The 57671-nt window shown below is 36.7% G+C and carries 52 protein-coding genes and 1 riboswitch (1 of these 53 running past the window's edge); of the genes, 18 read left to right on the top strand and 34 right to left on the bottom strand.

What is annotated here, in order from left to right; genetic code table 11:
• Positions 1-767: the 5' portion of an acyl-CoA synthetase FdrA gene (gene fdrA / locus M5A78_RS10415; RefSeq protein WP_248735209.1), read on the bottom strand. Its footprint begins 982 nt before the window's first position; 767 of the gene's 1749 nt are visible here — the first part of the coding sequence; it begins with the start codon at positions 765-767; the stop codon falls past the left edge of the window.
• 341 nt (positions 768-1108) lie between these two features.
• On the opposite strand from fdrA, the gene M5A78_RS10410 reads away from it, so the two are divergent.
• Positions 1109-1978 (top strand): alpha/beta hydrolase, encoded by an 870-nt coding sequence (locus tag M5A78_RS10410; protein WP_248735208.1) that lies wholly within the window; start codon positions 1109-1111, stop codon positions 1976-1978.
• Between the two features lie 164 nt (positions 1979-2142).
• Here the strand turns inward: M5A78_RS10410 and M5A78_RS10405 are convergent, their stop codons facing one another.
• Positions 2143-2745: a cell wall hydrolase gene (locus M5A78_RS10405; RefSeq protein ID WP_248735207.1), complete on the bottom strand. Its 603-nt coding sequence runs from the start codon at positions 2743-2745 to the stop codon at positions 2143-2145.
• 367 nt (positions 2746-3112) lie between these two features.
• On the opposite strand from M5A78_RS10405, the gene M5A78_RS10400 reads away from it, so the two are divergent.
• From M5A78_RS10400 to M5A78_RS10385, 4 genes are all read left to right on the top strand, one after another.
• Positions 3113-3559, top strand: coding sequence for a Dps family protein (locus tag M5A78_RS10400; protein WP_248735206.1), 447 nt, complete (start codon positions 3113-3115; stop codon positions 3557-3559).
• Between the two features lie 144 nt (positions 3560-3703).
• Positions 3704-4969 carry an FAD-dependent oxidoreductase gene (locus tag M5A78_RS10395; protein WP_248735205.1) on the top strand — a complete coding sequence of 422 codons (1266 nt, stop codon included), beginning with the start codon at positions 3704-3706 and terminating at the stop codon, positions 4967-4969.
• Positions 4970-5457: 488 nt separating this feature from the next.
• Positions 5458-6297, top strand: coding sequence for a hypothetical protein (locus tag M5A78_RS10390; protein ID WP_248735204.1), 840 nt, complete (start codon positions 5458-5460; stop codon positions 6295-6297).
• A gap of 377 nt (positions 6298-6674) precedes the next feature.
• Positions 6675-6767, top strand: a complete 93-nt coding sequence (locus M5A78_RS10385) for a YjcZ family sporulation protein (protein WP_248735203.1) — start codon at positions 6675-6677, stop codon at positions 6765-6767.
• 331 nt (positions 6768-7098) lie between these two features.
• Here M5A78_RS10385 and M5A78_RS10380 read toward each other — a convergent pair whose 3' ends face one another.
• Positions 7099-8685 (bottom strand): acetolactate synthase large subunit, encoded by a 1587-nt coding sequence (locus M5A78_RS10380; RefSeq protein WP_248735202.1) that lies wholly within the window; start codon positions 8683-8685, stop codon positions 7099-7101.
• Between the two features lie 131 nt (positions 8686-8816).
• Here M5A78_RS10380 and M5A78_RS10375 point away from each other — a divergent pair, with 131 nt between their 5' ends.
• The gene (locus tag M5A78_RS10375; protein ID WP_248735201.1) at positions 8817-9716 is read left to right on the top strand and encodes a DUF2935 domain-containing protein; all 900 of its coding nucleotides are present in this window, start codon (positions 8817-8819) and stop codon (positions 9714-9716) included.
• A 9-nt stretch (positions 9717-9725) separates the two neighbouring features.
• Here M5A78_RS10375 and M5A78_RS10370 read toward each other — a convergent pair whose 3' ends face one another.
• Together M5A78_RS10370 and M5A78_RS10365 are read right to left on the bottom strand one after the other, a co-directional pair.
• Entirely contained in the window at positions 9726-10148 is a 423-nt protein-coding gene (locus M5A78_RS10370; RefSeq protein ID WP_248735200.1) for a disulfide oxidoreductase, read from the bottom strand.
• Positions 10141-10854 carry a DsbA family protein gene (locus M5A78_RS10365; protein WP_248735199.1) on the bottom strand — a complete coding sequence of 238 codons (714 nt, stop codon included), beginning with the start codon at positions 10852-10854 and terminating at the stop codon, positions 10141-10143. Before M5A78_RS10365 ends, M5A78_RS10370 begins: the two co-directional genes overlap by 8 nt.
• Before the next feature lie 183 nt (positions 10855-11037).
• Here M5A78_RS10365 and M5A78_RS10360 point away from each other — a divergent pair, with 183 nt between their 5' ends.
• Complete coding sequence (locus M5A78_RS10360) at positions 11038-12087, top strand: lactonase family protein (RefSeq protein WP_248735258.1); 1050 nt, start codon at positions 11038-11040, stop codon at positions 12085-12087.
• A gap of 123 nt (positions 12088-12210) precedes the next feature.
• Complete coding sequence (locus M5A78_RS10355; protein ID WP_248735198.1) at positions 12211-12915, top strand: DUF421 domain-containing protein; 705 nt, start codon at positions 12211-12213, stop codon at positions 12913-12915.
• A gap of 112 nt (positions 12916-13027) precedes the next feature.
• Here M5A78_RS10355 and M5A78_RS10350 read toward each other — a convergent pair whose 3' ends face one another.
• The 20 genes from M5A78_RS10350 to M5A78_RS10255 all read right to left on the bottom strand — a co-directional run bounded on the left by M5A78_RS10350 (position 13028) and on the right by M5A78_RS10255 (position 35305).
• Positions 13028-14119 carry an ATP-grasp domain-containing protein gene (locus M5A78_RS10350; protein WP_248735197.1) on the bottom strand — a complete coding sequence of 364 codons (1092 nt, stop codon included), beginning with the start codon at positions 14117-14119 and terminating at the stop codon, positions 13028-13030.
• 34 nt (positions 14120-14153) lie between these two features.
• On the bottom strand, positions 14154-14765 hold the full coding sequence (locus M5A78_RS10345) for a sugar transferase (protein WP_319942277.1): 612 nt from the start codon (positions 14763-14765) through the stop codon (positions 14154-14156).
• Positions 14766-14828: 63 nt separating this feature from the next.
• Entirely contained in the window at positions 14829-15653 is an 825-nt protein-coding gene (locus tag M5A78_RS10340) for a tyrosine-protein phosphatase (protein ID WP_248735196.1), read from the bottom strand.
• Positions 15654-15733: 80 nt separating this feature from the next.
• Positions 15734-16930, bottom strand: coding sequence for an ATP-grasp domain-containing protein (locus tag M5A78_RS10335; RefSeq protein ID WP_248735195.1), 1197 nt, complete (start codon positions 16928-16930; stop codon positions 15734-15736).
• Positions 16931-17086: 156 nt separating this feature from the next.
• Positions 17087-18139, bottom strand: coding sequence for a GNAT family N-acetyltransferase (locus M5A78_RS10330; protein ID WP_248735194.1), 1053 nt, complete (start codon positions 18137-18139; stop codon positions 17087-17089).
• A gap of 38 nt (positions 18140-18177) precedes the next feature.
• Positions 18178-19140: an ATP-grasp domain-containing protein gene (locus M5A78_RS10325; RefSeq protein WP_248735193.1), complete on the bottom strand. Its 963-nt coding sequence runs from the start codon at positions 19138-19140 to the stop codon at positions 18178-18180.
• A 20-nt stretch (positions 19141-19160) separates the two neighbouring features.
• The gene (locus M5A78_RS10320; protein WP_319942276.1) at positions 19161-20414 is read right to left on the bottom strand and encodes a type III PLP-dependent enzyme domain-containing protein; all 1254 of its coding nucleotides are present in this window, start codon (positions 20412-20414) and stop codon (positions 19161-19163) included.
• 78 nt (positions 20415-20492) lie between these two features.
• Complete coding sequence (locus tag M5A78_RS10315) at positions 20493-21398, bottom strand: beta-1,6-N-acetylglucosaminyltransferase (protein ID WP_248735192.1); 906 nt, start codon at positions 21396-21398, stop codon at positions 20493-20495.
• A 74-nt stretch (positions 21399-21472) separates the two neighbouring features.
• Positions 21473-22828, bottom strand: a complete 1356-nt coding sequence (locus M5A78_RS10310) for an O-antigen polymerase (protein ID WP_248735191.1) — start codon at positions 22826-22828, stop codon at positions 21473-21475.
• Positions 22829-22864: 36 nt separating this feature from the next.
• On the bottom strand, positions 22865-24169 hold the full coding sequence (locus M5A78_RS10305) for a lipopolysaccharide biosynthesis protein (RefSeq protein WP_248735190.1): 1305 nt from the start codon (positions 24167-24169) through the stop codon (positions 22865-22867).
• A 46-nt stretch (positions 24170-24215) separates the two neighbouring features.
• Entirely contained in the window at positions 24216-25301 is a 1086-nt protein-coding gene (locus M5A78_RS10300) for a glycosyltransferase (protein ID WP_248735189.1), read from the bottom strand.
• A gap of 4 nt (positions 25302-25305) precedes the next feature.
• Positions 25306-26433 (bottom strand): non-hydrolyzing UDP-N-acetylglucosamine 2-epimerase, encoded by a 1128-nt coding sequence (gene wecB, locus M5A78_RS10295; RefSeq protein ID WP_248735188.1) that lies wholly within the window; start codon positions 26431-26433, stop codon positions 25306-25308.
• A 5-nt stretch (positions 26434-26438) separates the two neighbouring features.
• Positions 26439-27548: a capsular polysaccharide biosynthesis protein CapF gene (locus M5A78_RS10290; protein ID WP_248735187.1), complete on the bottom strand. Its 1110-nt coding sequence runs from the start codon at positions 27546-27548 to the stop codon at positions 26439-26441.
• Positions 27549-27592: 44 nt separating this feature from the next.
• Positions 27593-28627, bottom strand: coding sequence for a polysaccharide biosynthesis protein (locus M5A78_RS10285; protein ID WP_248735186.1), 1035 nt, complete (start codon positions 28625-28627; stop codon positions 27593-27595).
• Positions 28628-28657: 30 nt separating this feature from the next.
• Positions 28658-29761 carry a glycosyltransferase family 4 protein gene (locus M5A78_RS10280; RefSeq protein ID WP_248735185.1) on the bottom strand — a complete coding sequence of 368 codons (1104 nt, stop codon included), beginning with the start codon at positions 29759-29761 and terminating at the stop codon, positions 28658-28660.
• Positions 29762-29923: 162 nt separating this feature from the next.
• Positions 29924-30688 carry a tyrosine-protein phosphatase gene (locus M5A78_RS10275; protein WP_248735184.1) on the bottom strand — a complete coding sequence of 255 codons (765 nt, stop codon included), beginning with the start codon at positions 30686-30688 and terminating at the stop codon, positions 29924-29926.
• A gap of 14 nt (positions 30689-30702) precedes the next feature.
• Positions 30703-31401: a CpsD/CapB family tyrosine-protein kinase gene (locus M5A78_RS10270; protein WP_319942281.1), complete on the bottom strand. Its 699-nt coding sequence runs from the start codon at positions 31399-31401 to the stop codon at positions 30703-30705.
• Complete coding sequence (locus M5A78_RS10265) at positions 31370-32119, bottom strand: YveK family protein (RefSeq protein ID WP_248735182.1); 750 nt, start codon at positions 32117-32119, stop codon at positions 31370-31372. The genes M5A78_RS10270 and M5A78_RS10265 overlap by 32 nt, the downstream gene beginning before the upstream one ends.
• 115 nt (positions 32120-32234) lie before the next feature.
• Entirely contained in the window at positions 32235-33392 is a 1158-nt protein-coding gene (locus M5A78_RS10260) for a DegT/DnrJ/EryC1/StrS family aminotransferase (protein WP_319942275.1), read from the bottom strand.
• A gap of 86 nt (positions 33393-33478) precedes the next feature.
• Entirely contained in the window at positions 33479-35305 is a 1827-nt protein-coding gene (locus M5A78_RS10255) for a polysaccharide biosynthesis protein (protein WP_248735180.1), read from the bottom strand.
• A 1015-nt stretch (positions 35306-36320) separates the two neighbouring features.
• On the opposite strand from M5A78_RS10255, the gene M5A78_RS10250 reads away from it, so the two are divergent.
• The 8 genes from M5A78_RS10250 (at position 36321) to M5A78_RS10215 (ending at position 46811) form a co-directional block, all read left to right on the top strand.
• Positions 36321-36686, top strand: coding sequence for a helix-turn-helix domain-containing protein (locus M5A78_RS10250; protein WP_248735179.1), 366 nt, complete (start codon positions 36321-36323; stop codon positions 36684-36686).
• Positions 36687-36738: 52 nt separating this feature from the next.
• A riboswitch (SAM riboswitch) is annotated at positions 36739-36855 on the top strand.
• 129 nt (positions 36856-36984) lie between these two features.
• Positions 36985-38097, top strand: a complete 1113-nt coding sequence (locus tag M5A78_RS10245) for a methionine biosynthesis PLP-dependent protein (protein WP_248735178.1) — start codon at positions 36985-36987, stop codon at positions 38095-38097.
• Positions 38097-39284 carry a cystathionine beta-lyase gene (metC, locus tag M5A78_RS10240; RefSeq protein WP_248735177.1) on the top strand — a complete coding sequence of 396 codons (1188 nt, stop codon included), beginning with the start codon at positions 38097-38099 and terminating at the stop codon, positions 39282-39284. Before M5A78_RS10245 ends, metC begins: the two co-directional genes overlap by 1 nt.
• A 2-nt stretch (positions 39285-39286) precedes the next feature.
• Positions 39287-41146, top strand: coding sequence for a bifunctional homocysteine S-methyltransferase/methylenetetrahydrofolate reductase (locus M5A78_RS10235; protein WP_248735176.1), 1860 nt, complete (start codon positions 39287-39289; stop codon positions 41144-41146).
• A complete protein-coding gene (gene metH / locus M5A78_RS10230) occupies positions 41124-44573 on the top strand; it encodes a methionine synthase (RefSeq protein ID WP_248735175.1) in 3450 nt (1149 codons plus the stop codon). Before M5A78_RS10235 ends, metH begins: the two co-directional genes overlap by 23 nt.
• 264 nt (positions 44574-44837) lie before the next feature.
• Positions 44838-45251 carry a MarR family winged helix-turn-helix transcriptional regulator gene (locus M5A78_RS10225; protein WP_248735174.1) on the top strand — a complete coding sequence of 138 codons (414 nt, stop codon included), beginning with the start codon at positions 44838-44840 and terminating at the stop codon, positions 45249-45251.
• A 15-nt stretch (positions 45252-45266) separates the two neighbouring features.
• Positions 45267-46478 carry an MFS transporter gene (locus M5A78_RS10220; protein ID WP_248735173.1) on the top strand — a complete coding sequence of 404 codons (1212 nt, stop codon included), beginning with the start codon at positions 45267-45269 and terminating at the stop codon, positions 46476-46478.
• 129 nt (positions 46479-46607) lie between these two features.
• On the top strand, positions 46608-46811 hold the full coding sequence (locus tag M5A78_RS10215) for a hypothetical protein (protein WP_248735172.1): 204 nt from the start codon (positions 46608-46610) through the stop codon (positions 46809-46811).
• Here M5A78_RS10215 and M5A78_RS10210 read toward each other — a convergent pair.
• From M5A78_RS10210 to M5A78_RS10185, 6 genes are all read right to left on the bottom strand, one after another.
• A complete protein-coding gene (locus M5A78_RS10210) occupies positions 46801-47262 on the bottom strand; it encodes a hypothetical protein (RefSeq protein WP_248735171.1) in 462 nt (153 codons plus the stop codon). The genes M5A78_RS10215 and M5A78_RS10210 overlap by 11 nt on opposite strands.
• A 20-nt stretch (positions 47263-47282) precedes the next feature.
• Positions 47283-48263 carry an ABC transporter ATP-binding protein gene (locus M5A78_RS10205; RefSeq protein WP_248735170.1) on the bottom strand — a complete coding sequence of 327 codons (981 nt, stop codon included), beginning with the start codon at positions 48261-48263 and terminating at the stop codon, positions 47283-47285.
• On the bottom strand, positions 48256-49260 hold the full coding sequence (locus tag M5A78_RS10200) for an ABC transporter ATP-binding protein (RefSeq protein ID WP_248735169.1): 1005 nt from the start codon (positions 49258-49260) through the stop codon (positions 48256-48258). Before M5A78_RS10200 ends, M5A78_RS10205 begins: the two co-directional genes overlap by 8 nt.
• An 18-nt stretch (positions 49261-49278) precedes the next feature.
• Positions 49279-50133 (bottom strand): ABC transporter permease, encoded by an 855-nt coding sequence (locus M5A78_RS10195; RefSeq protein ID WP_248735168.1) that lies wholly within the window; start codon positions 50131-50133, stop codon positions 49279-49281.
• Between the two features lie 2 nt (positions 50134-50135).
• Positions 50136-51092 carry an ABC transporter permease gene (locus M5A78_RS10190; RefSeq protein ID WP_248735167.1) on the bottom strand — a complete coding sequence of 319 codons (957 nt, stop codon included), beginning with the start codon at positions 51090-51092 and terminating at the stop codon, positions 50136-50138.
• 160 nt (positions 51093-51252) lie between these two features.
• Entirely contained in the window at positions 51253-52839 is a 1587-nt protein-coding gene (locus M5A78_RS10185) for an ABC transporter substrate-binding protein (protein WP_248735166.1), read from the bottom strand.
• 286 nt (positions 52840-53125) lie between these two features.
• Here M5A78_RS10185 and M5A78_RS10180 point away from each other — a divergent pair, with 286 nt between their 5' ends.
• Positions 53126-53689 (top strand): FAD-dependent oxidoreductase, encoded by a 564-nt coding sequence (locus M5A78_RS10180; protein ID WP_248735165.1) that lies wholly within the window; start codon positions 53126-53128, stop codon positions 53687-53689.
• Positions 53690-53892: 203 nt separating this feature from the next.
• Positions 53893-55398, top strand: a complete 1506-nt coding sequence (locus M5A78_RS10175; RefSeq protein ID WP_248735164.1) for an MDR family MFS transporter — start codon at positions 53893-53895, stop codon at positions 55396-55398.
• 103 nt (positions 55399-55501) lie between these two features.
• Here the strand turns inward: M5A78_RS10175 and M5A78_RS10170 are convergent, their stop codons facing one another.
• The 3 genes from M5A78_RS10170 to M5A78_RS10160 all read right to left on the bottom strand — a co-directional run bounded on the left by M5A78_RS10170 (position 55502) and on the right by M5A78_RS10160 (position 57456).
• Positions 55502-55897 carry a cytosolic protein gene (locus M5A78_RS10170; protein WP_248735163.1) on the bottom strand — a complete coding sequence of 132 codons (396 nt, stop codon included), beginning with the start codon at positions 55895-55897 and terminating at the stop codon, positions 55502-55504.
• 185 nt (positions 55898-56082) lie between these two features.
• Positions 56083-56223, bottom strand: coding sequence for a hypothetical protein (locus M5A78_RS10165; RefSeq protein WP_248735162.1), 141 nt, complete (start codon positions 56221-56223; stop codon positions 56083-56085).
• A gap of 12 nt (positions 56224-56235) precedes the next feature.
• Positions 56236-57456, bottom strand: coding sequence for a helix-turn-helix domain-containing protein (locus M5A78_RS10160; protein ID WP_248735161.1), 1221 nt, complete (start codon positions 57454-57456; stop codon positions 56236-56238).
• Positions 57457-57671 lie beyond the last annotated feature (215 nt).

Genomic DNA, 57671 nt, shown 5'->3' with positions numbered 1-57671 from the left:
ATAATAGCAATAACTTCTGACTGTTTGTGTACTTCCAATCCTTTAATTGCGTCCATCATGGTAATTGCACCAATCGTTTCAGACAGATCACGACCACCAGTTCCGATAGCATGGCTTACGCCTCCACCGATGCGATCGATAATTGTAGACACTTCTTGAATACCTGTACCAGAAGCTCCAACAATACCAATATTTCCTTGCTTCACAATATTTGCAAAAGCCATTGGCACCCCAGTTTGGATCCCTGTACCACAGTCAGGACCCATGACAAGCAGACCTTTTTCGTGAGCTTTCTGTTTAATACGAAGTTCATCTTCAATTTTTACGTTATCACTGAAAATAAAGGCGTGTAATCCGTTATCAATCGCTTTTTCAGCCTCTTCTGCAGCATATTGACCTGGAACTGAAATAATCGCCATATTTGCATTAGGTAGTGCTTTAAGCGCTTTATCCCAAGTACGTACTGATTCAAATTCCTGCTTTGTGTTGCTGATTGCTTGATTTTTTAAATAATTATCAACTTCATCAAGTACTTCTTGAATTTTGTCTTCCGAGTCAGTATCAACAACAATACACATATCGTTTGCTGCAGCTTTTTCTAATTCCTCTGTATGAAGACCTGCGGTTTTAAAAATATCCTTATTGGCCGGGGTTCCCATCATAATTTGAACTTTATTTACACCGTCCATTGTTGATATCTTATTTGTGAGAAGCATTAGGTTAACGGAATCCTGGTAGGAGTTTTCTTTAATAATGGTATAAAGCATTATTTTATGCACCTCTTTTATTAGTAATTGTTTTTCCGTTTTTCAGGAAACGGATGAGTTCAGTTCTTTTCAATCCAATGGTAAAGGTTTTCCCCTTGCAATGTAATAAAAAATCCGGTTGAGTCATTAAAAATTCGTTAAACTTTTCAAATCTAGTTTTTTCATTTTAATTCAGTATGATACATTAGATAATACTGACTATTTCTAATTATTAAGACTGTAAATTAATACCATTATGATAAGGTAACAAATAGAATAATCCCATCATTATCGTTCAAAATTTGTATAAGAAATATATTTATGTGCCTATCATTTTTAGAAAGAGTGTGTGAATCACAAAGATGAAAACAACGATTGTCTACAAAAGAGAAGAAAGTTTTGAGATTAATGCAGATTTTTATTCTGTTTCCCCAAAAAATAACCCGGTTGTTGTCTACATTCACGGTGGCGGCCTGTTCTGGGGTTCAAGAGAGGATATGAAGAAAGAGCAGATTGAGCTTTATCTTTCCGCTGGTTTTAATGTTTTCTCTATTGATTACCGATTAGCACCAGAATCAAAACTACCTGATATTAAATCCGATATCGCTGACGCCCTTTACTGGCTCGAGAACGAAGGCCCTAAGGAATTTGACTATGATCCAAGAAGAATTGCGGTGATTGGAAGTTCAGCTGGTGCTTACCTTGCCCTTTTATCTGGGACGTTGATGAACAAACCAAAGGCAATTGTTTCGTTCTACGGTTATGGGGATATTACTGGGGACTGGGCAACTAAGCCTAGCTCCCACTATCAAAGTCTAACAGCCGTCCCTAAAGAGCTGGCAAAAATGCTCGTCTCGAACAAGGTTATTACTGTGGGTCCGATTGAGAAACGATATGCTATTTACATGTATGCTAGACAGCAAGGAGTTTGGATTGAGGAAATAAGCGGTTTAAACCCGAGGATGAAGAAGCAAGAGCTTTCCCAGTATTGTCCACTTCATTCTGTAAGTTCTCATTTTCCTCCAACTATACTCTTGCATGGGACCATGGATGAGGATGTCCCATATGAGCAATCTGTTCTGATGTCCGAGGCATTACATAAGGCTGGAGTAGAGAATCAATTCATTACAATTCCCAATGGCAAGCATGTGTTTGACGAGGATTGGCAAAACCCAGTTGTCAAATATGCCTTTGAGGAAGTCATTAAATTTTTGCATAAACATCTTGGTTAAACAATGTCTTGAACTAACTTCACCCCCTGTTTTGCTAATTGACAATTATCAGTTCTTGTAAAAAGAAGCAAAAGATATGAAAGCCAAAAAAAACAGTGAACTCCATTTTTTGGGAATTCACTGCTTTTTGTATAAAAATCTATTTTCTTGGCATGCTATTATTATTATTTCGCGAAACGGTGGTTACCGATTGTTACCGTTACTTCACGAGAAAAAATCCATTTACTTACTGCTGTGTTTGGATTATAGAAGAACAACGAGCCATTACCTTGACCCTTAAATGCCAATGCTTCATTTACCGCTTGTCTTGATGCCGCATCTGATGGTTGATTAATGGCACCGTTTTGGACTGGGGTGAAAGCGTAATGACCATTAGACTTTTCATAAACAACACTATTGATAGTATTTGGGAAATCAGGGCTCGCAACACGGTTTAAAATAACAGTGGCAACTGCGACCTTACCTGCGTATGGCTCACCTTTAGCCTCTGCATGAACAAGACGGGCCATCAAGTCTTTTTCTGCAGCAGTAACAGTAGTATTTGGGATTACTAGATTTGTTCCTGCATAAAGTAGACTGCCTGTTGCATTGTTTGCGTTTAATAGACTATTAACAGGGACTCCGTATTTCGTTGCAATTTTCCAATAAGTTTCCCCAGATTGAACCTTATGAGTTGTCGTTGCCGCTTCTGACTTTCCATTTAAAGTGAAGGCAGACATTGATAATATTAATCCAGTTGCAATCACTAGTTTTTTTAATTTATCCATTTTATTACCTCCAAGTTGTGTGTCCGTTTCTCTATTAATAAGGCTATCAGTTGTAACACTCTTATTCATTCCCCAATAAATGGTAAGTCACAAATAACTGAAGTCCTGCCCAATATGAAAGGCTTCCTCTACTAAAAGGGAATAATATCCATTTCTATTTTTATACCAATAAATCACTCCAATGGATGGTTCAGGACCCTTTATTACAAATTGTTTCACTCGAGTAACACCGGAAAAGCGAAATACCCCGTTAAATCATGATAAAAAAATGACTTTCACCAAATTGACAACAAATTCCTTCATTTCATACAGGATTTCACTTAAAACTTGGGTAATATATAAATGATACTATTTAGGAGGTTATCTCATGGAAAATCAATTAGTCAGCGTACTTAACAAACAAATTGCGAATTGGTCTGTCTTGTATATGAAGTTACATAACTATCATTGGTATGTGAAAGGCGGGCAATTTTTTACATTACACGCCAAATTTGAAGAATTTTATAATGAGGCAGGACTTCATGTTGATGAATTGGCTGAACGCTTACTAGCTATCGGTGGCGAACCTGTCGCTACCATGAAAGAATGCCTTGAAATTTCATCGATTAAAGAAGCTTCTGGAAACGAATCTGCTGAGCAAATGGTTCAGTCCGTCATTGATGATTTCTCCATTATCATTGGTGAATTAAAAGAAGGCATGAGCTTTGCAGGGGAAATGAATGATGAAACAACCGGAGATATGCTGCTTGCGATTCATTCTGGCTTAGAGAAGCATGTTTGGATGCTTACTGCATTCCTTGGAAAAACAATTTAATTTTCTATTTGCTAAAGTCCAACTATTTGTTGGACTTTTTAGCAGCATTTAAATTATAATAATTATTAAAAAGTATTAACTTTTATTTAGTCATCAAATTATTTATAATACTAAATAAATTTACTAAACTGGAGGTTTGCTAACATGTCCAAGCATGAAGTTATTGTTTATAGCAGCACAGGCTGCCCCTATTGCGAAAAAGTAAAATCATTTTTAAAGGATCATGGAATTGAATTTGAAGAACGTAACGCTTCCATACATAAGGAATATTTTGATCAATTAAAAGAACGGAAAATTTATGGAACGCCAGCAACACTTATTAATGGAAAGCTAGTATTAGGTTTTCAGGAGAAAAAATTTAATAACCTGCTTGGGCTTTCGGAAAATGAACCAATCATTGCAAATCCTCCACAAGCTGAAATTACTGAGGAAAATCCAGATGGTATTTTTCAACCAGTTAATCAAAAGGTATTGGAAGACGTTTATGATTTCGTCACTATTGGCGGCGGTCCTGCTGGTGCTTCCGCTGCTGTTTACGCTGCACGCGGAAAATTAAAAACACTCGTCATTGATAAAGCACCTAAAGCTGGAACGCTAGCGATTACCCATAAGATAGCAAACTATCCAGGTGTGCGCGAAGAATTAACTGGCCTTGAGCTGTTAACAAGAATGCAGGCCCAGGCAAAAGACTTTGGGGCCGAATTCGTACGTTCAACCGTCCTTTCCGTTGATTTTGCAGATGAAATCAAAAAGATTGAACTGGCCGAGGGTACTATTAAAGCAAAAAGTGTCTTTATTGGGGTTGGAGCTAAAGCACCATCGAGCAAGATTAATGGGGAAGAAGAATTTACCGGTCGTGGTGTAAGCTATTGTTCAACCTGCGATGCTGCCTTCTATCAAGACCAGGTTGTCGCCGTTGTTGGTGATAATGATGAGGCTATCCATGAGGCTGAAACACTGACAAAGTATTGTAAAACAGTAAAACTGTTAATCCCAACTGAATTAAAAGGCGACGTCGACCTTTCGGCGTTACAAAATAATCCAAAGGTTGAAATCTATAAACGTCACCGTGTTAGAGAAATCATTGGGACTGACAGTGTTGAGAAAATTGTCATTCTAAATGATAAACGAGAAGAAGAAATTTGGACCATCGATGGTATTTTCTTATATCTTGGCGGGATGAAGCCTGGCACAGATTTCTTAAAAGGGGCAGTTATGCGAGATGAAGAGGGATATGTCATGGTCGATGAACTCCTGCGTACAAATATAGATGGTGTTTTTGCCGGTGGTGATGCCAGAAGAACGCCGATTAAGCAAGCCGTTATATCTGCTGCAGATGGGGCTATTGCCGCTTTAAGTGCCGAGCAACACGTTAATAAACGCTCAAAACTACGCCCGCAATATAGTTAAACTGGAGAATTCACAATAAAAAATATAAACTGGGTATCTCATATTTTGAGATACCCTCAGGCTGTCGAAAAACCTTCGACAGCCTTTATTTTTAAGCTGCTTTAACATTTCACCGACGTTAATTTGTTAAAATATTATTAATGCAACATGTCTGTTGATTTGCGCTCCAGGCGCTTCGCTTTCCGCGGGCGTGCCGGGGAGCCTCCTCGGCGCTAATGCGCGCCTGTGGGGTCTCCCCTGCCCCGTACTCCCGCAGGAGTCTTCGCGCCTTCCGCTCCAATCAACAGGTGCTAATTCAATAGATTAAAGAATTAAGCGGGCTTAACAAGGAAAACTTTCCCCAAATTGCTTTTACATGGGACACTGCACAAAGGTAACTACCTATTAACTTATACTTTGCCATTGTCAAAGTCTGTCGTAAATTGTACAATTTTACTAAAATAGAGGTTCTAAAGCGAAAATCGAAAGGACCATCAGGAGGAATTGCTGTGAATAGATTCATTCTTCTTATACTGACCGTTTTAATTCTTTCTGCCTGTACGCCAAAAGCATATACAGAGAGTATGGATGCAGGAAAAGCTGCACTACAAAAAGGAAACTATTCAGAGGCTGCAGCTAAATTTGAAAATGCTATGAAAGAAAAAGATACTGTTGAGGTGAAGGATTATCTTCTAGCTGCTTTAAGGATGCAGGAAAGTCTTAAACTCTATCACAAGGGTGATTTTGATGCCGCGATTAATTCATTAAACGCTTTGCTACATAACAAAGTGGCAAAAGAAAAAATCAACCAACAGGCTACTGCTCTACTAAAGGAAATCCAAGAAGCGAAATCACTTGAGAATTCGTTAAATGAAAGAATGATAAAGGGGAAAACACTTTTAGAGCAAAATCAGTTTGACCAAGCAATCGAAGTGTTTAAAGAAGTCTCCCAAACAATCGGCAATCCAGAGAATGCCTCGATTGAAAAATTGACGAATGAGGCTTCCCAGCTTGTTATCGAAACATCAAACAAGAAAAAAGTGGCAGACCAAGAAAAAAAGAAACAAGACGAAGCAAAAAAGCAAGAGAATGCTAAGGAAAAAAAGAAGGATGCAAACGAAACTCTCTCCCATTCACAAGCGGAAGATCTGGTAAGAAAGCATCTTGGACTTCAAGCTGACCAAAATGTAAAAGTTGTGTATGACCATGATGCTGACAATGGCGACTACATAATACACGTCTATGAATTTGTTGTCGATAATTCAAGTACCGGCGAAGGACATACTACAACATTGGACTGGTATGGTGTGAACAAAAATACGAAAGCAATTTATGATGCAATGGAATAATCAGAAAAGCGGAAGCGCCCCCGTTTAGCGGCGAATCAATTAATATTAAAGGGCTTCCTCATTTATGGAAGCCCTTTATGGTATCAAAAATTGAGGAGGAACTCTTTTACAAATAAACAAAATACTCTAACAAAAGAATTAACAGCTCCGTAGCATAAAGCCAAGCCCAGGATAGGTTACGATGTATTCCTCTTTTTCTTGAAGTAGTTCCTTCATTTTTCTGCGGTTCCTAGCAATACCAACCCGTAAATATATGATTTATGAAATTGATAGTAGTCACTACTATTTGCTATTTTTTCAGTTTCTAAACTCTTGTCCATTTCATTTGCAAGGCTTCCTGCATAAATTGTAATTATTTAGTGGAGGAGGTGTTAACTATGTCTGAGCATCACAGAGAACACAACAACTTCGCTTTAATTGTTGTGCTGTTTATTTTATTAATCATTGTTGGTACAGCATTTATGTACTAATAAATGAACCCCCACTAACATCATCATTCTCAAGTGGAAAAGAGCGACAACCATTTGGTTTCACCGCTCTTTTTCATGTTTATTCGTTATTATAAATGATTGGATCGTTAAGCTTTTTATTTTTCTGTTTCCCACTAAAGGAACCTCTAGATAGAAGTAGTTATCGAAACTGATTCTAATGCTTTGTTACCTTCCATACCACCCCGGTCTTTGGAATATAACCTTCGCCACTACCCGGAGGTTTTCGATAGCCAAAATCAACGATATACATCTCATTCTGTTTCCCAAAAACAATATCAATTTAGAGGGGGGGTCTTCATTCCATAACTTTTTAAATTAGGAGGGTATCGAGTAAAATAATCTCATTTTTTAATTTGATAGCTTCTGTCAACATGGCTTCAAACTCTATTGTGTTCGTTGGTTTCATCGCTTTTACTCCATAACTAGCGGCCAATTGGATGAAATCAGGATTAGTAAAAGTAACGCCAAAACTATTGGCGAACTTCCGCTTCATCATATCCACTTCAAGCTTTAACATCGAATTATCCAATAAGATAATGATAAAGGACAATCCTAACCGTTTCGCCGTCTCTAGTTCAGAAAAGTTCATCAATGCACCTCCATCCCCAGTAATACAAATAACTGTTTTTTCAGGCGCTGCTACTTTTGCCCCGATTGCACCAGGAATGGAGATACCCATTGATGCGAATCCATTGGAAATGATTAGCTGGTTGGCATGCTTCGGTTGATAGGTCCTTGCTACCGAGATTTTATGTGAGCCTACATCTGAAATAACAATTGTATCTTCCGTCTGGGCCCTTTCAATAGCATGCAGGATATGTTCAATTGTTAGTGAGGAATCGTCGCCTACTTTTTCAACTATCGAATAAGATTCTACTATCCGATTTTTCAAGTCTCCTGCTGGCAGCCAATGCTTTGGCTTAATTTCATTTTTTAGAAATAGTGGCAGTGATTCTTTCAAATTCCCAACTAATTCTACCTTTACTGGATAGCATTCATCTACATCAGCTGCTGAAGCAGATATATGGATGACTGGGACCTTTTTCATGTTCCATTCGGAAGGAAGCTTTTCACGGATATCAAAGCCAATTACGATTAGTAAATCAGCTTCCTCAAACCCTTTTAGTACATAATCTTTTTGATTAAAACCAAAAGTATAAAAATTTTGAGGGTGAGCTTTTGGTAAAATTCCTTTGGCCATAAAGCTTTGTGCCACTGGCGAGCCTAATTTTTCTATAAATGTTTGAACTTCTTTAACAGCTTCTTGGCGGATAACCTCATTTCCGACAAGAATAAAGGGACGCAGACTTTGGTTAAGCAACTGAGTGGCTAGCTTGAGTGCTTCAGCTACAGGTACGCTTTTGGGCAAGCTTGAAACGGCTATTGGTTTCGTGGTCACATTCTCCATGGCGATGTTTTCGGGTATTTGTATTACGACTGCCCCAGGCTTTTCTTCGCTTGCAATTCGAAAGGATTTTCTGATGATTTCTGGAATTATGTTTGCCGCTTTTATTTGCACAGACCATTTTGTTACTGGTTCATAAACCTTCTCGATATCGATATACTGATGGACATGTTTGTGTTGCTTATCCAAACCTGTTTGTCCGATTAAAGCGATAACCGGGGAATGATCCATATTCGCACTTGTTATTCCTGTTAAAAGATTTGTTGCCCCAGGGCCGAGCGTAGCCATACATACACCCGGCTTTCCAGAGATTCTGCCGTAAACATCAGCCATGAATGCGGCACCTTGCTCATGGCGAACGGGTATGTATTTAATTTTTTCCGAAGCCGACAAAGAATGGGCTAAATCAAGGACCTCTTTGCCGATAATCCCAAAAATATATTCCACACCTTCGTTTTCTAAACAGCTGACAATTACATCTGATGCTTTCATATTTACCTCCAATAGATTATTTGCTTCTCTTATTGTTTTCTAAATTTTTATAATCATGAACAGCAGCTTGGAACATAAAAAAAAAATCAGCAAATATAATGGAATATGCGTGCTTTTAAGGAGGGCGAATTATGGTTCAGCAAGGATTTAACGGAATGGATACCAATAATCAAATGTTAATTGCCCCAGAAACGTTTGCCGCACCACCCGAATCATTAACGGAACAACTGTTTATAGAACGTTCTTTAACCGAAAATAAATTTTGGTTGCGAATTATGAAGGAGCATTCCTATTTTTTAGGCGAAGGATTTAATCGAAAAGACAAGCAACTCATTCAACAAACCGATCGGTTTTATCATTATTTTGAGGAGCAGGAAAAAAGAGCCTACCAAACCCCCAATAATGTAACTGCCGTTCGGAAGTTAAATGAGGATTCGATTCAGCTTGTGTTAGGATTACGGAATTTCAAACGTAATTTGCTTATTCTAATTGTCAATTGCAAAGTAATGGGCTTTAACTTCCCACTTCTTGTCGATCATATTGCCCGAGAGGCTGAATACTTTATGAGAACGTTGAAAAAATTTAATGAAGGGATTTTGGATCCTATACAAGATGCAATAATTAAGGAAAATGTTTTTTGGTTAAAGATTATGATGGAGCATTCCCGCTTTATCGCCTCTCTGCTTGATCAATCGGAACGAAATCTAGTTAAAACTGCACTGAAATTTGGGGACGATTTCGAAGTTCTTCTTAACCAAGCCCGAGACGTTGAATCAATGTTATATAAGAAAAGTCCGACCTATCCAATAATCGGAAAGCTAAATAAAGATAGTGAAAATGCCACACATGAGCTTCGTAATTTTAAACAAGCAGGTCTTGATTTAATAAAAAGCTGTCAAATTAAAAATGTCATCGACCCATTACTTGCAGACCACGTAGTCAGGGAAGCGGATCATTTCCTACAAATGGTCCATGTTTTAGAGGAAAGGTTAAAGGTGAAACAGCAGGAACAGCAAATGGGATTAGGTTAAATAAAGAGACTATCCGCGGATAGTCTCTCTTTTATGGCTACGAGCTAAAATAACTAGACACACTGTAATAATCGTAAAAGCAATAAACGCTAACAATGGAATTGTAATAAAACCCATCCAGTTTATGTAATCCTTCGAGCAAGGCACGCCGCTTGTACACATTTCAAACTGCTGTAAATATGGTATTTTTTGTAATAATGTATGGTATCCCGATAAAAGCATTCCAACAATTGAAAGTGGCAACACATATTTATAGATTCCGTTATCGTTCCTGTAGACTGCAATTCCTAAGATAATGGCTAGCGGATACATGAAAATCCGCTGATACCAGCAGAGCGTGCATGGAATGAAATGCATGACTTCACTAAAATATAGGCTGCCAAGTGTGGCAATGATCGCAGAAATCCAAGCGAGAAGTAAGGATTTATTCATTCTTCTTCCCCTTTGCTGCTTTCTCTACCATTTTGGTTAAGTCATCGATTGATTTACCTGTGAACAGCTTACCATTAACAAAAATGGTCGGGGTACCAGTAACCCCTAGTTTTTCCGCGTAATCCATATCCTTTTGCCAGGCATCATCGGACTTTTCAGCTTGGAAGTTTTTAACGGCCTTTTCAACCTCAGTATCACTCGCCACTTCCTTTAACGTATCAATCAAAAAGTTTTCAGTAAATACATCCTTTTTTTCTGCAGCTGGATCCTCTGGCTGCTTTGCGAAAAGGCGATCATGGAATTTCCAAAAGCTTTCATTTCCTAGTTCTTGAAAGACAGATTCCGCAAATTTAGCAGAACGAATGGAATCAACATTGATAAAGGAATCATTCATAAAATATAATTTTGCTTTCCCAGTATCAACAAGCGCATCTTTGATAATAGGTACAACTTGTTCGGAAAAGTTTTTACAATTAGGGCATTTATAATCGCCGAACTCAATAATGGATACAGGTGCAGACTCTTTGCCCAAGAAAGGCTGATTTGAATAATCAATTTCATTTGTTTTTACTTTTCCTTGTTGTTTTGATTGATTATTTAAGAAAATAAAAGCTAAAATACAGACAGCTACCAAACCTATAACCCAAAAGGTGAACTTGGATGACGATTTCGATTCCTTTATCTTGTTTTCTTTGTTATTTGCCATAATAAAACTCCTTTAATTCAGTTTATTCAAAAAGAATATATGTACATGGTAGACCTAGATAAGATTAATATTACCTATCCTACTTAATAATGCAAACAAAAGGTTCTTCTCGCTTAGTTTATTTACCATTTTAGGATATGATAAACATGTATTCTAATATTGTTACATAGAGGAGATTGAATGATGACAAAATATAGTGGGTTTGTTGGAACCTATACAAAAGGAGAAAGTAAAGGGATTTATTCCTTTACTCTAAATATAGACAGCAAAAAAATAGAGAATGTTCAGGTTGCTGGAGAGTTAGAAAACCCTACCTACTTAACGATTAGCAAGGACAATCAATACCTTTATTCCGTGGTAAAAGAAGGAGAAACTGGTGGTATTACTGCTTTTTCCATAAAGGAAGACGGTCGATTAACAACTGTTAATAGCCAATTACTTGCTGGTGCTTCTCCATGTCATGTTAGTGTTGACAGCAAAAATCGGTATGTTTTCAGTGCAAATTATCATAAAGGCGAAGTCGTCTCCCATCTGATTAACCAGGAGAATGGCGCCTTACAATCTGTTGCCTCCGTGATAAACCATGAAGGCCGGGGTCCGGATCCACGGCAGGATAAACCTCATACTCATTATGTGGGGCTTACACCGGATGAAAAGTATCTGGCAGTAGTTGATTTAGGCATCGATGCCCTTATTACCTATGCAATCAATGAAAATGGGACACTGTCAAAGGTAAAACTGCTGCCGTTAAAAGCAGGTAGTGGACCTCGCCATCTGGCCTTCCATCCTAATGGTAAATTTGCTTATGTCATGACAGAATTTAGCTCAGAGGTGATTGTTCTATCTTATCATCAGGAAAATGGGCATTTTAGCGAACAGCAATATATCTCTACGCTTCCTGCTGATTTTTCCGAAAATAATCAAGGTAGTGCGATTCATATTTCATCTGATGGACGATTTATCTATGCTGGGAATCGCGGCCATAACAGTATAGCTGTTTTTACTGTAAACCAAGAAACGGGTGAGCTACGCTTTATTGAGCATACTTCCACTGAAGGGGATTGGCCAAGGGATTTTGCATTCGATCCATCCGAAAAATTCGTCATTGCTTCAAATCAAGAATCTGGGAATCTTGTGTTGTTTTCTCGAGACGAAAATTCTGGCTGTCTGTCTTTGATACAGTCTGATATTGCTGTACCACATCCGGTCTGTGTAAAATTTTTAAATATTTAGGTGCCAAACAGGATAAGCGATAGGCTTATTCTGTTTTTTTTCAAACCTTTCTGGAATAAGGTGTAAAAAGAAAGCATCCGTGACAATCTAAGGAAGACGTTTTTCGTAAAGGATGTGTCTTTATTGGATTTTTTCCATGGCCAGGATTCTTTATCGATATTAGAGTGGACTTTAAGGGCTGCAGTCACTTTCATCTTTGTAATCTTTACCGTTAAAATAATGGGACAGAGAGCCATTTCACAATTAAGATTACTTGATTTTGTTATCGCCTTAATGCTGGGAAACATTATTGCTCATCCCTTATCAGACCAAAGAATCGGATTAAAGGGCTCAGTAGTCGCAACAATTGTAATCATTGTTCTATATTTGATTGGTGTTTTTTTGAGTTTAAAATGGCCACGGCTACGAAAAGCCATTAATTCTACCCCTTTCCCACTTATTAAGGAAGGAGAAATCCTATATAAAGGGTTAAAGCGGGCCAGACTATCAATCGATGATTTATTGGCAGAATTGAGGAAAGAAAAAATTGAGGACGTTAAAAAAGTCGCGTTAGCCTTATGGGAATCTGATGGAGAGATCTCCTTTTTCTTGGACCCGCAATTTGAAGCTATTACACCGTCATTCTATCAGCTTCAAACAGAACCATTTGATCTCCCACAGACGATAATAAGAGAAGGAAGGATTGACTTATCCGTTTTGCGGAAAATAGGTAAGGAGGAAGAGTGGCTAACTCACACTCTCAGGTCTTTACATCATACAGAAGTAAATAACATCTTACTTGCCACCATTGATAGCCAAAATAATATGAAAGTTTTTTTATACGTGTAATTTTTAGTATGCGAAGGACCCACGCAATAACTTATTTAGCGTGGGTCAATTAATGCTCTAATCTTAATTAACTAGTTTATTACAAATACTTTTTTTGCAATATTGCATCCCTCTATCTTTGAGTTAACATATTCTTTTGTTCTTCCATTATTGTGTTGATTTCTTCCTTATCTGCTATTATTGGTTCTCTATCCATATCCCTGATCCAGAGTAGTCCATCAGGAAGTGGATTGATTTTCTTCTCTAGAGTTGGAAAATTATTATATAAAATAATATCCTTGTATATCTTAGGCATATTGAGTCCTGCCTTAGTAAAAAAGTAACATGTGGTAAAGAAACGCATATTGATTTCTGTAGGATTTGGGAAATCCTTTTGGTCATAGGTCATGTCAACCCCATAAACACCATGTGGCTTAGGATCTACGGCCAATATCGAATCCATTGCCACTTGATTTACTGTATCATTAGAGTATGTTTCTCCCACACCAGTAATACCCGTTACACCAGACAGGGTGCGATTTGCAAATCCCCATGTCCTCCTTCTTCGCGTCTGAGCAATAACGAGCTCTCCTTCAAACCAAATCGATAACCAAGTAACTGTTTTATCAGCCTGTAGCAATTCTGAAGCAGTAAAATTCCCCCATCCTTTATGAAGATTGATCCAGTTTTTTGCAAACTCAAAATTATTGGTCGGTAATGCTCCTCTTCCGCCTGCTCCAACCGTAGACCGGAGCCAAACCTTTCCTTCTTGATCCCCAAACTGGTTAAAAGTCCTTTTTAAGTCCATTTCATCACAAATAATCATGGTGTCAGGCACCTTAATTCCTTGTTCTTTCCAAATTTTATAAGTTTGATATTTATCAGTACAATTTTCAATTACGTCATGGCTTGGCAAATATAATTTAGTCCCATAAGTCAATATTTCATCTCTGAATTTTGAGGCCTCTAAGATTTCTCTATCATTCATAAAAACAGCCAAGCTCGGTTTATCCTTTTCCAATATGCTTAAGAATGAAATTTTATATTCCTTACTAAATGCATAGTCATAAGGGATATATCTTTTCAAATTAGCTTTTGATGAGTAAAGACTATACACATTTCTTGATACGCCAATAATGCTCTCCACGCCCAAAGAATCATTCCATGAGTTAATTACATTTTCCGCAGGAGCTACACCAACATCGGTAATTAAGATTTTCTCCATGTTTAACACCCCATTATTTAGGCACATTTCTTTCTTAATGCTGATTACCTGATCCTCTGTTAACTCCCTTGAAATCTTCCATACTATAGTGTCCTTTTGCACTAACTCCCTCTTTCTTAAAAACCTTTTTAATTGTTAATAGTATTATTTTTAGATCGAGGAATAGAGAGTGATTATTAACATACCAAACATCTAGATTAAATTTTTCCTCCCAGCTAATTGAATTTCGCCCGTTTACCTGTGCCCATCCGGTAATTCCTGGTTTGACTTCATGCCTTCTGGCTTGTTCTTTCGAATATATCGGCAGGTATTCCATTAATAATGGACGTGGTCCTACTAAACTTATATCCCCTTTTATAACATTAAAAAGCTGCGGTATTTCATCAAGACTATATTTTCTTAAGAAGATTCCTAGTTTTGTTAATCTCAACTTCCCTGGTAACATATTTCCGTTTTTATCCTTTTTGTCAATCATTGTCCGAAACTTATAAATACAAAATGGTTTTCCGTATAGACCCGGTCGAATTTGTTTAAACAAAATAGGTGACCCCATACCTATTCGAATCATCAATACAATTAACAACATTATCGGAGAAAAAATAATGATCAATGCGAATGAACCAAACAGGTCTATCATTCTTTTCAAAATGATTCCCCCCTAAAGAACAGTAGTTGTCCTTGTTTTATATATATTCCTTACTTCTTTGGATTATTTCCGGATAGGCCTTGCTTTATTGAATGATGATAAGAGAAAGAAATACTGCAATTTTTTATCGATACATTTTGGTTCCATAATTTTGAATTCTGTCCCATGTAATACATGGATAGCGTTCTCTTCAAAATATTTACGATAATTTGATGAAAAAGTATTTTCAATCCAATTATATGCAGATATTAGTTCGAATTTACGGCAGGAATGATGATGGGCATCAGAAGCAATAAAATGAGCAAGATTATGTTCCAGTAAATGGATTGAGAAATTTTTTAATCGTCTTCCATGTAAGCCTGTTACACTGCTCGCGGTAATCTGAACGAGTATTCCCCGCTGAACCATATCGAAAATTTTTGACGGGTTTCTTCTTAGGACTTTATTTCTCTCTGGGTGTGCAAGGATAGGAGTATACCCTTTCGTTTGTAATTCATATAAAACTTCTTCTGTATGAGCTGGATAATGGCTGCATGGAAGTTCCATTAATAAATATTTTCCAGTATTATTTAAGGTTAGAAAAGAATCTAAGTTATTGTGAATATCGTTTTCTATATGTTCATGGAGATGAAACTCGATCCCGGGATAAACAGTTAAAGGCACCTGATGATTATTTAATAAATCGTTTACTTGTGCAACCGACATTAAAATTTGCCTATAATCATTTTCATAAAAATGCTCTTTATGCCGATGTTTATGATGTGGAGTAGCGATAACATGATCTACCCCGGATTCTACCGCCTGCCTAGCTAATAAAATAGTTTCTTCCGGGTTTTTGGGACCATCATCAAGTCCAAACAATATATGGTTATGAATATCAACAATCATTACCTTTCCCTCCTTCCATCAACGATTTAATCAGTGAATCATTCTTAATAAAGAATGTTTTGACCGCAGTATTGTATTGTTCAGTTTACCTGAACCTCAATATACTGACTTATATGATTCATTTTATATTTTAGTTCTTTTAAACTGGAAAATTTTAGGAAGACAAATCCAATTGCCTTGGTACCGTCATTAAAAACTCCTATTTCTTCTCCCTTTTCTTTGAAAATAAATTTATTAATAATATTTTTTTCAATTTCATTATTAAAAATAATATCTGTGAGTTTTCCTTGTTCTGCAGAATGAAGTGTATATGTGGAATAATATCCTTCATTTGGTTCATATTTAAGATGCAGATCTTCATTACCTAATGCAGCTTCTACAGTAGCCATTACACAATCAATCCCTGTAATGATTTTCAAAAAATCAGGTATCAAATTCCCTCCATTTCTGGGTCCAACATCAATAAAATAAACTTTCCCATTTTGACCAATTATTGCTTCAATATTTAAGGCACCTATTTTAATTTTTAAAAGATCTATTAGCCTTTGCAGGTCATTGCGAACCATTTCGGTTCTTTTTTCATCCAAAAATAACGGGTAACTTTTGCCTACTGGAACATTTGGATTAACCTGATTATTTCTATGGCAATTTAAAAATCCGCAAAACTCCAATTTCCCATTCATAATAAAAACGTCCCCGCCTATTTGATGATCATGAGTCATTTCAATAAACTCTTCAACGATGACAGTCTTTTCTCTTGATTTTGAAATCGCAGATTCAAAGGCAATTTCAATTTCCTCTATAGAATCAATTCGAGAAATCCCCCTGCTTCCAGAAGAATCTATAGGCTTTACCATTAAAGGAAGTTGGAATTTAGTTAGGTCTTTCTTGGCTTCGGTTATCGTTTTATAGCTTTTTGCTTTTGGACTATTAAATCCATTTTCCCTTAAAAATTTCCTAAATAGGTCTTTCTTAGTTAAGATGGCCACTGCTTCACATGGATAAGAAGGCAAATTTAATTTGTTCGCTACATACGCAGCTGTTGGAGCAGCTGTATCAGAAATATAGGCTACAATTCCATCAATATTCTTTTTCCTTGCGATTTCTAATATACTTACTTTATCTGTTGTACTAATACAATAATACTCATCTGAGTAATTTTGACCTGGAGTATTGGATTGATAATCACAAAGTATTGTATAGTAACCCCTATCTTTGGCATATATAATTGCAGGAATTTGCTGAACAGTACCACCAAGAAACAAAATTTTTTTCATATGAAAATACCTCTTTCCCATTGACGCTGAAGGGCAATTAATAATACTTGTATAATTATTTTCACTCAAACATCCACATTGAGTTTGTAATTTTAAAAAAATTCTTAATAACGAACAATTAAAGCGAAAAAATTAAAATCCTTTAGTCATACGCCATTATAGGTTATTTAGAATATCTTTCTTTCCTCTGTATATTGGAAAATATTCTTCATTAACTCTAAATCGTCTTTTTACTTCCTCAGTTATTTTATTATATTTTTTTTCGTCATATACCCTCTTACCAATAAAATAATCATAATGATTATTATTAGTGAAGGATGCTTTAAACTGAAATAATCCATCATTTTCCTGGCAGCCTCCACCCAAATGAAGCAGCTCCGAACCCTTTGATTTACAAAATTCAATCATAAAATCAAATAATAGGTTATTGGGTTTTAGGTGTAAATAGGGCGTCTTTGAAGAACCTAGGTGGTAATGAGAATATTTAGGTCCTTTCAATACCATTACTCCTGCAATAACCTCGTCGCAATATTCTGTAAATAGTATATAAGTTTTACTTATTTTTGTATTTTTTATTTGTTCAAAAAAATAATGGTCATTAAAATAATAATAGTTTTCTGCATGGTTTCGATCCATCGTCTCCTTATATAGCTCTATAAATGTATGAATATTATGAAGTGTATTCTCTGCTACATAACAATAAAGACCACCTTTCTTGGCCTTTTTTATATTCTTCTTATTCATGGGGGAGTAATGCTCTCTAATTTCATCCAGTGGCAATGTCAAATCGACTGCTGTTGTTTTTCTAATATAAGCAATATCCATGATTTCTTTGCAGTGTAAATGGTTTTTATTAATCGGGTGGTATCTTGTTGTTTCTGTTATAATATTATTCTCTTTACAGAAGTTCCTAAAATACCGATAAAAAGGTTCTATCGAGTAATTATTGCCTTCAATTAAAGGGCCACCATATCCATAGGGAGTAACAATATCAAAAATTTTTTCTTCATACCACTCAACATTTCTTTTAATAAATGGATAGAATACCTTTGAAAATTTATCTTCATAATAAGCGGCTAACAGCCTTCCTTTTTCTTCTTTGGCAAATAGGTTCCCATAATCATAAGAGTAGTAGACATCTACCTCTTTAAAATTGTTTAGTAAATCTTCCCATTGGATTTTGCTGTCGATAATTTGAAATACGCCCATTCTTTTCACCTCACCTTAGCGAGCAATAATATCCAAAACTACTTTAAAACCATCACATCATCAAACTTTATCATGACTGACCCTTCCGAATAATTACCAATATCAGTCATATTAGAAATTCCATCTAAATTATTTATTATATTTCTAATGAAATTTTGTCCCGCTTCATGTGCATGAAGATACCCTCCGCCAAATCGCGGATTTATTTCCGAAATAAGATACCCCATATCCGTTTGGAAACAATCAATATCTATTGGTCCAATTAGTCCCATTGAATCAACTAACTTTGTAATTAATTGAAAAAGATTCTGATCGTTTACAGCAAGAGATTTGTCTGTTTCTCCAGCCCTCATCCTTATTTTTCTCTTACAAAAAATATGAGTAGCTTGATAGTTTAATAGATCAACATAGCAATCAACACCGTATTCATGACCAACAATAAATGGCTGTATTATAAATTCGCCAGTATGTTCCCAAAAAGCAAGTAGTTCCTCAATCGAATGGATCTTGGAAACCCCTTTACTGGCACTTCCTTTTCTAGGTTTCATAATTAATGGGAAACAAAGTTTATTATTTTTGATTTCATTCAAGATATCATCAAGATGTAGGTAGGTCGGAATGGCGGAAAAACCATGTTTTTTTAAGAAATGATAAGTAAAGTATTTATCATAGCAAATATTAACGACGTCTTTGTTTGAAATAATTAATTTTATATTATCTTTTTCAAACTCTTCTTTATGTTCCGCTAATAAACTTAATTCCGGGTCAATAAGACTCAATAAGGCACTGATTTTGTATTTTATACAAAGTTGTTTAATATGTTGTATATACTCAGGGTGGGTAATACGTGGAACGGTTTCAGCGATATCTGCCAAATGTAAGGCTGGTGCTGACGAATCACAATCAATTGCTACAAGTTTGCCTCCTATTTTACCTAGCTCTTCTTTAAAGTAGCTGACTAATTTTGCCCGCCTGCCGACACTACATAATAAAATATTCATGTCAACCCCCTCAATTTGCATTATTTAAATATATAAAGGTCTTCATTGAAAAATTCCCTCAGACTTTCCTTTTTCCTTACAACAAAAAATTCATTATTGCAGGCTGCCACAATACTAGGCCTCTCCTTTATAAAAGGCGGATTAAAAACGATTGTATATGCACCGACATTTTCAAAAATGACATAATCGTCTTTTTTTGGTAATTCTCCATTTATTTCATAAGCTAAGTAGTCTTTTTCCATGCATGTATATCCAACAATGTTATATGAAACATATTTTTCTCCTGTGACTTTTTGTTTCACTATTTGCATCGGAAGATTGCGCTTATGCATGGTTGGCTTAATATTGTGCACACTGCCGTCTATCAAGACAAAATATTTATCCTTAATTCTCTTCGTTCCAATAACCTTTGCAATAAATTGGAAGGTATTAGCCACCATCGAAATTCCAGGTTCTAATATTAAATAAGGTTTTCTTTCATTATTTTGAAATTCATTGTTCATAATCCTGCAGACTGCTTCAGCATAATCATCGAAACTTGGAGCATTTAGTTTAAAGGAAGCTGGTAATTCACCATAAATCCCTCCCCCTATATCGATGAATTCCAGCGAATCACCAATATATTCTTTTGCTAATTGGCATAGACCTTTTGTGATATTTTCATAAGTTTCTAGCTTCCTTTCTCTTGTTGAAAAATGGCCATGTAAGCCAACGATTCTAATATTCTCTAATTCCCTGAGTTCCTTTACCGCATCTTGAAAATTTCCGTTTGTTGTACAAATTCCAAAGCGGCTTCGATCAAATCCTTCTTGAAGAACGTTTTCACCGTTATTGGTAATATCAAAGTTTACCCTTAGTCCAACTTTTACCTGCTTGGATGTATATTTTTCACTATAGTTTTTTACATCCTCCATTTCGTAAAGTGAATCAACATTTAGAATACTCCCATAATTCAAAGCGATTTCAATATCCTCGAATGTTTTTAATGGTCCGTTAAAGATAATTTTACGTGGATCAACACCTATTTTTATCGCTAAATCGTACTCTAATCTAGAAACAACTTCAGCATATGCTCCTAATTGTGACATCACTGAACACAGATAAGGCAAATAGTTAGTTTTATAGGAATAACCGATAATAAAGTTTTGATACCTTCTTTTAAATGCACTATCTATTTTTTGGTAGTTATTTCTTAATTTATTTATATCTAACAAATAAAAGGAAGAACCAAACTCCTGGTCCAGTTCTTTGATTTGATGGTAACTTAACATCATACCTACCAACCTCACTTCACTGCCTTAATACAAACCTATAAATAGCCGCCTATATATTTTCATCATTTAGTGCACTAATTACTTTTTACTACCAAACCAAACCTGATTGGTAAAATATTCAATGACTGATTTATCAACATTTTCGTCAAATTTTCTTGCAAAAAATTGATTAGCTCCCTCAATGAGTGGAATATCTTCTGTCGTTAAGTTCTGAGGGGAATTTCGCTCACTAAGTGTTTTTCCCCATTTAAAAAACATGAGGTTGTTATTGACAACTTCATGTTTAAAGTGTGAATTTAATAGTAAAGTGTGAAAAAAACATTCATCGGGGACCAATGAATTTTCAAAATACTTATAATACCATTCATTTTCATCTAAAAACTTAATGATATACTTTGCCGTTTCAACCGGAATGGTAAACCACTGTGAGCCAGTATAAAATGTGTAATCCAAAGGAAATTGGTGTGAATTTGGAGAAATATTTATCCCCTTATTATAAAGGCTAAGAACCAATCTCCGATAAACCCTGATAGGATGGGTTGAGGTATACCGTCTACGAGTCACTCTTGGCCAGTTAATTTTCATAAAACCTAATTTTTTCCTATCCGTATTTCTTATCTTCATAAAAATTTTACCTTGGTTTTTTATTAAGAATTCTTTAAAACCTTCTTTTACCAGCAAGTCCTGCCCGCTTCTTAAACAGACATAATCATACTCATTTTTAGATGCAAGTGCTTCTCTTATTAGTAGAATAGTAGCATCGATTTGACTAATATCACCCCATTCACAGACGATATTTTGCTGTAGAACCTTTACATTAGGACTTTTTATTATTTTTTCATTTAATTTTTCGTAATTCCTTTTGTCAATATGAACAAATACATCTGCTTGACCTTCTGAAATAAGCTGTTTAATAAACTGATTCACTTGATCTGGATTTTTATGAATCTGCAATAAAAAAGCCGTTCGAAGATCAGAATTCATTCGTTTTCCCCCTTCCTGAATTTCCCTCCGGAAAACTGGTATTTCATGTTTGTCAATTCAACATAATTGAGAAATTATTCCTTAAATTTATATATTGGATCAAACCTTATTCTATAAAACAGTATAAAAAATAAAAAAATCAATATGATGCTCGATAAAGTTTGGACAATTCTCAAATTACTCAGGTGAAAACTAAATAATATGTTTGAATAGATTAATATGGAAAAGATATTATATTTTGAATTAACCATGTAATTATAAAAAGTCTTGTATATTACACCTAACAAATATGCCCCAATAATTACACCAGGTATCCAAAAATTCATATACATGATCCCCAAAGTTTCTGGAGGCCATGAAGATTTATACAAATCCTTATATGGCAAAGAAGGTCGGACATCCATTCCCTCTGCTATTGTTCTTAAATAAACACCATCATCAACCGGTGGTTTGTTGGAAATAAGGGAGCTTGGTATCGGTGCTTTCAACAAATCAACATAACTTGCACCTAACCATAACTTATCGATATCAAAATAATTTAATATTAATAAATAATGATCTACATAACTTGTTTGAGTAAATATTATTTCATAATTTTCCCGTATATCCTTCTCTAATTGATTAATATTCTTACTATAATATTCGAAAGCGCCAGGTGTTCTTATTATAGGTATTGCAATAAAGTAAATTATCATTAGGAAAGCAATAAATATTGCTTTCCTTGGAATTTTTCTAATCCTTTTTACACCATAATGAACTACCAACAGAATTAGAAACATGAGATAGATGGTTGAACTTCTCCCCCCCATGGAAGAAAATATTAATATTGATGCAACACATAGAATTATTATAAATAAAAGTTTAGTATAGGTTTTCTTTTCTTTTAAGGAATAAATCAATATTGCTAAGGCAATATTTAGACAAGAAAAAAGACTTGTTAGATAATTATTTCCTGCTATGATAAAAGTTCGATATTCCAAATTGTTTAACAAATAATTGAGTCCTCCAATTTTCGACAAAAACAAAAAAAATGCTCCTCCCCCTATTAATCCTGCCATAATGAAACTTAGTCGAAGCTGTCTTCTTGTATATTTAACACCTATATAAGGAAAAAACTTCGGTATTTTTTTTGCTGCATTCGAATTAAGACCTAAAAGGATCGAAATAAAACATAAAGCTTGTATTAACCCATAATAAGCAATAGTTATGTCTAAATTCCCCATACTTTTGTGGTTTCTTACTAAAGGAGAACCTAATTCATTATTAAATGAAAAAAGAAATAAATATGGCACTATACTAACTAAGTGCAAAGCAGCAACTATTCTTGATGGCTTTAGGAGGTCTCCTTTTTTTAAATCATATTTAAGCGAAAATATGATTGGAGTCAAAAAAATTATCATTAAAATCAGCGCAACCATAAAAATTACCATAGGAAACACTCCATATCCTGTTTAAATCTAGTTTATTTAATTTAAAGAAGGAGCTAAATTTCTAAAATCTTTAGCTTTCATTATTTTTCTTAAAACAATCACACTTGTCGTAAAGCGCACTGCCATTCCAATACATACCACGATGGCTCCCCCTACTAATTGATGTGCGGGAATAAAGTAAAACGATGTACCTATTGAAGTTAATATAGTTGCAGCATATATCGGGATTTGCATTTTAAAGTTTTGAGTTGCATTTATTCCTACATCTAAGAAGGAAGAGATATACCAAAACGCTGTAGAAATCATAATTAAAATAAAAACGATTTTATATTGAGCATATTCTTGATTATACAGGAGGGTTAGGACCGTTCCCCCAGCCAATGCTGCAATGATAATTCCTAATAAACCAAGAATGAAAGCAATTAATAAAAGTTTTAACAATAGTGTCTTAAACAAGTTATATTTTTCTTCTTTATAATATTGAGATAATCTAGGAAGAGATGATTGGCATAAGGCGCCAATCACAGTACCTCCAGCTACCATCAGATAAACTATTGCTGCAAAATATCCAAGTGATTCTTCACCTAGCATTCCTTGAATAAAATACCTTGGAATATTTAGATTTAATGAATCTAATGATGCTACAACTCCCAACGGAAACGATATGACAGCAATGCATTTTAAGCTATTTAAGGATGATGGCCTTGATATTACTTTATTATTATTTTTATTGTTATCATTTAATAATAGCGATTCCATCCCTTTTCTATAATCAAAAAATAATAGTACAACTGACCAACTTACTATGATGCTAAGATTTGTAATTATGATATTCTTTGTGAAATATAAAACAATGATTACACCTACAAGGGAGATAACTCCCTTTAAAATTTTTGAAATAGCTATAACTTGCATCCGTTCAACCTTCTGGCTTATACCATTAAAAATATCACTAATCGACTCAATGACTTTTGAGCACCCAACTAGAATGATTACAAGTAAAGTAATAAAACTATAATCGAAAAAAATAATAAGAAAAAAAATAATCAACATGGATAAAAATAATGTGATCAACCTTAAGATAAAGTAATCTTTATAATAGAATTGATCCCTTTTGTCGGTAACCATGACCACACTAAGATTCATATTTAAAAATAAAAAAACAGGAGCTGTTATTGCTAGTCCTAATGCATATTGCCCCACCATTTCCGCTGTTCCTAATTTGGTAATTGCAATAAATATACCCCATTGACATATTGCATATATAACATTCCCGGTAAATGTCCAAACGAAATTCCCCTTTAAGGATCTAACTGGATTATTTGACAATAAATTACTCACTAATCTCACCGTTTCCATGGTATGGTAATGGATGAAAATCCACTGATTAATTTTCAATAATCTTATCGATTATTTTCATTTTTCGATTATATGAATTAAGGAAATGTGTTTCTTCAACGTTTTTATATTCCACTTTTTGCTGAATTATTTTTTTCATTAACATAAATAGGTCTTCTGAATGAAAAGGATTAAAAAAATATGCATTTTCATATTTATTAAGTATTTCATTAGAGAAAGGAGAATCGGACGCTAGTATTACACCTCCATGTAATCTTGTCTCAAGCAAGGGCAATCCATAAGTTTCAATATAGGAGGGAAATATCAATATTGACTTGGTATATAGTTCAAAAACATTTTCTCTAGTTAAACTTCCAACAAAATCTATTGGTAAATGATGATCTTTAACTTCTTTAAATAACTTTTTAATATAATCATTTTCATCACCATTTAACGTGAAAATGACTTTAAAATCCTTTAAGTTTTCATTTTTTAAATTCTTGCAGGCATCAATGATTATCTTATGGTTTTTATAAATACTTGCTCCTGCTGGGTAAAAAAAAGTAGATAAGGAGTCTAAATTGGGTTTAAAATATTCCTTAATATCAATATTAATGTTTGGAAATATAACATCTATTTTTTCATTTTTAACCCCGGATTTTTCCCTACATGCTTGTTTCATCCATTCAGATTGGACAATTACCTTACTTGCATTCTTGATTGAATGTATTATTTTATTCCCTATGATATTTTGATAAATCCAGAAAATTGTATTTTCCATCAGACTAAATTTGTAAGAAACAAATGGTAGTGGTTGATGAACATATAGAATTTGAGGAATATTGGTTTTTGGAATAATTACATTTTGAAATGATAATACTTTTTCAATTTTATATTTTTTTATTAATTTTGCTGCTACAAAGCTATCAAATAAAACCCTATGTGCCCAACTTTTCTTTATCCAAGGAAACCTTAATATTTTTATATTCTCAGTTTCTTGTAATTCAGGTTTACTAAGGACAAATATCCAATTTATATTTTTATCATGATGTGATTTTACCTCATCATAAAAATCATTTAGGATTGATAATGCTCCTCTATTTTCTGCAGGGACATCAAAAACCATAATATTCATTTTTTTACACCTTCCTCCAGACCACCATATTAACTATTTCCGTATAACTTTGAATAATCTTTACTACTTTCACCGAGACATTTTCATCCTTATAATCATTAGGAAGGTACATCTTCTCTTCCTTCGTACTCATTGTTCTGCTCAATTCTACAGCCTGCAAAATTTCTTTTTCTGTAATTCCACCGATTACGACTGTTCCTTTATCAAGTACTTCTGGTCGTTCAGTTGATGTTCTGATTAAGACTCCTGAAAAACCAAGAATGGCAGATTCTTCTGAAAGCGTTCCACTGTCAGAAAGCACATTAAACGCATTCATCTGCAGGTGGTTATATTCAAAAAAGCCAAACGGTTTCAGTTGACGGACAAGGGGGTGAAATTTAAAACCTCTTTCTTCAATTTTCTTCCAGCTGCGCGGGTGAGTTGAATATATAACGGGAAATTGATACTTTTCTGCTATTTTGTTTATTGCGTTCATTAATAGTAAAAAATTATGTTCATTGTCGATATTTTCTTCACGGTGTGCTGAAACTAGAATGTATTTTTTCTTTTCAAGATTTAAGTCTTCAAGCACAGTGCTATTCTGAATCCCATTCATATTTTTTTTTATTACCTCAGTCATCGGTGATCCTGTCACGAAAATATGTTCTTTTCGTATTCCTTCTGCTAACAGGTATCTGCGACTATGTTCTGTGTAAGACAGATTAATATCAGATAGGTGATCTACAATTTTTCGATTAATTTCCTCAGGTACATTTTGGTCAAAGCAGCGATTTCCTGCTTCCATATGGAAGATTGGTATTTTTAATCGCTTTGCTGCAATGGCACTCAAACAACTATTGGTATCTCCAAGTATCAATAGTGCATTTGGTTTCTCTTCTGTTAATATTTTGTAGGAAGCAGCAATGATATTTCCTATCGTTTCCCCAAGGTTTTCCCCAACAACCCCTAAATAATGGTCAGGCTCTCTTACCCCTAATTCTTCAAAAAAGATGTCATTAAGCGTATAATCCCAATTTTGCCCTGTATGCACTAAAGTATGATTAAAATAGTTATCACAAGCTTTTATAACTTCTGATAATCTAATTATTTCAGGTCTTGTTCCTACAATCGTCATTACCTTCAATTTTTCCACTTTACTTAGACCTCCAGGAAATAAGTATCGGGTTTTTCTGGATTAAAGATTTCACAAGCCCAAAATATGGTGATGACATCTTCTTGTCCGGTATTTTCAATGGAGTGTGTATAACCTACAGGTATGTCTACTACTTCAGGTATTTCTCCATTTACCTTATAATCAAGTACATTTTCACAATCAATTTTTCTAAACCTAATATTAGCTTCACCTTGAATCACGAGGAACTTTTCTACCTTTGTATGATGCCAGTGATTTCCTCGTGTAATTCCTGGCTTTGTTTTCGAGATAAATATTTGACCATTTGCTTTCGACTTAATAAACTCTGTAAGCCATCCGCGATCATCAACATTCTTTTTTAATCTATAGGAGAAATTATCCTCTTCTAGGTAAGATAAAAATGTACTATATAATGCTTTATCCAATTCCTTTTCTAAAGATGGCATTATTAATGATTCCCGATTTTCTGCAAATGAATTGAGCTTATCGGCTAACTCGCCCAGTGTGAGTTTATAACTTTTTGGAACAACACAAATTTCCTCATTACTTGTTTCATAACCTTCTAACGCTCGTAAAAATTCTTCTAGTACATGATCGATATAACATAATGTTATTTCAGTATTTGGGTCATTTACCCGAATGGGTAAATTCCTTGCAATATTATGACAAAAGGTTGCGACAACACTGTTATAATTCGGTCTGCACCATTTACCAAAAAGATTTGGCAATCTATAAATTAAGGTTTTTACTCCCATTTGTTTGCTATAAGAAAACAATAAATCCTCTACTGCTTTCTTGCTTCTGCCATAAGGATTATCCTTGGAAGCCTGCGTAGAGGATGTAAAAAGTACTGGTGATTTATTATTATGTTTTTTTAATAGGGCCAATAATTCTGACGTGAAACCATAATTCCCTTCCATAAATTCTTTTTGATCCTTGGGTCGATTTACTCCAGCTAAATGAAAGACAAAATCACATTCCTTAGTATACGTATCTAATAAAGAGGGGTCGGTTTCCCTGCTAAACTCAAAAATATCTTCATAATCTTGATTTTTTAATTCAGCTACTAGATTTTTACCTACAAATCCATTTGCACCAGTAACCAGTATTTTCATTAAATATCAAGCCTTCCTTTTTGTGCTAAATTTCTCAAAATAAATTAGAGTGTCTCTACCTTCACCTTTACATCCTTTAGTTCATTTTGGACAAATTCTAATTCGAGAAGTTTCTCTTTGATTTGCTCTATATTTAAAATTTTTGTATTGTGGGAGTTATATTCTTCAATAACAGATAAATTTTTGTCCCCTTCAGCAAAATACTTATCATAATTCAAATCTCTTTTATCAGCAGGAATTCTAAAAAAGTGCCCTAAATCTTCTGCTGCCAAAAATTCCTCCCTTGTTAGAAGAGTTTCATATAGCTTTTCTCCATGACGAGTACCTATTACTTTAATCTCATTATCTGCGTTAAATATTTCTTGTAATGCCTGAGCTAAGTGACCTATTTGACATGCGGGCGCCTTTTGGACCATAATATCCCCGGATTCAGCATTTTGAAAAGCAAATATGACAAGTTCTACTGCCTCTTTAAGACTCATAAGGAATCTAGACATATTAGGGTCGGTAACCGTTATTGGAAGACCGCTTTTTATTTGTTCAATAAACAATGGGATAACTGAACCTCGCGAGGCCATAACATTTCCATATCTAGTCCCGCATATAAGGGTTCTATCGGGAGAAACTGTTCTTGATTTTGCAATAAATACCTTTTCCATCATTGCTTTTGAGATTCCCATTGCATTAATTGGATATGCTGCTTTGTCAGTCGAAAGACAAATGACCTTTTTTATTCCATAATCTATTGAAGCCGTTAGGACATTTTCTGTACCGAGTATATTAGTTTTTACCGCTTCCAGCGGGAAGAATTCACAGGAAGGTACTTGTTTTAATGCTGCTGCATGAAAAACGTAATCTATCCCGTGCATGGCATTTTTTACACTTGCAAGGTCCCTTACGTCCCCTATATAAAACCTAAGCTTGTCATTTTTATATTTATTCCGTATATCCTCCTGTTTTTTTTCATCACGAGAAAAAATACGAATCTCTTTAATATTTGTTTTTAGGAATCTTTCCATTACAGCGTTACCGAAGGAACCTGTTCCCCCAGTAATAAGTAGTGTTTTCTCGTTAAACAATATATTCATCTCCTTTCCTGCCGCATCTATTTATAAATGCTTAATAATGATATTGACTGTCTTTCTAATATCATAATGTTCTTCTAAGTATCCCCTTCCATTCATCCCCATTTGATCCCTTAGATTTTTATCGCTCGAAAGCTTCTTGGCATTGTCAATAAATGTGTCTAAATCTCCACTTTCTGACCATAATCCACTTTTTGATTCTTTCAATATTTCTTTTAAATCTGTATTTTTGTCTGTTGCTGCTAGAACTGGGAGGGAGTACTCCATATAGGCTGTCAATCTAGAGGGGAAGTTGGGAATGGTAAATCTTTTATCCAAAAATATTAAACCCACGTCAGCATTTTCCATTAACTGATCATATTCATTTTTGGGCAATTTTTTAAACAAGCTTATATTTTTTGGTTTTTTAGTAGTTAAATGATTTCTGATTGTTTCATATTCCGTACCTGATCCTACAATTAATAGGTGTCCCTTATTCACTTTGTGAAAATTGTCGGCTATCTTTAATAAAAAATCTATTCCTTGCGGTTTACCTAAATTTCCTCCATAGACAAATAAAGTCGCATCGTTTGGAATGTTATATTTTTGATAGAGATCTTTACTCAAATTTGTCCTAGTCACTCTTTCAACCGGCTTAATTGAATTAGGAAAAATCTCCACCTTTGTCTTGTCTAAATATGGATTATAGTTTAATACGTAATTCATATTTCCTTTCGACATACAGCCAATAATATCTGATGCTTTATACAATTTTTTCTCTTTGTTTCTAAAGTACTTCCAAATCAGGCTGCCTTCTTTAATAACATCAATATCTACCGCATTTTGAGGAAAAATATCTTTAAGTACTAAATAGGTTTTACTGTAATGCTTTTTTTTGAAATAATTTACAACTTTTTCAAATGTTATTGGCGGGGTTGAGTATAGGATTAAATCAAATCGAACAGCTGAAAAATACCTTTTTACTGCTTTTAGATATTGGCTCTCAATATTAAAAGTCGAGATTCCTTTTTCTATAAAGTTTGTCTCAGTAATATTTCCTGTTTTTACTTTTAAGAGTTTTATGTTTTCCGTTGTCGTTAGCTCTGTTGGCAAACCTGTTCTTCTCTCTCTTGGAAAAACCACATGCATGTTTATACCTCTTCCCGCAAGTTCTTTTACGAGGTCCGTATAAATTCCCCTTTCATTTACATTCTCCATATTTGATAATGTTAGAAACAACACATTCAAAAACAATCACCTGCTTCGAACTAAAGTAAAAATCAAATTGTTTCATCATGCTCAACTTTATTTTTATAAAATACCCAAAATCCTTTTTCTTATCGGGACTGGTTCTTCTTTATAAATATATTGTCCACATAAGAGCAGTTCAGCGTTTTCTTTGAAATAAAATGTTCGATTGATGCCAAATTTATTTGTGATTGTTTCATATGCCTCCTGAAGGGAGAACCCTCTTGAATTAGTATTATGGGCATCCGTAGCGATGAAATGGGCCAAATTATGCTCAATCATTTTGTCTGCAAGGGATTTAACCTTTTTTCCAAAATGACCGAGAATACTTCCAGAAGTAAGCTGGGTCAACGCTCCCTCTTGAACCAATTCAAATAGTAAATTGTTTTCTTCAATAAAGCCCCTATGTCTTTCAGGGTGTACTATAATTGGCGTAATCTCTTTCAACAATAGTTCATAAACAATTTCTTGAGTGTAGGTTGGAACTTCCCCTGAAGGCAGTTCTAATAATAAGTATTTATCCTTATTGTCAAGGGTCAGTACTTCACCCATTTCAAGTGAAATAAATATCTCCCGATGAATTCTTAATTCTTGGCCTGGATGAACGGTAAGAGGAATATTAGCCTGATGTAAATACTTATTAAACTCAATTACACGATTTAAAATATCTGCCTTTGGATTTTCAAATAGCCCATTATGATGGTGCGGGGTAGCAAATATATGGGTAATTCCAGTTGAAATTGCTGCCTGCGCCATTTCCTTACATTTAATTAGATGACAGGGACCGTCATCTGTATATGGGAGAATATGACAGTGAATATCAATCATATTTTTAGCACCTTTTAACCATAGTAACCATAATATTTACCTTGCGTAGATTCCACCCCATTTACTACAATACCAACCATTATCGAGTTTGCCTTTTCCAGCAAATCCTTAGCTTTCATTGCCCGATCTTTTTTAGTTTTTCCACTGGATACCACCATTACAACTCCATCACATTTACTTGCTAAATTCTGTGAGTCTGTAACTACAAGTATTGGCGGTGTATCAAAAATGATATATTCATATGCTAGTTTTAGTTCTTCGATTAGCAGTTCCATAGTCTTTGAATCTAATAATTCCGAAGGATTTGGAGGTATTGGTCCACTTGTTAAAATGTCTAAATTAGGTAAATATGTCTTACATATTGCCTTTTCCAAGCTAATGTCCTTTGTAAGCACACTTGTTAGACCATCTTTATTACTAAGATTAAAGGTATAATGAACAGATGGTTTTCTTAAATCTGCGTCCACAAGTAATACCCGTTTTCCATGCTGTGACAGAACTATGGCTAGATTTGCGGATGTTGTGGATTTCCCGTCTGAGGGTTCTGGTGAGGTTATAACAATTGTTTTGATGTCATGATCAACAGAAGAAAAGTGTAAATTATTTCTAATAAGTCGGTACTGTTCGATTATGGGCGAATGGGGATGATATTGAGTAATTAAATTTACCATTTTTTTATTTTTATTTTTCAACCGACGAGACAACTTTTTCACTCCCCATTGTTTGTGTTTTGGAATCTCTTTTCCCTTTTTCATGAACCTTTGGCATCTTCTGAACAGTTCCGAGTACCGGCAATCCAAGGCATGCTTCTACATCGTGTTCGTCCTTAAATGTATTATCCATGAAATCTAAAAGAAGAGCGGTTCCAATTCCAATCATCACACCAATAACAAACGCAATAGCCATATTTAATATCGGCTTCGGCTTAACGGGAATAGGATTCTGTTTTAATTCGGCTTTCGCAATAATACTTACATTATCTACATTCATTATGCCTTTAATTTCTTCTTGAAAGGTTTCTGACACTGTATTGGCAATGACTACTGCCTTACTGGCATCTTGATCTTCAACCATCAAAGAAAATACCTGTGAATTTTCTTGACTTGTCACTTGAATATGTTGATTTAGTTCCTCCCAGCTTTGTGTAAGGTTAAGTTTATCAATAGCTTTTTCCAATATCACAGGACTTTTTAAGATAACCCTATAAGTATTTATCAAATCTACATTGCTTTGTAATTGAGTATAGTCAATCTTATTTTCTGTATTTTTTTGATTAACGAGGATTTGCGTTGAAGCCTGGTATACAGGCTTCAATATATAATAAGAAACGGATGCACTAATCAACACTGCAATTAATGTTAACAGAACAATTACGTTCCATCGTTTCTTAATCGTATGAAAAATATCAAATAAACCCACTGTTTCTTCCATAATACCCTCCATGGTTTTAGTACTCCACAATCATTACAGCTTAACAATATCGACTTTGACATTTGCATCGTCTTATTTCGCATTTTTTGGGGGTACTATTACTTATAGATTTTTATTATTTACTAAAGATTTTTTTAATACATTCAATCACCCTTATTTGCTCCTCTATCGTCATATTTGAACCTGATGGTAAACAAATTCCTGTTTGAAAAAGATATTCAGATATGCTCTTTTGCTTGTTATGTGAATAGAAAGTTGACTTTTCAAAAAGTGGCTGTAAGTGAAGCGGCTTCCAAACAGGCCTTGCCTCAATATTCTCAGACTCAAATGCGGTAAGTAATCTGTTTATCTCCCTCTCTGCGTCTTCACTATTTATCGTTAAGGTTGTAAGCCATCGTGTTGAGAATGTATTATTCAATTCTGGCAGGAAGGAAACAAAAGGCAGGTGTGCTAATTCTTTTTGATATATTTCAAAGATGGTTCTTCTTTGATTGATTCTCTCATCCAATACCTCTAACTGACTTCTTCCTATCCCCGCCAAAATGTTACTCATTCGATAGTTATAGCCAAGCTCGCTGTGCTGATAATGTGGGGCAGGATCTTTTGCTTGAGTTGCTAAAAAACGAGCTTTGCTTAGAGCATCGGGATTATTGGAAATAAGCATCCCTCCGCCTGATGTTGTTATAATTTTATTTCCATTAAAAGAATAGATTCCAAAATCACCAAAGGTCCCGCTCGCTTTTCCCTTATATTTGGCTCCAAGGGATTCAGCTGCATCTTCTATAATAGGAACATCGTATTTTTTACATATGGAAACGAGTTCATCCATCTTGGCAGACTGTCCATAAAGATTTACTATGATCACAGCTTTCGGAAGTTTTAAAGCTGAAGCAGCGTCAATCAAAGCCTCTTCCAGTGCTAACGGCGACATATTCCAAGTATCTGGTTCTGAATCAATAAAAACAGGTTCTGCACATTGATAAAGTATTGGATTGGCACTCGCAACAAAAGTTAGACTTGAGCAAAAAACGGTATCCCCTTTTTGAACATTCAATAAAGAAAGTGCTAAATGAATCGCGGCAGTTCCTGAACTCACAGCAACCGATCCTTTGACACCAACATAGCTTGCGATTTCCTTTTCAAATGCATCTACATTCGGTCCTAATGGAGCAATCCAATTCGTTTCGAACGCTTCATTAATATATTTAATTTCTGTACCGCTCAAGTGGGGCGAGGAGAGGAAGATTCTACTTTTTGTCGTTGTATGCTGCAAAATCATAAACCTCCAATTCTATTTTGGCTATAAAGGAATATTTAGGAATAATAATCTTAGAGACTTTGAAATACTCTAACGACACTCTAAATGGATAGGGACAGGATTGGCTTTGGAATCGTTTTGTTATTCGCAATCATTAAAAGCTTTTCTCTAAGATCGTTTCTTTCAAGACTTTCAAAGGTAGATATTAATTCTTCTATTTCTTGTATATATAATTCAGAGGTTTTGCCAATATAAATTTTCGGGTAGATCTGTTCCTCATGAATCTCATCTTCTTTTAATAATTCTTCAAATAGCTTCTCCCCTGGCCTTATCCCTGTAAATTTTATTCCAATCTCCTCCACAGAATTTCCGGACAATTTAATTAAATTTTTTGCAAGATCAACTATTTTCACGGGTTCACCCATATCTAAAACAAAAATTTCACCACCCTTGGCAAGAGACCCAGCTTGAATAACAAGACCTGACGCTTCAGGAATCGTCATAAAGTAGCGAACCATATCAGGATGTGTAACAGTAACAGGTCCACCTTTTTCGATTTGTCTTTTAAATAAAGGAATAACACTTCCACTACTTCCAAGGACGTTACCAAATCGAACAGCCACAAATTTTGTATTACATCCTCTATTCCTCGATTGGATAACCATTTCTGCCAGTCTCTTCGATGCACCCATAACACTAGTTGGATTAACAGCTTTATCAGAGGAGATCATGACAAATGTTTTAACTTCATTCCAACTAGCAGCATTCGCTACATTCATCGTGCCAATCACATTATTTTTTACTGCTTCCTCAGGGTTGCGTTCCATCAAGGGCACGTGTTTATGCGCGGCAGCATGATAAACAACATCCGGTTTATGAAGTCTCATTACTGACTCCATCTTTTTGGCATCCTGCAAATCAGCAATTTCTGTTATAATCTCAACACCAGATTCCCCATAACGTTCCTTTAGTTCCATTTCAATCGTATAAATACTATTTTCACCATGCCCTAAAAGAATCAATTTTTTCGGAAAAAAGTCTGCTACTTGCCGACAAATTTCCGAGCCAATAGATCCGCCAGCACCAGTCACCAACACATTTTTTCTGGCAATGTATTTTGATATTGATGCATTATCCAGATTTATAGGTTCCCTTCCTAACAGATCCTCCACCTGAACATCACGAAATTGACTGACAGATACCTTACCTGTGACCAAATCCTCCAGCATGGGAAGTATTTGAGTTTTCGCAGATGTTTTTGCACATTCCTGAAAGATAATATTTAACTCTTTCCTACTTAGTGATGGAATGGCAATAACAATATTTTCTATGTTAAAATGGTTAACTACCTTTTCTATAGAACTCACCCCGCTAATAACTGGGAGACCGAAAATATCTAATTTTTGTTTATGAATATTATCATCAATAAATCCTACAGGAAAAAGGTCAGCTCCATGATTTTTTAATAACTGTCTGGCAACCATTATCCCTGCTGATCCAGCACCAACAATAAGTGTTCGTTTTTTATTTTGGTTTTTGTTCATAAAAGAATCACGGTAAACCCGCCAACAAAATCGAGAACCTCCAATTAGCAGGATATTAATGGACCACGTCACAGCAAGAAGCCTAAAATAGATTTGATGGATTAATATCCACTGAATGAACGGAGCCACAATAATAGATGTGGTAACAATCTTAATGATAATTAATAATTCTCCAACACTAGCATATTCCCAGGCCTTCTTATAAAGCTTAAAAATTAAAGAAAAAATATGGTAGCTAATCAAGATGGTCAATGAGGTAACAATCATTGGAACAGTAATATCATAGACAGTTGAATTAACCAAAAAACTGCTTAAAAAAATTCCTGTTAGGACAATACACGAATCCACTATAAAAAATAGAGAAAACCTTTGTCGATAGGTCATTTTCTCGCCCCTTTTTTTATTACTGTTTATTAATTAAAAGCTTTGATTATAGTGACTTTTTGAGTCATTATCATCAAAACCTTTAATATTAGGGCATCTAACCCCTCCTCACATCACACTATTGGCGACAAGCGTCTAAGGTTATTTCAACCCACAGTATGACCGAGTGCCTTCATTGATAATGGTTAGAAGACATCACCAATATTATATAATAAAGAACAACAATGTTCTTATTATAGAACATAAAAAGTAAAAAAATTATTATTTTACGGTATCGTTGATTACTCGCTTTGCATCTCCAATCGATCTAAATAATTGGCTCTTCCTTTACTCTTTAACTACCTTCAATAAAAATATTCTTCAAAGTATATTGAATTGGTTCTTTGAAAATAACTAAAAAAATTAGTTTTTTATACAAAAAGGATATATGTATAACCCAATAATAATTCTTTATATAGAACAAGTCAATCCATTATTTTTATTGTATTTAAATCGGTAATCTCTAAATACTGTTCTTTTAGAAGCTAACATAATAAAAATAAAAGTAAAACTCTAATTTGTGTTATTTTTCTTCGTTTCAATAAAAATTTTTTTAATAAATAGGCTATGTTAAACTTGTCTGTTGATTTCCGCTCCAGGCACTCGCTTTCCGCGTTCCGCGGGCGGTCGGGAACCTCCTTGGCGCTATTCGCGCCTTCGGGGTCTCCCCTGACCTGCTTTTCCCGCAGGAGTCTCGCACCTTCCGCTCTAATCAACATATTGGCAAAATCAACAATGAACATTAACATAGCCAATAAATAAATCTTTCTAAATAAAATTCGTTCTTTAAAAAGAACGAATTATGGTTTATAATATCATTAATGTCAAAATAGTTATGCTTTTTATTGAAAACAACTTAAAAAACCTCTTCCTACTGCGAATCATATTGTGAAAGAACTATCAACTGCATTATCCTCCATGAAAACCTTACAATCCTTTATACAGATTCATTAATTTTGTTAATAAGGAGAAGCCTATGATTGGACAACGAATTAAGAAACTAAGACAACAAAAGGGGTATACCCTAACGGAACTTGCAGAACTTGCCAATGTCTCTAAGTCCTATTTGAGCAATATCGAGCGGAGCCTAAATAAAAATCCATCTATTCATTTTCTAATGAAGACTGCGAAACCTTTAGATGTTTCGATTGAATACTTACTTACTGGAATCGACCAAGTAGAAAATCAATTTAACAATAATGGGAAAGAACTTCTGGATAAAGAGTGGAAGCTGATAATTGAAAAGGCTATTAAAGAAGGAATGAATAAAGAAGATTTTAGAGAGTATATTAACTTTATTAAATTTAAAAACTGGGAAAAAAAAATAAGAAGAAATATATAATTGACACAACGCCACCAGTGTAGTAAATTTTATAAATAATCTAAATATTAATTTCTTATCAAGAGAGGTTGAGGGAATGGCCCTGCGACGCCTCAGCAACCTTCAATGGCATAGGTCATTGAAAAGGTGCTAAGTCCTGCAAATTATTGACTAATTTGCAAGATAAGAAGAATGACAATTTGGTCGTTTACAAAAGTCTTCTTCTTAAAGAAGACTTTTTTTATTTTAAAAGCGGAAGCGACCGTTTAGCGACGATCGACTGGACCGCACCAATTTTTAAAACAAGGAGTGTTGCATCATGTACAAAATTGATACCAGATTAGCTCAAATTGGAAATCGCAGTGAGACAGCAACAGGAACGGTGAATCCACCTGTTTATTTTTCAACAGCCTACCGCCATGCAGGAATTGGGCAATCCACTGGTTACGACTATAGTCGTACAGGAAATCCAACACGGCAGGTCCTTGAAAAAACCATTGCTGATTTGGAATGCGGTGACCAAGGTTTTGCCTGCAGTTCAGGGATGGCGGCAATTTCCACCATCCTATCTTTATTCCAGTCTGGTGATGAATGGCTTATCAGTGAGGATTTATATGGTGGAACCTACCGTTTATTGGAACAAGGCTATAAAAAATGGGGATTAACGTGTCAATATGTAAACACATGTTGTCCGGAAGAGATTGAAAGTAAGATTACACCTCAAACAAAGGCCATCTTTCTCGAAACTCCGACCAATCCCCTCATGCAGCAGTCTGATATTGCCGCTATTTCGGAAATAACCAGGAAACACGGAATATTACTGATTGTGGACAATACCTTCTATACACCACTTTTGCAGCAGCCGATTGGCCTTGGTGCCGACATCGTTATCCATAGTGCAACGAAATACTTAGGCGGACATAATGACGTGCTTGCCGGGCTGATTGTGGCAAAAGGGAAAGAACTATGTGAATCTCTGGCTTTATATCATAACGGCGCCGGGGCAGTGCTAAGCCCCTTTGATTCCTGGTTATTAATGCGCGGCATGAAAACTTTATCGTTACGAATGGAACGGCATGAAAAAAATGCCAAGGAAATCGTTAATTATCTTTCCCAACATGAGGATGTGACCGATGTCCTTTATCCAGGAAGAGGCGGGATGGTTTCCTTTAGATTAAAAGAGGAAACATGGGTTAATCCATTTTTACAAGGCTTGCAATTAATTACTTTTGCCGAAAGTCTAGGCGGTACGGAAAGCTTTATTACCTATCCGGCAACACAGACACACGCCGATATTCCTGAAGAAATAAGGATTCAATCAGGGGTGTGCAACCGCTTATTGCGTTTTTCAGTTGGAATTGAGGATGCACAGGATATTATTTTTGATCTTAAACAGGCTTTTGTCATTGTCAATGAAGGGGTGAAGATTTAATGGCATGCGAGGAATATTGTTTTGAAACAAGGCTTCTTCATAATAAGCATAAAATGGATGCTGCCACAGGTGCTGTAAGTGTACCGATTCAGCATGCGTCCACCTTTCATCAATTTGACATTGACCAGTTCGGAAAGTTTGATTACGCCCGCAGTTTAAATCCAACAAGAGAAGCACTTGAAGATGTAATTTCGGAATTAGAGGGCGGCGTAAAAGGATTTGCGTTTTCCTCAGGGATGGCCGCCATTTCAACAGCCTTTCTCCTGCTTTCTGCAGGCGACCATGTCGTTATCACCGAGGACGTGTATGGCGGGACCTATCGTATGATTACCCAGGTGCTCACAAGATTTGGAATTGAGCATACCTTTATCGATATGACGGATCTTGATCAGGTGAAACATGCCATCAAGCCAAATACAAAAGCCTTTTATGTGGAAACTCCATCTAACCCATTATTGAAGGTGACGGATATTCAAGCAGTCAGCCAATTGGCAAAAGAGGTCAATGCGCTAACATTTGTCGATAACACCATTTTAACTCCTGCACTCCAAAAACCATTAGAGTTAGGAGCTGATGTTGTCCTCCACAGTGCTACTAAGTTTTTGTCGGGACATAGTGATGTGGTGGCCGGACTAGCTGTCGTTAAAGATGAAGGTTTAGCTGGCAGGCTTGCTTTTTTACAAAATTCCTTTGGAGCAGTCCTTGGAGTCCAGGATGCCTGGCTCGTTCTGAGGGGGCTGAAAACCCTTCATGTCCGGCTTGATCAATCGCAAAAGTCAGCGTTCACGATAGCTCAATTTTTACAATCTCAGCCTCTTGTTGAAAAAGTATATTACCCAGGCTTTGAAAATCACCCGCAATATGACATTCTGCAATCCCAAGCTAATGGCGCTGGCGCCGTTTTATCTTTTGAGCTTGCCGATGAAGCAGCAGTTCGTTCGTTTGTATCAAATGTAAAAATTCCTGTTTTTGCGGTTAGCCTAGGAGCAGTTGAATCGATTTTATCGTATCCGGCTAAAATGTCCCATGCTGCCATGCCACAGGCAGAAAGAGAGAAACGTGGAATAAAAAATAGTCTGTTGCGCTTATCCGTTGGCTTGGAAAATTCGGATGATTTGATGAAGGATTTTTCCCAGGCCCTCGAGCAAATCAACCAGAAACGATTAGTGTTTGAACGGGGAGAATGACAATGAGCTTTTTAGAAAAATTAAACAATCAAATCTTAATTGCCGATGGAGCCATGGGTACTCTCCTTTATTCTTATGGAACTGATTGCTGTTTTGAGGAGCTAAATCTATCTCAGCCAGAGCAAATCCAAAATATTCATAAAGCCTATATCGATGCCGGCGCGGATGTCATTCAAACAAATACCTATGCAGGAAATTATCTAAAGCTCCAACGTTATGGACTCGAAGACTCGGTGAAGGAAATAAACAGCGCTGCCGTCCGCAATGCCAAAAAAGCAGCCCAAAATAATGCCTATGTGCTTGGAACGATTGGTGGTAATCGGGGAATTAAGCCTGATTCCATTTCAATCGAAGAATTAAAGCGAAGCTTCCGCGAACAATTATATTGTCTATTACTTGAAGGGGTAGATGGCCTACTACTGGAGACCTTTTACGACCTAGAAGAGCTTGAAATCATTCTTACTATTGCGAGGAAGGAAACGAAGCTTCCAATAATTGCACAGCTATCCCATCAGGAGCCGGGAATTTTACAAAATCAAACACCAGTTAATGAGGCTTTAAAGAGACTCGAGGGTCTTGGTGCCGATGTCATTGGGCTTAATTGCCGGCTCGGTCCACATCATATGCTCGTAACGCTCGAACAGATTGAACTTCCGAAGCATGCCTTTCTATCTGCCTATCCGAACGCCAGTCTGCCCACCTATACGGACGGGAAATTTCATTATGAGGGCGACGCCGATTATTTTCGCCAGTCCGCTCGTGCATTCCGAAATGAAGGGGTTCGTCTTCTTGGCGGCTGCTGTGGCACCACTCCGGCACATATTAAAGCCTTTGCATCCGAATTAAAGAATAGTGTCCCTGTTACGGAAAAGGTTGTAAAATTGAAACCAAAGAAAGTTATCGTTGAATCTGCTGTTAAAAGGGAGTACGCCCCTCTTCAGGAGGTCGTCAAAGAAAGACCTTCGGTGATCGTCGAATTAGATCCTCCTAGAAAGCTGGATACGTCAAAGTTTTTCGAAGGGGCGAAAGCCTTAAAAGAAGCGGGAATTGATTCTTTAACACTCGCGGATAATTCGCTTGCGACAGTAAGAATTTCAAACGAATCATTAGGGTACTTGGTTAAAACAGAATTAGGGCTGCGCCCACTCATTCATATTTCCTGCCGCGATCGCAATATTATCGGCTTGCAATCTCATTTAATGGGACTTCACACTCTTGGCTTGAATGATGTTCTAGCCATAACCGGCGATCCGGCGAGAGTTGGCGATTTCCCAGGTGCATCGTCCGTTTATGATGTTTCTTCCTTTGAGCTGATTCAAATGATTAAGCAGTTAAATGAGGGCTTATCTTTTTCCGGAAAGGATTTAGGACAAAAAACGGCTTTCAGCATCGCAGCAGCCTTTAACCCGAATGTTCGATCACTCGAAAAAGCGGTGAAGCGGCTGGAGAAAAAAATCCACATGGGTGCTGATTACTTTATCTCCCAGCCAGTTTTTTCAGAGGAAAAATTAATTGAAATCTATGAAAATACGAAACATCTTAATGCACCTATCTATATTGGCCTAATGCCGCTAATAAGCAGTAAGAACGCTGAATTCCTTCATAATGAAGTACCGGGAATTAAAATTGCTGATTCCATACGGGAGCGGATGGCCAGCCTGACTGATAACCCGCTTCAAGCTACCAGAGAGGGAATTGAAATTACCAAATCACTAATTGATGCAGCCTTAGATTTATTTAACGGAATTTATTTAATTACACCATTTTTACGCTATGAACTAACCGCTGAGCTGGCCCTTTATGCCGGAAAGCGTGCGAGCGAAGTGAGGGGGATCAGCTATGCCGAAAACATCATTTATTGATCAACTAAAAAAACGCATCCTCATCATGGACGGGGCAATGGGTACGATGCTGCAAAGAGCTGAGCTTACCGATGAGGATTTTGGCGGTGAGCAGTATGAAGGCTGTAACGAACACCTGAATTTAACAGCCCCTTCTGTTATTGCAAAAATCCACCGGGAATATTTACAAGCCGGAGCTGACATTATCGAAACCAATACGTTTGGGGCAACAAGTCTTGTTCTTGATGAATATGAGCTAGGCATTAAAGCCTATGAAATAAATAAGATTGCCGCAATGATTGCGGTTAAGGAAGCCATTCAGGCTTCAACCGATGATTGGCCGCGTTATGTAGCAGGATCAATGGGTCCGACAACAAAAACATTGAGCGTTACCGGCGGAACCACCTTTGATGCTCTTTCTGCCTCATATGAGGAACAGGCAATTGGCCTGATTGATGGCGGAGTCGATCTGCTCCTCCTTGAAACAAGTCAAGATATGCTGAATGTGAAAGCTGGAAATGTTGGAATTCAAAACGCTTTTAGAAAAACAGGTAAAATACTGCCGCTGTTTATTTCCGGGACGATTGAGCCAATGGGGACAACTCTTGCCGGACAATCGATTGAATCGTTTTATATTTCGGTCGAGCATATGAATCCTGTTGCCGTTGGTCTGAACTGTGCAACAGGTCCTGAATTTATGCAGGATCATGTCCGCTCATTAGCGAATCTCGCCTCAACAGCAGTTAGCTGTTATCCGAATGCAGGTTTGCCTGATGAGGAAGGCCATTATCATGAGACACCAGAAACGCTGGCGAAAAAGCTTTCTGATTTTGCCGCTCACGGCTGGCTTAATATTGTTGGCGGCTGTTGTGGTACGACGCCTGAACACATAAGGGCGTTAGCAGTAGCGATGAAAGATTTTCAACCAAGAGAAATCAAACCATCTCCTCTTCATATGGTATCTGGGATTGAACCTTTTATTTACGACGATCCCACGCTCCGACCAATAATGGTTGGAGAACGGACGAATGTCATTGGTTCGCGGAAATTCAAACGATTAATCACCGAGGGGAAGTTTGAAGAAGCTTCCGAGGTTGCGCGAGCACAGGTCAAAGGCGGTGCCCATGTGATTGATCTTTGTCTGGCGGATCCAGATCGTGATGAAATCGTCGATATGGAAAATTTCATTAAAGAAGTGGTCAAGAAAATTAAAGTTCCTCTTGTCATCGATTCAACCGATGACAAAGTCATTGAAAGAGCACTTAAATATTCCCAGGGAAAGGCAATTATCAATTCGATTAACCTTGAAGATGGTGAGGAACGCTTTGAGGCGGTGGTTCCATTAATTCACAGGTATGGAGCTGCCGTGGTAGTCGGAACCATCGATGAAGAAGGTATGGGGGTTACGGCTGAGCGTAAGCTGGCGATTGCCAAACGTTCCTATGACCTGCTAGTAAATAAATACCGCCTGAAACCACAGGATCTTATCTTTGACCCGCTTGTTTTTCCGGTTGGCACGGGGGATGAACAATATATCGGCTCTGCTAAAGCAACGGTTGAAGGAATCAGGTTAATTAAGGAGCAGTTTCCTGAGGTTCAAACGATTCTCGGAGTTAGTAATGTTTCATTCGGGCTACCTCCAGTCGGAAGGGAAATTTTGAATTCCGTATTCCTCTATCACTGTACTCAGGCTGGACTAGATTATGCGATTGTTAATACCGAAAAGCTGGAACGATTTGCTTCCATTTCCAAGGAAGAAGTTCAATTAGCAGAGTCGCTACTTTTTGAAACAACGGACGAGACACTTGCAACTTTTACTGAATTTTATCGTGGCAAAAAGAAGGAATTAAAGGTAACCGTTCCCAATATGAGCTTGGAGGAACGGCTTGCCTATTATGTGGTCGAGGGTACAAAAGAAGGCCTGCTGCCGGATTTAGATTTAGCCCTTGAAAGCTATCCAGCACCGCTTGAAATTATTAATGGTCCATTAATGGATGGGATGAAAGAGGTTGGCCGTTTATTTAATGACAACCAATTAATTGTCGCGGAAGTTCTTCAAAGTGCAGAAGTGATGAAAGCGGCGGTATCACATTTAGAGCCGCATATGGAAAAAGGCGATGTTTCTGCCTCTAAAGGAAAAGTAATTTTAGCAACGGTAAAAGGCGATGTTCATGATATCGGAAAAAACTTGGTTGATATTATTCTTAGCAATAATGGCTATCAAGTGCACGATCTCGGAATTAAGGTGACACCTACTGAATTAGTTCAAGCCATTCGTGAGGAAAAACCAGATATGGTCGGATTATCTGGCTTATTGGTGAAATCCGCTCAGCAAATGGTCTTAACCGCTCAGGATATGAAGGAAGCAGGTATTTCACTGCCTATCTTAGTTGGTGGCGCTGCCCTTTCGCGAAAATTCACAGATACGAAAATTGCCAAAGAATACGATGGGCTTGTTCTTTATGCGAAGGATGCGATGACAGGACTATCACTTGCCAATCAGTTGCAGTCACCTGAGGAACATCAAAAGCTTCTCGATGATAAAAAGGAAAAGCTGGCAGTAATCGATATTCCAAGGGAATTGCCAAGCCGTTCAAGCGGGGCTGTCGCGGTAAAAGTAAAGCCTTCAGTTTCCACAGAAGTACCGGTCTTCACGCCAATGGACACGAAAAGGCATATCCTAAAATCCTATTCACTTTCCCATATTGAACCGTATATCAACATGCAAATGTTGATAGGACACCATCTTGGTGTGAAGGGGAAAATTTCTAAATTACTTGCTGAGCAGGATGAAAAAGCGGTAATGGTAAAAGAAGTGGTTGATCAATTACTTGCGGATGCCAGTGCTAACAACTGGATTACTCCAGCGGCAGTTTATCGATTTTTCCCGGCACAATCGGATGGAAATATGGTGATTATTTATGACCCAGAAAATCCGAACACTATTATTGAAACATTCGATTTTCCGCGTCAGGAATCGGCACCGCATCTTTGTTTAGCCGATTTTTTAAAGTCAGTTGATAGTGGCATTATGGATTATGTTGGCTTTTTTACCGTAACAGCTGGTAGTGGGATTCGCGAAAAAGCCAACCAATTTAAAAGTGAAGGTCGTTTTCTCGAGTGCCACGCTCTTCAGGCACTGGCATTGGAGACTGCGGAAGGCTTTGCCGAATTAATTCACCGGCAAATGCGCGATCGTTGGGGATTCCCAGATCCGCTCACCTTTACAATGCAGGACCGGTTTGCCGCTCACTATCAAGGCCAGCGGTTTTCGTTTGGCTACCCAGCCTGTCCTGATTTAGAAGATCAAAAGAAACTGTTCAAGTTGATTCAACCGGAAGAAATCGGAGTTCAGTTAACAGAAGGTTGTATGATGGAACCTGAAGCATCTGTGACTGCGATGGTGTTTGCCCATCCAGAAGCAAGGTATTTTAACGTGTTGAGATAATGTTTAGGCGATTCCGCGGAGTTCTATGCTGATTCCGCGGAGTTTTTATTTTATTCCGCCGATTTCTGTGATAATTCCGCTAAACTCGAATGGGATCCCGCCAAACTCTGAAAGATTTTGCCAAGCCCAAATGGAATTCCACCCATTTTTTTAAAAGCCCTGCAAACTGTTCATTGTCTCCACCACTTATGAACATTCCTTGACATTTTTCAACCCATCCGATATAGTTACCCAGGTAACTATCTTTAGAAATGGGAGCATACTATGTTAAGCCACGAATTATTCCATACACTGCATCAACTATCACGCCATCTTACCAACAAACTCAATGAAGCATTGAAACCATTGGGATTATACAGTGCCCAATGGGCCGTCATCTTTGTCCTAAAAAAAAGCGGCTCACTTACCCAAAAAGAACTTTGTGATTACCTGTTTGTCGAAGCTCCTCCAATGACCCGCACCATCCAACGTCTTGTTAAGCAGGGATATGTAAGACAAGTTCCAGGTAAAGATAAACGAGAGAAGCATGTCCAATTAACGGAAGAGGCTTTGAAGCAATATCCGGAGTGGGAAAGTGTTGTGAATGAAGTTAATCAGGGATTACTGAAAGAGTTTCCTACGTCATCACAGGAGGAACTTTCCAAATTACAAAAAGGCTGGTTACAGCAGCTATTATAAAAAGGAGTGCATCTCATGAATAAACCGAAACTTTGGAGCAAAGATTTTATCAGCGTTTCCTTAAGTAACTTTTTTCTATTTTTGACTTTTTATATCTTGCTCGTGACTCTTCCATCCTATGCAATGGAGGAATTACATAGCAGTTCTTCAATGGCGGGACTCATGACAACGGTATTTTTACTTTCTGCCATTGTTTCACGTCCACTTGCTGGGCAATGGCTTGAACGATCAGGGAATAAAAAAGTACTATTAACAGCCCTAATCATTTTCGCGAGCGCCTCGCTCTTGTATTTTTTTCCAACAACAATCAGTGGTTTTCTAGTAATTCGGCTGTTGCACGGGATTGGCTTTGGTATGGCGACAACCGCTGTTGGTACAATCGTGGCTGATATCATTCCCGCTTCCCGCAGAGGTGAAGGTATGGGGTATTTCGTTATGTCAACAAATATGGCAATGGTCATTGGCCCATTTGTTGGTTTGTTGGCCATCCAACAATGGGGACCCCAAATCTTGTTCAGCCTTAGCGTCATTGTTGCTATCGCTTCATTACTTACAGGTCTTAGTGTCAAACACACAAAAACGGAACAGCCTAGCAAAATTGAAGTCCTTTCAACCTCTTCATTCCACCGCCTTTTTGAAGCTTCTGCTGTTCCCATCGCGATTGTAGGCAGCTTCATGGCAATCGTATATTCAGCTCTTCTATCATTTGTATCTATATATGCACATGAGATTCACTTAGCAAGCGTTGCTAGTCTATTCTTTGTGGTCTATGCCATTGTTTTATTAATTTCAAGACCATTTACCGGCAAATGGCTGGATCAATATGGGCCTAATGTTATAAGCTATCCGTGCATTGCTCTTTTTGCCATTGGAATGTTTATATTAAGTCAAAGCAGTGGTGTATTCACATTCCTTCTTTCAGCGGGAATGATTGGATTAGGCTGGGGAACTCTTTTTCCTACCTTTCAAACAATTGCTATTCAAGACGCTGAGCCTAGAAAAAGAGGAGTGGCTACTGCAACCTTTTTATCCATCTATGATACGGGGATTGCCCTTGGATCCTTCCTAGTCGGTGTAATCGCGGCAAAAATGGATTATAGTTCATTATATTTCTTTTGTTCGTTCTATATATTATTCGGTGCAGTTCTCTATTACTTCCTTCATACGAGAAAGCAAGCTTCTTCAACAAAAGTGAAAAAGCAGCAAACGAAGATGCAAGAAATATAAGTTTCCACTAGCCGATGGCGCCTGGAGCTGGACATTTCTCGAAGTCCAATGTTATAAATTCTTATATTATAAACAAAACTTCTCCAAATGTTATATAATGGATTGAAACCTAATGGAGGAGTGATTTTAATGGCAAAATCCAAAGCCAAAAAACGAAGAGAAAAACTCACACGTGAAGGGAAAATGAATCCGGAAGTGAAGCGGAGCCCGTTTACCACTACAGACATGAGAACAAGAATGACTAAGACGAAAAAAGATCATTTATATCAATTTAAACAAAAGAACCATCAATCCCTGGACGGAAACGATGGTTCTTTTTATTTTATCTATTAAAAACAGGTTTATGGGTGAGCTCAATTTTAATCATTTGTGTATCTTGATCGATATTTTCTTCCTGTAAAATAATTGTCCAATTTTTCGCCATCACTTCACGCAATGCTTCAAGGTTTTCACTAGTGATTTTTACCTGGTCAAGAAATTCACCAGTATCGACGAAATCCTTGCCTTCCTCCATCCCAAACTTGATTGACAATAAGGATTTGAGGGCCCCCTTCGTCAAAAAGGAAATTTCATACTCTCCCCTGAGTGCTTGGTGGCATTTTTCTTTGTTCAGGTGATAATAGTCAACCAGTGTTTTCCATGTTGGAATTCCTTCACCATTGCTTTCAAGTATTTCTTCATCCCCCTTATTCAAGAGAGCGACGATTGTTGCATTATTAAATCCTTTTGCTTTCATCATTTCAAGCATGAGGGCATAATTTAGCGCTAATTTAACCTTTTCCATCCTATTCACTCCTATTACAATTAATATAAATGGCAGGCGACGAGATGCTCATCATCCACTTGCTTCAATTCCGGATCTATTTCAGCGCAAATGGATTTTGCAAATGGGCATCTGGAGCGGAACCGACAACCGGTTTCCATTTCGATCGGGCTTGGTAGTTCTCCCGAAATGATTTCACGCTTACTGTTCTGAGCCTTAATCGGATCTGGAATAGGAATGGCAGATAATAATGCTTGTGTGTATGGATGTAACGGTCTATTGTATAACTCATCGCTTTTTGAAATCTCGACCATTTTACCAAGATACATAACACCAATCCGATCGGAAATATGACGGACCATTGATAAGTCATGAGCGACAAACAGATAGGTAAGATTCATCTCTTCCTGTAAATCTTCTAGCATATTAATGACTTGTGCTTGAATAGACACATCCAAAGCGGAGATAGCCTCATCACATATGATGAAATCTGGATTAATGGAAAGAGCTCGAGCAATCCCGATTCTTTGGCGCTGTCCACCACTAAATTCATGCGGAAATTTCCCCATATCGTCTTTCTTCAAACCGACTTTTTCCAAAATATCAATAATGATTTTTTTTCGATCATTTTTTGAGAGATTTGTGTGAATTTCCAATGGTTCATCGATAATCTCTTCCACATTCATATACGGATTAAGCGATGAATATGGGTCTTGAAAAATCATTTGCATTCTTTTTCGATAGGGTTGAAGTTCTTTATTAGTAAGATTGGCAATGTCCTTGCCATCAAATAGAATTTCTCCTGCTGTTGCATCGTACAAACGATTTAGGGTGCGGCCTAATGTAGACTTACCACAGCCAGACTCTCCAACAAGTCCAAATGTTTCTCCTTTATAAATATGAAACGACACATCATCGACTGCTTTTACCACTTGAGTTCCCTTTTTTAAAAAAGAGGATTTTATTGGAAAGTGTTTTTTGAGATTCTTTAATTCAACGAGTTTTTTTCTTGACTCAGTCATCTACCTTCGCTCCTTCCCCAGCTAGAAAACACATAGATTTTTGCGTCGATGAGAAGCTTTGGTATTCTGGGGTCTCTTTGAAACATTTATCAAATGCAAATTCACAGCGATCAGCAAACGGGCATCCGCTAGAAATAGTTTGAAGCGATGGGGCTGACCCCTTAATCGGTTTTAATCTTGTTTTTTCCCCATCGACCCGTGGGATCGAATTCAATAAGGCCTTCGTATACGGATGTTTAGGAGAATAAAAGATTTCATGAGCCATTCCCTCTTCCATTACCCTTCCTGCATACATCACTAAAATCCGACTGCAAATCGTTGCGACAACACCTAAGTCATGAGTAATTAAGACAACGGACATATCGTTTTCTTTTTGCAGTTTTTTTAATAATTCCAGAATTTGAGCTTGGATGGTTACATCAAGTGCTGTTGTTGGTTCATCGGCAATTAACAGCTTTGGATTGCAGGCTAATGCCATGGCAATTAAGACCCTTTGTCTCATCCCTCCACTAAATTCATGTGGATATTGATTCACTCTTGTTTCAGGCGAGGGTATGCCGACCATTCTCAACAGTTCAATAGCTTCATTTATTGCTTCCTTCTTTTTCATCCCTCTTACTCTTACTAATAACTCAACAAGATGATCGCCAGCTTTTTTTAACGGATTCAGGGCAGTCATCGGATCTTGAAAAATCATCGCGATTTCGCGGCCTCTAATCGCCCTTTTTTCTTTTTTCGATAAGCTCTCTAGGTGCTCTCCATCCAAGACAATTTCACCAGCATCTACTTTAGCATTGTTCGGAATAATACCAAGAATGGACTTCACCATTACACTTTTTCCACTTCCAGATTCACCAACAATCCCTAGAATTTCACCCTTTTGAACAGTAAAATCAATTCCACGGACCACTTCCATTTTTGAGTCTCCGTTATAAAAGGCGGTACGGAGGTTCTTTACGTCTAATAAAACATTTTTTTCTCTCCTGTTGTTTTCCATATGATTCGAACCTCCTCCTTATTTTCCACTCGTCTTCGGCTCGACAACTGCCCTAAGGACATCACCCATTTTATTAAAAGAATACACAGTAAATACAATAAGAAGTCCCGGCAATATCGCCATATATGGAGCATTCCCTAGGCTCCCTTGTGCATTTTGGAGCATGCTTCCCCAAGATGATAATGGCTGCTGGATACCAAGTCCTAGAAAGCTTAGTGTCGATTCCATAATAATCGCATTGGCAATACTTACAGTTGAAGCGACGATGAAGGTTGGCAAAACTGCTGGAATGATATGCTTCCAGATCACTTTTCTAATCGATTGACCAGAAGATTTTGCATATAAAACATATTCTCTTTCTTTAATTGAAAGGGTTTCAGCACGAACTAGCCTAGCCGTACTCATCCACGTAAACAAGCCAATTACTAGAATAATAGCTTTTAAACCAGGGGTAAGATAAATACTAACCACTGTCACAAGAATCATCCATGGAATGGAGGAAATCACATCAACAAATCTCATTAGAATGCTGTCAATACGTCCACCGAAGTATCCACTCACGGTTCCAACTAACACTCCGATACTTGTAGAAATGAGCATCGCTAAAATCCCAACGGTTAACGAAATTCTCCCACCGTAAATTGCTCTTGTAAAATAATCTCTTCCTAGTTCATCAGTCCCAAACAAGTGTTTTGAGTTTGGCTGTTGAAGAACATTCATGACATCCACTTTATTAGGAGGATAGGGCGATAAAAAGGCAAAGACTGATACCAAAATAATCAATACTAGGAAGCCTAATGCGAAAGCAGCCGTTTTATTGCGTTTAAGTTCAGTTTTGAATTTGTGTATTTTTCTATTTTCCTTTACGGCCACCTTTATTCCCCCATTCCCTTAATTCTTGGGTCTACGATACTATACAAAATATCAGAAACAAGATTGCCAATAATCACAAGACTTGATGAAAGCAGCATGATTGCCATAACGATTGGATAGTCAAACCCACGAATTGCGGTCACAAAATAAGTTCCAATACCCGGCCAGCCAAACACAGTTTCTGTTACCACTGCACCCGTTACTAGCATTGGCAGGCTCATCCCGACAATCGTAATAATTGGAAGCAGCACATTTCGAAGGACATGCCTAAATAAAATACTAGTAGCTCCTGCACCATATGCTTGTTGGACCATAACATAATCCTCCGAAAGTTGTCCGATTGTTGATGATCGAACATAGCGAACGAGTTCTGGTAAGAAAGATAATGTTAATACGGTACAAGGAAGCACAATATGGCTGAGGAGGTCCGGAAATGAGCCTTCACTCCCGATTGTGTGCATCCCTAGAATCGGAAACAAATTCAAGCTGTATCCAAAAATAAACACGAGGATCATGGCCAGCCAAAAGCTTGGAATCGCAATCCCAAATGAACTATATCCATCAATGATTTTATCGACCAGTTTCCCCTTTTTCGCTCCTGAGAACAGCCCGAGAATAATAGAAAGGATTAATGCAAGAATGTAGGCTGGTACAACAAGCAGAATCGTATTCGGAATACGAGTGGAAAGATTATGGGAGATACTTTCATGGGTCACGATCGAATAGCCCCATTCACCACTCAAAATCCCTTTTATCCAATAAAAATACTGCATGTAAGCAGGCTGATCTAACCCATATCTAGCTTTAATTAGCTCAATTGTTTTCTCCGACATATTCGGAGTGGTCATGGCATCCACTGCATCATATGGAGCAAGTTGGATAAGACCAAAGCAAATAATCGAAATAATGATAAGCAACGGAATTGCCCCCATTATCCTTTTAAAAATATACTTTAACAAGAATGATCCCACTCCTTATTTCCCCGATATTTAAGCACAGTAAATCTACAATCTAATAAATGAGACTTATTGACACCCATTTATCATTTTATATCTTCTTTAAGTAATAAATAAAGATAAACAGCTTAACTGTTTATCTTTATCTACTAATGTTCAATTTTTAATATGATAGCTTCGACATATCCTCGAATGTATAAACTGGTACTAACGTAGCTTCATCAATTCCTTTAATTCTTGAATCAATCGCAAGGATACGTTTGTTTTCTGTTAATGGATAGAAGGCAGCGTCATCAGCAATAATTTTTTGAATTTCTTCATAAATAGCTTTACGTTTTGCGTCATCTTTCTCGACACGCCCTTGATTAAATAACTCGTCGACTTTCGCATTACTGTAATGCATATAGTTTGCCTCACCATTTGTTACAAACAAGGAATTAAATGTATCTGGGTCAATCCCCATGATGTATCCACTAAGATACATATCAAAGTCAGACTGAACGCTTTGCAACTTTTTGCTTAATGCAGTTGCATCCATTCCAACTAGTTCTACATTAATGCCGACAGCTTGTAAGTCTTGCTGAATTACCGCCGCTTGTTTTTGCTGAATTGGATTATTTGCAATAAAGGCAAGCTTTAATTTCGGAGCTGTTACACCAGACTTCGCTAAAAGATCCTTCGCTTTTTTCTTATCAAATTTATATTTTTCTACGTCATCAGTGAAATAAGTTGCTTTTTTCGGTAAGAATGAATAAGCAGGCTGAGAAAAATCACTTGATACATAGCTTGCTGTATTAATTTCTTGACGATTCAAACCAAATGCAATCGCTTGACGTAGTTCTTTCGATTGAACGGTCTTAGAACCTAAATTAAAGGCTAAATAACCAATACGTCCTTCATCATAAGGCTTAAGGGTTACGTTAGAGCTGTTATTAAATTTACTTGTGTCTGCAGGCTGGATGGCCAATGAATTGATTTCCCCTTTTTGCAGAGCCAATGTTGCCGTATTTGCATCCATAATAATACGGTAAACGACTTTAGAAATTTTAGGAGCTCCTAAGAAATAATCATCGTTCTTTTCAAACGTAACGCTTTCCCCTGCTTTATACTCTTTGAACTTGTATGGTCCCGTCCCAACAGGAGTAGCATTTTTAGGGCTATTAGCAATGTTCGTTTCACCTTGGTAAATATGTTTAGGCATGATGAAAATGTTTCCAAATGCTTCAAATGCACCCATACTTACTTCTGGTAGAACGAATTTAACGGTATAGTCATCCACTTTTTCAACTTTTACAGGCTTATTGTTAAAAATAAGCTGGCTTCTCGCCCAGCCGCCGTTTGCTTCTTTTAACATTTCATCATATGTGAACACGACATCATCCGCTGTAAACGGCTGTCCATCATGCCACTTAACGTCTTTTCTTAATTTAGCTGTATATGTTAAGAAATCAGCTGACGGTGTCATGCTTTCCGCTAAAAAGTACTTCACATTGTCTTTTCCGTTATACATATATAATGGAGAATATAGAGCTTTGATTTCCATTAAACCATAGCGGTCACCTGTTGTGATCACGTTTACCGCGTTTCCAGGATCCCCGTCAATTCCATAAACAAATGTATCCGGTTTATTTGTGCCTTCACTCGTATTTTTCGTGTTAGCATTATCCTTCGTATTTGAAGAGCAGGCTGCTAGTACTAGAAAAATACTTAGTAACATCGCAACAAGGATGTTTACATTTTTACGCCCCATTGTTTTTCCTCCTAAGTTGTCATTCTTATACAAAACAAAAGAATAATAGTTTCATTTTTCAAACAAATAATCCCTACTATTCTTATATGTTTTACTTGGTCTATTCTACATGATAATGCAATCTTAGTAAATAAAAAAAACTGTTAATTTTAAATAATTTAAGTACTGATTTTTTAGTGGAAGGTTACTCCTAAAAGTGTAAGCAGTTTCTTTTACAATTGTTACTAATTGAGCTAAGCTTTTTTTGTATAAGGTGATAAAAAATTTATCAATTGGAGGTATGGATATGTTTGATGTTGTAGTTATTGGTGCAGGACCAGCTGGTGCTAGTGCTGCTTTATTCACTGCAAAAGCAGGAAAGAAAACTTTGGTCCTTGATAATGACAAAACCGTTACAAAACGGGCATGGGTGGAGAACCATTATGGTGTATTGGAAATCTCTGGACCTAACCTTGTTGAGATTGGTAAGCAACAAGCAAGTAAATTTGGTGCTGAAATTGTCCAAGCAACGGTTACAAATATTAGTCAAGTCGAAGGCGGTTTTAAAGTAGAAGCTGAAGAAGGTGAATACGAAGCAAAACATGTAATCGTTGCCACTGGATTCTTTGTAGACCTTGCTGAAAAAGTCGGTTTAGCAACAAAACCTGGTACAGAGCCAAGGGTTAAGACCATTCTTGACGTTGATGCTGCTGGAAAAACGAATATAGAAGGAATTTGGGCCGCTGGAACAGTGGCTGGTATGAGTGTACATACCATTGTTACCGCTGGTGATGGTGCAAAAGTAGCCATCAATCTTCTAAGTGTAATGAACGGCGAGCGCTACGTTGACCATGATATTTTGAAAGCCTAAAAAGAAATTTGCTATTATTAATTTATGGAAGGGACTCCTAAAAGAGTCTCTTTTCTTTGCTTTAAACTATTTATTGACAAGGTTTCACCTTCCTTTTAAAATTGATTATCGACCTGAATATATGTAGAAAATAAATGTAGGAGGACTTAACGAGTTACTTTAAGACAGTACTATCATTACAGTCTCTACTAAGGAGAAATTTTATGATCAAAAAAGACAATAATCTTAAGCTCGTTGTTACTGGCATACTATTGGCCATATTAATGTCGGCCATGGATAATACTATTGTCGCAACAGCGATGGGAACTATCGTTTCTGATCTTGGTGGCTTTGACAAGTTTATTTGGGTAACATCGGCCTATATGGTAGCCGTTATGGCCGGAATGCCCATTTTCGGTAAGCTATCCGATATGTATGGTCGGAAACGCTTTTTTATTTTTGGATTAGTCGTATTCCTTGTTGGGTCTGCCCTTTGTGGGATTGCCCAAACTATTGTACAGCTAAGTATTTTCAGGGCGATTCAAGGGATTGGTGGCGGAGCCCTCATGCCGATTGCCTTTACGATCGTTTTTGATATTTTCCCTCCGGAAAACCGTGGAAAGATGACTGGCTTACTTGGAGCAGTATTCGGCGCATCCAGCGTATTAGGACCGTTACTAGGTGCCTACATTACTGATTATATCAGCTGGCATTGGATTTTCTATGTTAATGTTCCGATTGGAATCGTTTCACTACTATTAATTGTACGCTATTATCATGAATCGCTAAGCCACTCCAAGCAAAAAATTGACTGGCTCGGAGCTATTACGCTTGTCATTTCTGTTGTAAGTTTAATGTTTGCTCTCGAACTGGGTGGTAAAGAATACGATTGGAATTCCATTCCAATCATTTGCTTATTTGCAAGCTTCTTAGTCTTTTTTATTGCCTTCTTCATTGCTGAAATAAAAGCAGAAGAACCTATTTTACCCCTTTGGCTATTTAAAAGAAGGCTGTTTGCTACTTCACAAATTTTAGCTTTTCTATATGGTGGTACATTTATTATTTTAACCGTGTTTATTCCCATTTTTGTCCAAGGTGTATATGGTGGCACCGCCAAGAATGCCGGCTTGATTTTGACACCAATGATGTTGGGTTCTGTCGCAGGAAGTTCGGTTGGGGGTATTTTCTTAACCAAGACTTCGTATCGTAGCCTGATGTTTATTTCGATTGTTTCCTACGTAATGGGGATGTTTTTCCTTGGTGGTATGACGGTTGATACAGCTCGCTGGCTATTAACGCTTTATATGATTCTCGTCGGCTTCGGGGTAGGCTTTTCCTTCTCTTTATTGCCGACTGCGTCAATTCATAATTTGGAGCCACAATATCGAGGAACAGCAAACTCTACCAACTCCTTCCTTCGTTCGTTTGGGATGACACTAGGTGTAACGATATTCGGTTCCATTCAGGGCAATGTATTTAAGGACAAATTGAAGGAAGCATTTGCAGGCATGCAGGGTGCAGGGAATTTTAAAATGGGCGATCCGCGTGAGATTTTCCAGGCAAGTGAGCGTGCGAAGATTCCGGATTTCATTTTATCTAAAATTGTCCATGCCATGTCGGATTCGATTACACATACCTTTATGCTAGCTTTAATTCCGATTGCTCTAGCAGCAGTTACGATATTCTTTATGGGAAAAGCCAGGGTGGAAGTAACTAAAGCAAAAGGTTAATAAAACAAGCACTTGGGAGTTTATTTCCCAAGTGCTTGTTTTTATTCTCTAAACTTCCCATCCAAACCTCTTTTTTTGAAAACAGTAACAAAATACAGCTTTTTTACACCTCAAGTTCCTTTCCCTCTTCAACAATATGAAACAAAAGGTGTGCTAAATGATGAATCGGTCCGTATTCTTCTTCCTCTTCGTTTGTTTCTTCATTGAATTCAAGATCATTTAAGAAAAGTGCCATAAACTCATAAAAGTCCTTCAACTGGAACGAGTAGCAGGCAATTGGTTCTTCCTTGTCTTCTTCATATTGCAAGACCATGTAAGAGAGATCTCCATCAATATCAGCTGCATCGAAAAAGACAAAAAAGCCAATGTTTGTATCAAGTTCAAATAAATGCCTTGTGCCACCTTCCGTTGCCTTATCAAATTCCTCTTGATTTAGTTTTTGAATCTGCATGCTATCTACGTTATCTTCTTGATGAAAACCAACAACAAATGATTTCATATTTTCCTCCTTAAACCTTATCCAAAGTAAAAACACATATTATTAGCATACCATTTCTTTGCTAGATTTATCCTATTAAGGAACATAATAATGGCTATTACTCATTCTCATTTACTTCTTCTTGGGAATGTTCCTTTTGAGACAAAAAAAAACCCCCGATGTACAGGGGGAAAGGTATTATATTATTAAAGTGGGGGAAGTATTGGATGATCTGCTGTAATAGGAGTTTGAGCCACTTGAACGGATGATTTTGAACTTTTAACATTTGACGGAGATAAAAAGACTAGTAAAGAAAGTGAAAATAGTAGGACAACAGCTTTTTTCATTAGATTTCCTCCTCATGTAATTTTATTTAAATAATTTACTGATTCCAAATACAATCCTTGCTGTGAATAGAAATCAGAAATCATTTTGTAAAAACGGTTAAGGTCGTTAAGGTGTTCATTCGTATCTTCAAGATAGGGTATTACTTTTGTTTCTAAATATTTAAATGCTTTATTGCTAGAAACCATGTGAAATAAGTAAAATTCTGCTAACAAGCGATATTTTTTATTCCTTCGATCCTTTGCTAAAGAAGCTACGACTTGAAAATACTCTCTCGCCTTCGATTTTTCCTGAAGAGCATATTGAATTTCTGCAATGGAATACAGAGTAACCAGGTAATGAGAATGATTGATTGACTGCAGGGCCAAACTCTTTTCATAATAGATTAGGGCTTCCTTTGGATTTTTCTTTTTATTTTGCAAATAGCCCATATTATGATAAATCTGGGGCAATAGCTTCTCCTGTTTTAATAATTCTTCACTTCGGATCAAATGGTCGAAGCATTCTTCTGCTTCTTCATATATGTTGGCGGAGGTGTAGTTTATCCCTAAGAGCATCAGTGTGTGAAGAATACGAAAAAAGTTATGTTCATTCATGTAAAGCTGCAGTGCTAATTTGCCAAAATGAATGGCATGTCCGGACTGCTCAAGGGCACTTTTTACAAAAGCACGGTAATAATAAAATTCTGCCCTCGCCGTTTCATTACTTGGATCATCATACATGGCATCAAGTATCTCATCCGCCGCTCTATACTGCCCCTTCATAGTTAAAAGTACAGCATTTGAATACAAAAATAAATACTCTTCATGTTGGGAAAAATTTTTCCTTTGCTTAAATAATAAATCTTTTTGAGATTCTGCTTCTGTATAAAACCCTTTAAATAATAGATACCTATACTTGATTAATTCGTATAAATAAATAAATTTTGAAAATGGAATAATATGTTCCATTTCTTGCAGCTTTTGAAATGTTTCGTCTACTTTATCTTTCAAGTAATAATTTATCTTTTCAGCAAGCTGTTTTAATAAAAGTTGGATTGTCCCTTCTTTCTCTTCCATCTCTTCCAAGCTTATTTCTAGCCTTTCGAGTAAAAGGGAAACCGTTTCCTCATTAGCTTCTTTTGAATTGTTCTCTATTTTACTTAAATGAGGGACCGAGCAAATCCCTCTGGCTAGCTCCGCTTGTGTAATTCCTCTTTGAGTTCGATAGAATTTAATTAGAGCTCCGAATTCCATATTTTCAGCTACCTTTCGTTTTTTTCCATTTTACTATAATAAATACATTTCTTACAGTTTCTTTCAGACTACTTAAAAAATTCAATTACTAACTTATGCGAAAAGTTTAAGTCAGATAACAATCGCTCAACATTAAAATGTTGGGAAATTTTTACCTTTATTATAATAAGAAAAGTTCACCTCTCAATATTTTATATAAAAATTATAAATATAAC

Origin of the sequence: Neobacillus rhizosphaerae, from assembly GCF_937468385.1 — a bacterium.
GTDB classification, from domain to species: Bacteria; Bacillota; Bacilli; order Bacillales; family Cytobacillaceae; genus Neobacillus; species Neobacillus rhizosphaerae.
The sequence above is the reverse complement of the archived record's forward strand: the minus strand, read 5'-3'. Positions and strand labels throughout refer to the sequence as shown.

What these genes read in the sequence shown, in the direction of transcription:
- M5A78_RS10410 (WP_248735208.1), top strand. Translation starts at nt 1,109, where the DNA reads ATGAAAACAACGATTGTCTACAAAAGAGAAGAAAGTTTTGAGATTAAT.
- M5A78_RS10405 (WP_248735207.1), bottom strand. Translation starts at nt 2,745, where the DNA reads ATGGATAAATTAAAAAAACTAGTGATTGCAACTGGATTAATATTATCA.
- M5A78_RS10400 (WP_248735206.1), top strand. Translation starts at nt 3,113, where the DNA reads ATGGAAAATCAATTAGTCAGCGTACTTAACAAACAAATTGCGAATTGG.
- M5A78_RS10395 (WP_248735205.1), top strand. Translation starts at nt 3,704, where the DNA reads ATGTCCAAGCATGAAGTTATTGTTTATAGCAGCACAGGCTGCCCCTAT.
- M5A78_RS10385 (WP_248735203.1), top strand. Translation starts at nt 6,675, where the DNA reads ATGTCTGAGCATCACAGAGAACACAACAACTTCGCTTTAATTGTTGTG.
- M5A78_RS10380 (WP_248735202.1), bottom strand. Translation starts at nt 8,685, where the DNA reads ATGAAAGCATCAGATGTAATTGTCAGCTGTTTAGAAAACGAAGGTGTG.
- M5A78_RS10375 (WP_248735201.1), top strand. Translation starts at nt 8,817, where the DNA reads ATGGTTCAGCAAGGATTTAACGGAATGGATACCAATAATCAAATGTTA.
- M5A78_RS10370 (WP_248735200.1), bottom strand. Translation starts at nt 10,148, where the DNA reads ATGAATAAATCCTTACTTCTCGCTTGGATTTCTGCGATCATTGCCACA.
- M5A78_RS10365 (WP_248735199.1), bottom strand. Translation starts at nt 10,854, where the DNA reads ATGGCAAATAACAAAGAAAACAAGATAAAGGAATCGAAATCGTCATCC.
- M5A78_RS10360 (WP_248735258.1), top strand. Translation starts at nt 11,038, where the DNA reads ATGACAAAATATAGTGGGTTTGTTGGAACCTATACAAAAGGAGAAAGT.
- M5A78_RS10350 (WP_248735197.1), bottom strand. Translation starts at nt 14,119, where the DNA reads ATGGAGAAAATCTTAATTACCGATGTTGGTGTAGCTCCTGCGGAAAAT.
- M5A78_RS10340 (WP_248735196.1), bottom strand. Translation starts at nt 15,653, where the DNA reads ATGATTGTTGATATTCATAACCATATATTGTTTGGACTTGATGATGGT.
- M5A78_RS10335 (WP_248735195.1), bottom strand. Translation starts at nt 16,930, where the DNA reads ATGAAAAAAATTTTGTTTCTTGGTGGTACTGTTCAGCAAATTCCTGCA.
- M5A78_RS10330 (WP_248735194.1), bottom strand. Translation starts at nt 18,139, where the DNA reads ATGGGCGTATTTCAAATTATCGACAGCAAAATCCAATGGGAAGATTTA.
- M5A78_RS10325 (WP_248735193.1), bottom strand. Translation starts at nt 19,140, where the DNA reads ATGAATATTTTATTATGTAGTGTCGGCAGGCGGGCAAAATTAGTCAGC.
- M5A78_RS10320 (WP_319942276.1), bottom strand. Translation starts at nt 20,414, where the DNA reads ATGATGTTAAGTTACCATCAAATCAAAGAACTGGACCAGGAGTTTGGT.
- M5A78_RS10315 (WP_248735192.1), bottom strand. Translation starts at nt 21,398, where the DNA reads ATGAATTCTGATCTTCGAACGGCTTTTTTATTGCAGATTCATAAAAAT.
- M5A78_RS10310 (WP_248735191.1), bottom strand. Translation starts at nt 22,828, where the DNA reads ATGGTAATTTTTATGGTTGCGCTGATTTTAATGATAATTTTTTTGACT.
- M5A78_RS10300 (WP_248735189.1), bottom strand. Translation starts at nt 25,301, where the DNA reads ATGAATATTATGGTTTTTGATGTCCCTGCAGAAAATAGAGGAGCATTA.
- M5A78_RS10290 (WP_248735187.1), bottom strand. Translation starts at nt 27,548, where the DNA reads ATGAAAATACTGGTTACTGGTGCAAATGGATTTGTAGGTAAAAATCTA.
- M5A78_RS10280 (WP_248735185.1), bottom strand. Translation starts at nt 29,761, where the DNA reads ATGCATGTGGTTTTTCCAAGAGAGAGAAGAACAGGTTTGCCAACAGAG.
- M5A78_RS10275 (WP_248735184.1), bottom strand. Translation starts at nt 30,688, where the DNA reads ATGATTGATATTCACTGTCATATTCTCCCATATACAGATGACGGTCCC.
- M5A78_RS10265 (WP_248735182.1), bottom strand. Translation starts at nt 32,119, where the DNA reads ATGGAAGAAACAGTGGGTTTATTTGATATTTTTCATACGATTAAGAAA.
- M5A78_RS10255 (WP_248735180.1), bottom strand. Translation starts at nt 35,305, where the DNA reads ATGACCTATCGACAAAGGTTTTCTCTATTTTTTATAGTGGATTCGTGT.
- M5A78_RS10250 (WP_248735179.1), top strand. Translation starts at nt 36,321, where the DNA reads ATGATTGGACAACGAATTAAGAAACTAAGACAACAAAAGGGGTATACC.
- M5A78_RS10245 (WP_248735178.1), top strand. Translation starts at nt 36,985, where the DNA reads ATGTACAAAATTGATACCAGATTAGCTCAAATTGGAAATCGCAGTGAG.
- metC (WP_248735177.1), top strand. Translation starts at nt 38,097, where the DNA reads ATGGCATGCGAGGAATATTGTTTTGAAACAAGGCTTCTTCATAATAAG.
- M5A78_RS10235 (WP_248735176.1), top strand. Translation starts at nt 39,287, where the DNA reads ATGAGCTTTTTAGAAAAATTAAACAATCAAATCTTAATTGCCGATGGA.
- metH (WP_248735175.1), top strand. Translation starts at nt 41,124, where the DNA reads ATGCCGAAAACATCATTTATTGATCAACTAAAAAAACGCATCCTCATC.
- M5A78_RS10225 (WP_248735174.1), top strand. Translation starts at nt 44,838, where the DNA reads ATGTTAAGCCACGAATTATTCCATACACTGCATCAACTATCACGCCAT.
- M5A78_RS10220 (WP_248735173.1), top strand. Translation starts at nt 45,267, where the DNA reads ATGAATAAACCGAAACTTTGGAGCAAAGATTTTATCAGCGTTTCCTTA.
- M5A78_RS10215 (WP_248735172.1), top strand. Translation starts at nt 46,608, where the DNA reads ATGGCAAAATCCAAAGCCAAAAAACGAAGAGAAAAACTCACACGTGAA.
- M5A78_RS10210 (WP_248735171.1), bottom strand. Translation starts at nt 47,262, where the DNA reads ATGGAAAAGGTTAAATTAGCGCTAAATTATGCCCTCATGCTTGAAATG.
- M5A78_RS10205 (WP_248735170.1), bottom strand. Translation starts at nt 48,263, where the DNA reads ATGACTGAGTCAAGAAAAAAACTCGTTGAATTAAAGAATCTCAAAAAA.
- M5A78_RS10200 (WP_248735169.1), bottom strand. Translation starts at nt 49,260, where the DNA reads ATGGAAAACAACAGGAGAGAAAAAAATGTTTTATTAGACGTAAAGAAC.
- M5A78_RS10185 (WP_248735166.1), bottom strand. Translation starts at nt 52,839, where the DNA reads ATGGGGCGTAAAAATGTAAACATCCTTGTTGCGATGTTACTAAGTATT.
- M5A78_RS10180 (WP_248735165.1), top strand. Translation starts at nt 53,126, where the DNA reads ATGTTTGATGTTGTAGTTATTGGTGCAGGACCAGCTGGTGCTAGTGCT.
- M5A78_RS10175 (WP_248735164.1), top strand. Translation starts at nt 53,893, where the DNA reads ATGATCAAAAAAGACAATAATCTTAAGCTCGTTGTTACTGGCATACTA.
- M5A78_RS10170 (WP_248735163.1), bottom strand. Translation starts at nt 55,897, where the DNA reads ATGAAATCATTTGTTGTTGGTTTTCATCAAGAAGATAACGTAGATAGC.
- M5A78_RS10165 (WP_248735162.1), bottom strand. Translation starts at nt 56,223, where the DNA reads ATGAAAAAAGCTGTTGTCCTACTATTTTCACTTTCTTTACTAGTCTTT.
- M5A78_RS10160 (WP_248735161.1), bottom strand. Translation starts at nt 57,456, where the DNA reads ATGGAATTCGGAGCTCTAATTAAATTCTATCGAACTCAAAGAGGAATT.